Raw genomic sequence first — 57,671 nt, 5'->3', positions numbered from 1 at the left:
AACAACGATAACGATTGAAATACCTAAAGGTAGGGATGAGAGGCAAATATGATTAAAGTTTTAATTGTAGAAGATGACCCGATGGTAGCAATGTTAAATACGCATTATTTAGAGCAAGTAGGAGGGTTTGAACTTGTTCAAGCAGTTAACTCAGTAAAGTCGGCGATAGAAATATTAGAGAAATCACGAGTAGATTTAGTATTACTTGATATTTTTATGCCTGAAGAGACTGGGTTTGAGCTTTTAATGTATATCCGGAACCAAGAAAAAGAAATCGATATTATAATGATTTCAGCTGTACATGATATGGGAAGTATTAAAAAAGCATTACAATATGGTGTAGTAGATTATTTAATTAAACCATTCACATTTGAACGATTTAAAGAGGCATTAACTATATATCGAGAAAAACTTACTTTCATGAAAGAACAACAAAAAATTAGTCAATCGGAATTAGATTCGTTAATTTTACAAAAAGAAAAAAGAGAGCCTACTGTCACTAAAGAGCTTCCGAAAGGTTTAACGAAGCAAACGTTGCAATTAATTTGGCAGAAGATCGAGTCTCTGAATGGAAGAGTATTTACAACAGATGAAATGGCACAATTAGTTGGAATTTCAAGAGTTTCTATTCGAAAATATGTAATGTTTCTGACTGACATTGGGGTGTTAGAAAACGAAATGATGTACCAACATGTGGGAAGACCTGTAAGTAAATTAAGATGTGTTGATCAAAAGAAAATAGAGTTTTACGTATAAGCGACTTAATATAAGTCGCTTATACTTTTTTTAATTACAAAATCAATTACAAAACTTACAAAAACTATTTTTACTATTGAAAGCGTTTTAATATTGTTATTAAGAAAACGAGGGGGTGCCATATGGGAATTCAAAAGAATGTGGAAGCGGTATCATTTTCTGAAGGAAATGAAGTACAAAGAGAATCTTTCGCTTCTAAAATTATGAATGTAAAAATCGGTGTTATACCTTTACCGTTATATGTAGTATTGGCTGCTATTATTTATGGGGCATCTGTATATAATAAATTGCCAGCAGATATGATTGGTGGATTTGCAGTTATTATGATCATGGGGATTTTCTTAGGCGATATTGGGATGAGAATTCCAATTTTAAAAAATATCGGCGGTCCAGCAATACTTTCGTTATTTATTCCATCATTACTTGTATTTTTTAACTGGATGAATCCAGCTTCAATGGAAGCTGCGACTATGTTAATGAAAAAATCGAACTTTTTATATTTATATATTTCTTGTTTAGTAGTCGGAAGTATTTTAGGAATGAACCGTAAAGTGTTAGTACAAGGTTTCGTTCGCATGTTTATTCCTTTAGTAGTAGGGACGTTAGCTTCTGTAGCAGTAGGATTATTGGTCGGTTCATTATTTGGATTTGAAATGAAGCAGACATTCTTCTTTATCATCGTACCAATTGTGAGTGGCGGTATCGGGGAAGGGATTTTACCATTGTCGCTAGCTTATAGTGATATTTTAAATGAATCATCAGCAACGTTTGTATCACAGCTTATTCCAGCAGCTATTATTGGAAATATGTTCGCAATTGTAAGTGCAGGGTATATGAAGCGTTTAGGTGAAAAGAAACCGGAGCTTAGTGGTAACGGTGTATTAGTGAAAACAGACAATCAAGCAGAATTATTAAAAGAACAAAATACAGAGAAACCAATTGACTTCTCATTAATGGGAGCAGGTTTATTAATTGCGTGTACGTTCTTCATCTTCGGAGGATTTGCTTCTAAGTTCATCGGTATTCCTGGGGCAATTATTATGATTTTCTCAGCGGCACTTGTGAAATACTTTAAATTAATGCCAGCAAAAATGGAGCAAGGAGCATTCCATTTATATAAATTTATTTCGAAGAATTTAACTTGGCCTTTAATGGTTGGATTAGGATTGCTGTATATTCCGTTAAAAGACGTAGCAGCAGTTCTTTCAGTAGGATATGTTGTTGTGTGCGCATCGGTTGTTCTTACAATGGTAGCATCAGGTTTTCTTGTAGGGAAAGTGATGAAGATGTATCCAGTTGAATCGGCGATTGTAACTGGATGTCATAGCGGTTTAGGCGGAACTGGAGATGTTGCTATTTTATCGGCTTCAAATCGTATGGAATTAATGCCGTTCGCGCAAATTTCGACTCGTTTAGGCGGGGCGGCAATGGTTGTAACGGCGACAATATTATTAAAGATGTTTTCATGATCAAACAAGCTAGCTATATTCATATAGCTAGCTTGTCAAATTAAGGGGAGATTATAAGTATGTTAGCAAATCAAATTAATGAAAGATCATTGTTATTGCATAAAGAATTAGTAGGGAAAATTGAAATTACAAGTAAAGTTGAGGTAAATTCAGCGTATGATTTAAGCCTGACGTATACACCAGGTGTAGCGGAGTCTTGTAAAGCAATTGCGGCAGATGAAGAAACAGTGTATGACTATACAGCACGTGGCAATATGGTGGCAGTTGTTTCAGATGGAACAGCGGTACTCGGCTTAGGAAACATTGGACCAAAAGCGGCTATGCCTGTTATGGAAGGAAAAAGTATTTTGTTTAAGAAATTTGCGAATGTAGATGCTTTCCCATTATGTTTAGGCACAACGGATGTAGATGAAATCGTTACCCTTGTAAAAAATTTAGAGCCTACATTTGCAGGGATTAATTTAGAAGATATTGCAGCACCGCGTTGTTTTGAAATTGAAAAACGATTAAAAGAAGAAACGAATATTCCTGTATTTCATGATGATCAACATGGAACAGCTATTGTCGTTTTAGCAGCTGTTATTAATGCATTAAAAGTTGTTAGCAAACAAATGGATAATGTGAAAATCGTTATTAACGGTGCGGGCTCGGCAGGAATTGCAATTGGAAAATTATTATTAAAGGCTGGTGCAAAGCACATTACGTTAGTTAGCCTAGAAGGTATTGTTTGTGAAGGTGAAACATGGATGAACGAAGCGCAAATTGAAGTTTCAAAAAAGACAAATCGTGAACATGTGCGTGGAACGTTAAAAGAAGCGATTCACCAAGCTGATATTTTTATTGGCGTATCTGCTCCTAACGTATTAACGAAAGAACTTGTGCAGACGATGAATGAGAAAGCAATCGTGTTTGCAATGGCGAATCCAATTCCAGAAATCTTCCCTGAGGATGCATTAGAGGCTGGGGCAGCTGTAGTAGGAACTGGGCGCTCGGATTATGCGAATCAAGTAAATAATGTATTGGCGTTTCCCGGAATATTCCGCGGTGCGTTAGATGTGCGCGCAACTGATATTACAGAAGAGATGAAATTAGCGGCAGCATATGGGATCGCTAACATCATTACTGACGAAGAACGTAATGCGAATTATGTAATCCCAAATCCATTAGATAAAAGAGTTGTTCCAAGTGTTGCAGAAGCAGTAGCGAAAGCAGCTATTGATTCAGGCGTGGCGCAAATTACGAAAATACCAAGTTATTAATAGCTAAAAGCAGTGCCTAAAAGGCACTGCTTTTTTGAGATAAGAAATCAAAATAATGAAGAAGTGTAGAATTATTTATATTTCTTCACTATTTATTTAATTCCATTGCAACTTGTTTACCATTCACTAAAACCTCAGTTACTGCTACGATCACTTCTATCATTTTTTTCATCTCTCATCTCTCCTCGTTTCATTTCTTACTTTAAGTATAAGAGAAGAGAGATAATTCAACTATCGAAGTACATGACGTAGAAATTACATTGTTGTAAGAAAGTGGTTTATTTTTGTCACTTTACTCAGCAGTGATTACAAACTGATCATAATATTTTTCATTCACATATATATTTAATAACCATAATCCAGATGAAGGTAGTGACATAGTGAGAGGGAGTTCGTTTGTAGTAGAATCGATTGTATTTGAAGTAGTCCAAGTTTGTTTGGAAGTTTCTTTTTGAAAGAGTACTTGTGTCGGAGTTACAGATCCTTGTTTTAGCGCAATAATAGACAATTTTCCAGTTGGTATTTCAGAATCTAGAAAGTACCACATTATTTCATTTTGTTCATTTGCGATAATAGGATTATCAGCCATTGCGATTTTTCCTTCGACGCCTTTTAAAGGTATTTTTCCGTCTATGAATGAGGGGGCTTCTTCCCAATTTACATCTTTTAAAACACTAAGGTGAAAGAAGGAAGGTGCGTTCACTTGGGTGGATGACGTTGCGACAGCTTCAGTTTTAGATGCTTTTGAATCAGATTGTGCTTGTGTGCATCCAGTGATGAGAAAGGAGAGAAGTAGCATAGTTCCGATTTTTTTCATGGTGCCACACTCCTAGTTTTTATTGTTAGTGTAATTGTATTTGCTAGAAGGCGGGACAATTCCTTTAAAGTATAAAAAGAGGTCGTAAGTTTTGTACGACCTCTTTTGACATTTTTTATCCCGTAAAAGCCCGATTGGTGTAGGTTAATAATTAGTGGGAGATAGCCCCAACTAATTAAAGTTTCACATTATACTTGTTCAGTTGTATAGGGTGGTTCGGTTTCTTTTTGAGGCATCGTCAAAAAAATAACGGACAGAACGATACATACGCCGCCTAATAATTGATATGTTCCAAAAGATTCATTTAGCCAAGTGATTGAAACGATGGCAGCTACAAGGGGTTCAATGCTAGATAAAATGCTTGTTTCTGTTGCTGCTAAATATTTAAGACTACCGATATATAGAAGGAAAGAAAGGGTACCACTAATAATGATAAGAATAAGCATAGAAAAGGTTTTTAGTGTAAGAGTTTGTGAAAATTGATTCCACCCGAATGAACGATTATAAATAAGTAGTACAATTCCTCCGATTAACATCCCCCAACCAATTACTACAGTTGTCCCGCATTCTTTAATGAGAGAAGCCGGATGAAGGGTATAAAATGCAAATCCGATTGCTGTTAATAGTCCAAAAATAATAGCTTCTTTGGATAAAACAATATTTTCAATTGAGCCATTTGTAATAATAAAGTATGTTCCTATTAGCGCGGCTATAATTGCGAATAGTTGCATGGGAGCAGGGAATTTTCTTTGTTCAAATGCAACATACATGGTAATAAGAACAGGACCTAGAAATTGAAATAGCGTTGCTGTGACTGCATTACTAATATGAACCGTTTCGATAAAGGCGTATTGCGCACCAAGCATGCCGAGAATAGAGAAAATAATAAGTTGTATAGAATATCTAGGGTGTTTCCAAATTTGAAATATGTTTTGTTTCTTTATAAGTAAGAAAGACAAAATAAATATTCCTGCAAGCAACAATCGAATTGTTAAAAAATCAATTGAGGATACATTAGTATGCTGAAATAGCCACTGAATCATTGGACCAGATAATCCCCATAATGTAGCCCCTGTAATAATCATAATGAGTCCGATACGTTTAACATTGTTCATTATCATGTTTCTCCTCTCCAGTATTTGATTTTTTATGTGTGACATGATAAAAGGAATTATATATAACTTCTGGTACTGTAAAAAGTATCAGATTTTAGTTTTATTAAGGGGTCAGATATTATGTTAGAATTAACGCCTAATTTAAATATGAATAGTAAAAAGGCATTATATGTGCAATTGTATGAGTATATAAAAAAAGAAATTAAAGATGGATCGATTGTCCCTTTTACGAAATTACCAGCTAAGCGAAAGTTAGCGATACATTTACAAGTAAGTAAAAATACAGTAGAGGCAGCGTACGAACAATTACTTGCAGAAGGTTATATTGAGCCGATATCGAGAAAAGGTTATTTTGTATGCAAGATTGAGCAAATGGTTCATGTAGAGGATAGCGGAGAGAGAATAGAAGAAGTACCGTTTCAGGAGAAGAGTTATAAATTTGACTTTACACAAACAGGAATTGATACAAATGCTTTTCCATTCAATATGTATCGGAAAATTGTAAATGAAGTATGGCAGCCGCATAATAACGAACTTCTCTTTCTAGGACACCCTCAAGGGGAAGCGAGCTTAAGAGAAGAGATTACGAATTATTTGTATGAATCTAGAGGTGTGCGTTGTTCAGCTAGTCAAATTGTATTAGGAGCGGGAACACAAATATTAGTGAAACTATTGTTTCAATTGTTAAAGGGAAGCAATTATGCAGTTGAAAACCCAGGGTATCATAGGAAGATGGTTGTTTTTGAACAGGGAGAAGCAAGAGTCCAAATGTTATCTTTAGATAGAGATGGAATTTGTATTGCAGATTTAGAAAATAGCAATGCGAATGTTGTATTTGTTACACCTTCCCATCAGTTTCCAAATGGAATGATTATGCCTATTACGAGAAGGATGCAGCTTTTACAATGGGCAAAGAAAGAAGAGGGCAGGTATATTATTGAAGATGATTATGATAGTGAATTTCGCTATTCTGGAAAGCCTATACCGGCGCTGCAAGGATTAGATACAGAGGGGAAAGTTATTTATATGGGGACGCTATCTAAAGCATTATTGCCATCGCTACGGATGAGCTATATGGTGTTGCCGAAGAAATTAATTAAAAAGTATCAACAGCAATATTTATTTTATACACAAAGTGTTTCAAGAATGGACCAAGAAGTGATTAGAAGATTTTTAAATGAAGGCTATTGGGAAAAACATATTCATAAAATGCGTGTCGTCTACCGAAAGAAGAGAGATCGACTTGTTTTTGAAATAGAGAAGTATTTCTCTAATCGTGTTGAAGTGATAGGAGAAGATTCGGGATTACACATTTTATTAAAAGTGCATAATGGAATGCGGGAAGAAGAATTAATTCAAGAAGCTGCGAAATATAGTATCAAAATATATCCTGTGTCTACGTACTATAAAGATGGTACGGCGCCTGAGAATGTAGTTTTGCTTGGGTTTGCGATATCATCAGAGGAAGAAATTGCGAAAGCGATTCAATTATTACACAAGGCATGGTTTACAAGAAAGTAAAAAACATCCTCCAAACATGAGGATGTTTTTTATTATTTATTTTCATCTAAGAATAAGACCATATGCTCTTCGTCCCAATATTGTCCGTTATATTTTAATGAACGTTCTTGTACACCGAATGTTTTAAAACCTAATGACTCATAAAGTTTTTTTGCTCCATCGTTGCCAACAACAACATCAAGCATAACTTGTTCTACTTCTAAAGATTTAGCAAGTTCAAGACATTCTTTAATAAGTGCTTTTCCTGCTCCAAGTCCGCGTGCTTTTGGAGAAACATATACAGAACCGATTTTAGCTTTATGTTCTTGTTTTACATATGGTTTCGTTTCCAGTGTTGCAACCCCGATTAATTTCCCATCTTTAAATGCACCTAGCGTATAGTTTTCATCTTGTGCTAATTTTTGTGCTTTATATTCAATCGCACACTCTTTATTAATAATATCTTCATAAGAAGAGCTGAATGCTTCAGGGTTTTGCTTTAATCCTTCTACGCGAAGTTCTAAGTAAATTTCTGCTTCGTCTTTTGTTAATACATGGATATCCAATTATATCACCCTCCAAATCTTTGACAAATGTATCTTTATTTTATATTGAAATAAGAATAATTTCAAAAGCTTAGCTTATATAAGCTGTTTTTATGAACAAAATAACACCAGTAGTGTTTACTACTACTGGTGTTTTCACACGCATATTATTCAAAAGGTATATCTATTATAAAGTTTGTTCCCGCTCCTAATTGGCTTGTTACTAGAATAGAACCGTTATGCAATTCTACAATTTCTTTTGCAACAGCTAGCCCGATACCTTTTCCGCCTGTAGCTCGTGTTCTGGATTTATCAACACGATAAAAACGGTCAAAAATATGCGGGATATCTTGTTCAGGAATACCTTCACCTTCATCTTGTACACTTATTGTAAAAGAATCTGTTTCCATGAGTACACGTATCGTAATGGATGTGTTTTCTGGCGAATGTTGATAAGCGTTGTGTAATAAATTTAACATAACTTGTTCCATACGTCTTTCGTCTATGCAAACTTCTAAATCATCTTTGCAATATACATGAAGTTGCATTTGCTTATTTGTTAATGTTGTTTTTGTTTTTTCTACCATTCGTTCTAAAAATGGCTGAAGAAGCACTTTTTGTTTTTTTATAACAAATTGGTGTTGTTCTAATTGTACAAGCATAAATAAATCTTGGACGAGATCGGTTACACTATCCGTTTCATCCTCAATGATTTGTAAGTATTCTTCTCGCTCCTCTTTTGTTAAAGAGTCTCTCTTTGCTACCTTCGCATAACCTTTCATATAGGTCAATGGAGTTAATAGTTCATGAGCGACACTAGCGAGAAATTCATTGCGCTCTTTTTTCATATACGTAAGTTCACTCGATAAATCTTCAATTGTTTTTGCTAAACTTCCGAGTTCATCATTTCGCTTAATACCTAATTGAATTGGCTTGTTTAATTTTGACATTTTTTCTGTCGCTCTCTTCATTTTTACAAGTGGTTCTGTAATAACGCGTGAAAAAACAAAGACAGAAATTGTTGTTAAAATAATTGTTAAAACGCTAATGATAAGAAATTGGTTCATGAGTTTAAGTAACATATTTTCTAGGAAAGATGTTTTTAATAACATATATAGCTTTCCTTGAAACTTTGTTGTGTTAAGTGGGCTTACTGTTGTGATGAACTTTGATTTTTTCCAGTTCCTTTCAACGACCAACCCGCCGTCTGGGACAGTTTCTGTTTTACAAGTAAGTTGTTTTTGCATATCTTTTGTTACGGGTTCTGAGGTGGAAATAATTTTGCCGTTATGGTCAGTAATAATGATAGCTATATCGGAGTTAGAAATTGATTCCGATTCAACTAAGTGTGCAGCCTCATTCGTAATATCGAACTCAGGGTACACAGGACGTTTAGGATTTTTATTATGTTCAGCGTGTTTCATTTCTTTATAATATTCATCCCGTCTCTCGCGGCTTTTAATTTTTTTACTATAGCGATTACCTTTCTCTAAAAGAGCATCTGTTTCCTCTTCAATACGTATTTTTGAAAGGCTTTTATAAAAAGATACGAAAGCAATTGTTTCAATACATAAAGCTAATATTAAAAAGTATGTCCCAATTTTAAGGGAAAGTTTACTCATTTTTTCACCATACCTTATCCATAATAAAGAGTCAGTGGTATACGATTTCCCACTGACCGAAGTAATTATTCACTTTTCCATTTATATCCGACTTTATAGACCGTTTCTAGGTAATCTTCAATCGGAAATCCTTTTTTGCGTAGTTTATCACGGATATTACGAATGTGTGAATCAATTGTTCTATATTCGATATCTGTTTCATAGCCCCAAATTTTTTCGATTAAATCATCTCGGCTATAAGCTCGGTTTGTATTTTGCAAAAATAGTCCGAGTAACGAAAATTCGATAGGAGTTAGCGAGATTTTTTCATCATAAACTGTGACAGTATGTTTCGTTTTATCCCACTCAATACCATTGAAACTAACAAAACCATCTTTTTTTGTACGGCGTAATATAGCCTCGATTCGTGCGACTAATACATGCTCATCAAATGGTTTTGTAATATAATCATCTGCGCCCATCGTGAGGCCTTTCACCATATCGTAGTTTTGGTTGCGAGCTGTTAACATAATGATAGGAACGTTGGAAATTTGACGGATTTGATAGCAAGTATCCCATCCATCCATACTTGGCATCATAACATCTAATAAAATAATATCGAATTCTTTTTGTTCGATTAAATTTAGTGCTTCAAGGCCAGAGGTAGCTTTCATGCAAAAATAGCCGCGAGGGCTTAAGAACAGATCTAATAATCGTAACATACGTTCTTCATCGTCTACTAATAAAATTTTTACCATAATCTTGTGCACCCCAAACTGTTCATTCTACTTATATAGTTTACATGAAAATAATAAAAAACTCTTTTTATGTGATTGAGTGGAAGAGTTATTTTTCGCTCAGAGTAATTGACATAAAAAATGCACTAGTTTTGCACAACTATTTTTTATAATAGAAAACGTAGCGACACAAAATACCCTATGTTGCGACATAACGTCATGTCATTTTATTTATAAAATGACAATTCCATTCTATTGTGTATGTGAGATAGAGAGGGTTTTCGTATTCACCTCGCATCGGATAAGAAAAATTTCCTATCTCACACTTTTTTTAAAAAGGAGATCATACACATGAATCCAAAAGAAGAAATTTCAAAAAAAGAAAAGCAAGATCGTAATACGGTTGTCATGTGCGTTGCCGTATCTATGGTTATTATTATAAGTTGCGTAAATAAAATTTTGGGGATTTTATAATATAAAAAAAGCTGATTGCTTCTTAAGAAGCAATCAGCTTTTTTCATTGTTAGGGGAGTATTTCTATTATGCCTTTCGAGAGGACTCCGTAAGTGAAGGTGGTGAGGTGAATCGAAAAAAATATTTTATTTTCAAAAAAATAGAGGGAACATACGTTCTTTTTTGCTATAATATCCTTAACAAGGGGGTGAATAAAATGACAAAGGAAAATCCATCAAACCATAAAACTCTTCAAATTTGGATTAAAAAAGGGCATCGTATGTATTCTTATTTTCAAGAATGTTGTCATAATGCTAAGAACATGTACAACACCACAAACTTTTATATACGTCAGGTGTACACTGGATTAACACAAGAAAAAGAGTTGCAGCCTTTGCAAAAAGAAGTTCTGGATAATATTCATAAAAATATTGGTAAGATGAATGACACACAACTTCTTGCCTATCAGAAGAAATTGGAAAAAGAGAATTTAAAGCCTAAAGAAGAACAGAAAGAGATTAAATGTAATTTGTTTTCAGAACCTAATTTTGAAAAACCTTATGTAGATTACAACTTTCTAGATGCACTATTTAAGGCTATGATTCAAAATGATTATCGAGCTTTGCCTACGCAATGTAGCCAGTCAATCATGAAATGTTTGTTCCAAAATTGGAAATCTTTTTTTGCTAGTTTAAAAGACTATAAAAAGAATCCAAACAAATATGCTGGAATGCCTAGGATTCCAAAGTATATTCGTTCTTCTGAAAAAGAGATTCTGTATACAAACCAAGATTGCATCATTAAAAACGGTAGATTTTTAAAGTTTCCAAAGACGAAATTGCAATTAAATATTGGGAAACTAGGTTTCACTGAAGGTAAACTGAAACAAGTTCGTGTGATTCCAAAATACAATGAATATGTAGTGGAATTGGTAATTGATGTTCCTTCTGAACAACAAATGATTGAAGAGAATGCTCGTTATATGAGTATTGATTTAGGGATTGATAACCTTGCAACCATCGTAACAAACACAGGTATGAAACCTGTCCTTGTTAAGGGCAAACATGTCAAAAGCATAAATCAATATTACAATAAAATGAGGAGTCATTTTACAAGTATTCTTAGAAATGGAAAACAAACTAATAAAGGACCTTTTACTTCTAAAAGGATAGAAAAACTTCATCAAAAACGTTACTTGAAAATAAAAGATGTCTTCCATAAAGTTAGTCAACACATCGTAAAACTAGCTTAAGAAGAAGAAGTTTGTAAAATCGTTATTGGTCAAAACAAAAGTTGGAAACAAGAAACGAATATGGGAAAAAGAAATAACCAATCGTTTTGTTATATCCCGCATAATTTACTGATTCAAATGATTACATACAAAGCAAATGCTGTAGGCATTCAAGTTGTTGTAACTGAAGAATCATATACATCGAAAGCAAGTTTTCTGGATAACGACTTCATTCCAACGTATGGAGAAAATGACCAAAATACAACTTTTTCAGGAAAACGAATAGAGCGCGGCATATATCGTTCAGCAAATAAAACTTTAATTAATGCAGATGTAAATGCTGCGGCTAACATTTTACGAAAAGTAATCCCAAATGCATGGACAAATGGGATAGAGGGGTTAGGCGTGAAACAGCTCGCTAATGTGTTAACTCCCCTGACGTTAATCATCCGTTAGGTCGAAACGTTAGAAACCCCCACTTCAAGCTTTGCTAAGTGGGGGAGTGTTCATATGATAAACCAAGGTAAAATTGCTAATCCAGAAGTTACAATTGCTGTAGTAAATATTAAAAGCATAGCTCGTTTGTTTTGTTTCATGTCACATTCTCCTCTACATATCAAGTACATGCGATCAGCGTGGGATGTAGTTCCCCACTGAGTAAAGTTTCACTTTATATTTTTAGTATAATGAATGGAAAGGTTTGGTACGATCGATAAAGGTGACATGAAGATTACATTGTTGTAATGAAAAAACATCTTTCTTATTAAGAAAGATGCTTTTGGAAAACTCCCCCACTGAGTAAAGTTTCACCTTATATTGAAGTATTAATCATTTAAGAACAGAACCATATGTTCCTCGTCCCAATATTGACCGTTATGTTTTAATGAACGCTCTTGTACGCCGTAAGTTTGGAAACCTAATGACTCATATAATTTTTTTGCTGCATCGTTACCAACTACAACATCGAGCATAAGTTGTTCTACATGTAATTTATCGGCATTTTCAATAATTGCTTTAATTAGAGCTCGTCCTGCTCCGAGACCACGTGCTTTTGGAGAAACAAAAACGGAGCCAATTTTTGCTTTATGTTCTTGTTTAATAAATGGTTTTGTTTCTAAAGTAGCGATACCAATTAAATCATTATCTTTGAAGACACCTAGAGTATACTTATCCGGATTGCTTAATCGTTTAGCCATAGCAGCCACAGGATTTTCATGTTTAAGAACATCTTCATAAGAAGAGCTAAAAGCTTCCGGATTCTTCGTTAAACCTTCCATACAAACTTTTAAATATATTTCTGCGTCCTCTGTTGTTAATAAGCGAATTTCCATAGTTGTAACCTCCCTGGTGGATTTCAAATAAATCCATTACTTTTATAAGATTGAGTATATGTTTTGTTAGTATTCTCTTTTAATTTGTAAAAGAATGAAAAGATATATGCTACAATGTTTTGTTTTAATTATGTAATGAAATTATATATTAACTTTATTAACTATTCAAGTGTTTAATATGTTACATTTTTATAACTAAAATAACTCCTCGATTGAGGAGTTATTTTTTAAACATTGGATTGATAGCCATCAATTCGTTTTGGATGTGTGTAAATATTACAAGATTCATTTCTAATAAACCCTACGACTGTAATGCCTAAATCATGGGCAAGTTGCAATGCCAGTTTTGTTGGAGCGGATTTAGATAGAACAATTTCACATCCGATTTTTGAAACTTTGAGTAAAATTTCGGATGAAATACGTCCGCTAAATGCGATGATTTTTCCTTTAATCGATATATCGTTACGCAAACAATGACCATATATTTTATCTAATGCATTATGTCTTCCAATATCCATTCTTGATAGGAGGATATTGTTTCGATCACATAGCGCGGTATTGTGAACACCACCAGTTTGGCGAAAGGTAGTGGAAGATTGTTGTAAAGTATTCATTAAGTAAAAGCATTCTTCAGGAGTAATTTTTACATGTATATCATGTAAGTCTTTTGCTTTTGCTGCGTCGTTTACGAAAATAAAACCTTGTCTACCTTTTCCGCAGCAAGAAGTGATGTATCGTTTATTATATAAAGTTTGATAGAGCGGATTCACTTTTGATGATTTTACATGGACAATTCCGTTATCTTTTTGAACCCATAGTTCTTCAACATCTTTATAGGAAGAAATAATCCCCTCAGAAATTAAAAAACCAATTACCATATCTTCAATATAATTTGGTGTGCATACGACTGTTACATATTCTTCACCATTCAACTTAATAGTAATAGGAGATTCTGTAACAATCTCATCAAGCTGTTTTGAAAATGTACCAGATTGATAGCGTACAATTGTATAAGTCTCTTGCGTAGGCCCCATATTAAATTCCCCTTTTATATGTATTTCTCTCCCACATTTATCATAAAACAATGGAAAAAATAAAAACACCTATTAACAAGAAGATCACAGATTATTTTGGTTATTATTGTATATGTACGATATAATAGAACTGTAGAATAGTGATAATTTCAAGCTTTCGTAGTTATACCTTATAACATCTAGAATCGACTTCATAAGAAAGTATTTGGGTAGAGCGTTTCAAAAATATGTACAGTAATGCGATTTTGAAAACGGATTCATAATTGTGTTGTACAGTTGGTTGTAAGGAGAGGGGAAACTATGGCAGAACAGACAGTCCGTGTAACCGTCGATGGTAAAGAATTTTCTGCATCAGGTGAAAAGACGATACTACAATTATTTAACGAGAGTAATTTGGAACATCCTCAAATTTGTCATGTACCAGAAGTAGATCCAATTCAAACTTGTGATACGTGTATTGTAGAAGTAAATGGGAAGTTAATGCGTGCTTGTTCAACGAAATTAGAGAATGGTATGCATATTGAAAGACAGTCCCAGCGTGCAAAAGAGGCACAGACTGAGGCAATGGATCGGATATTAGAGAATCATTTATTGTATTGTACTGTTTGTGATAACAATAATGGTAACTGTAAAGTCCACAATACAGTACATATGATGGGGATTGAGGAACAGAAATATCCGTATGAGCCGAAAGTAAGTGCGTGTGAAGTGGATATGTCACATCCATTTTATCGATATGATCCAAATCAATGTATTGCTTGTGGGCAGTGTGTAGAAGTATGTCAAAACTTACAAGTGAATGAAACTATATCGATTGATTGGAGCTTAGACCGTCCACGTGTTATATGGGACAATGGTGTAAGTATAAATGACTCATCTTGTGTAAGTTGTGGGCAGTGTGTAACAGTATGTCCATGTAATGCGTTAATGGAAAAAACAATGCTGGGTGAAGCTGGATTCATGACAGGATTGAAACCGGATGTGTTAGACCCGATGATTGATTTTGTAAAGGATGTAGAACCTGGATATAGTAGTATTTTAGCAGTTTCAGAAGTAGAGGCTGCGATGCGTAAGACGAAAGTGAATAAAACAAAAACAGTTTGTACATTTTGTGGTGTAGGTTGTTCATTTGAAGTATGGACGAAAGACCGCCACATTTTGAAAGTACAGCCTGTTTCAGATGCGCCGGTTAACGGTATTTCCACATGTGTAAAAGGCAAATTTGGATGGGATTTTGTAAATAGTGAAGATCGCATTACGAAGCCATTAATTCGCCAAGGAGATATGTTTGTTGAAGCTTCATGGGAAGAGGCTCTTGAAGTTGTTGCATCCAATATGCAGCATATTAAATCAGAATATGGAAGTGATGCATTTGGATTTATTTCTTCTTCGAAAGTAACGAATGAAGAAAATTATCTTATGCAAAAACTAGCCCGTCAAATATATGGAACGAATAATGTAGACAACTGTTCCCGTTATTGTCAATCTCCAGCAACAGACGGTTTATTTAAAACTGTCGGTATGGGCGGGGACGCTGGAACAGTGAAAGATATTGCGGAAGCAGGCCTTGTCATTATCGTTGGAGCAAATCCAACAGAAGGACATCCTGTACTTGCAACGCGTGTAAAACGTGCACATAAATTACATGACCAAAAATTAATTGTGGCGGACCTTCGTAAACATGAAATGGCAGAGCGTGCGGATTTATTCATTCATCCTCGCCAAGGAACTGATTACGTATGGCTCGCTGGTATTACGAAATATATTATTGATCAAGATTGGCACGATAAAAAGTTCATAGCTGAAAATGTGAAGAATTTTGATGAATATAGCAAAATGGTAGAAAAGTATACGCTTGATTATACAGAAGAAATCACGGGGATTTCGAAAGAAAATCTGAAAGAAATGGCTCGTATGGTATATGAAGCAGATGGTACTTGTGTGCTTTGGGGAATGGGTGTAACGCAAAATACGGGAGGAAGTACAACTTCAGCAGCAATTTCAAATCTATTGCTTGTTACGGGTAACTATCGTCGTCCTGGTGCAGGAGCATACCCATTACGCGGACATAATAACGTACAAGGCGCTTGTGATATGGCAACATTACCAAACTGGCTTCCGGGTTACCAAGCGGTTTCAGATGATGCGCTCCGTGCGAAATTTGAAAAAGCATACGGTACTACAATTCCGAAAGCACCAGGCTTAAATAATATTGCAATGTTACTTGCGGCAGATGAAGGAAAACTGCGTGGTATGTATGTTATGGGTGAAGAAATGGCTTTAGTAGATTCGAATGCCAACCATGTACAACATATTTTAGCGAATTTAGATTTCCTTGTTGTTCAAGATATGTTCTTATCGAAAACAGCTCGTTTTGCTGATGTTATTTTACCGGCAGCACCAAGCTTAGAAAAAGAGGGAACATTTACGAATACAGAGCGCCGTATTCAAAGATTATATGAAGTATTGAAGCCGCTTGGTGATTCAAAACCAGACTGGTGGATTTTACAAAAAGTAGCTCGTGCACTTGGCGGGGACTGGAATTATGAAAGTCCAAGTGAAATCATGGATGAAATCGCATCGCTTGCACCTTTATATTCTCAGGCAACATACGATCGTTTAGAAGGATGGAATAGTTTATGTTGGGGTAGCCATGATGGTAGCGATACACCGCTATTATATGTGCATGGATTTAACTTCCCAGATAAACTAGCTCGTCTATCATTAGATGAATGGGTACCACCAGTTGTAGCGCCAGATGAGTATGATTTACTTTTAAATAATGGACGTATGTTAGAACATTTCCACGAAGGAAATATGACGAATAAATCGGCTGGTATTTTATCTAAAGTATCTGAAGTGTTCGTTGAAATCTCGCCTGAACTTGCCCTAGAGCGCAATGTGAAAGATGGTGGCCTTGTAGAATTAGCATCACCATTTGGGAAAATTAAAGTACAGGCACTTGTTACAGATCGTGTAACGGGGAAAGAGCTATATTTACCGATGCATGCAACGGTAAATGAAGAGGCAATCAATATTTTAACTGGAACGGCGACAGATCTTTATACGTGTACACCAGCGTACAAACAAACGATGGTAAAGATGCGTGTACTACGTGAAAAAGGGAATCGTCCGTTACCATCTTCAAACCCGAGAGATAAAAAGCGTAATCCGCAAAACGGTGTTGAAATCGAGCAAAAATGGCAAAGAAAACAATACGTATCACTTGTGGACTAGGGGGCGGAGATAGTGGCGAAAGAAATTACTATAATTAAAAAGAAAGTTGTAACAGAGGAAGAACAGAAACAGCAATTAGCAGATGAACTTCTAAATGAGCTATCTAATAATCGTGAAGCAGTAGAAGAAACGATGCAGCTTTTAGCACAGTTGCAGAAGGCTGGTATATTAGATGCAGCGATTAGTTTACTTGCTGCGAAGGAAGATGTTTCAAAAATCGCTGTGGAGCAATTAAATCGTGAACCAGTTAAAAATGCACTCAACAATATGATGGGGGCAGGAGAAGCGTTATCTTCAGTTGACCCAGAAATAACGAAGCAAATTACGTCCAGTTTAGTTACAGGATTGCAATTTGCAACAGATGAATTAAATAGTGGTAAAAAAACAAAAGTGATGGATTTCTTTAAAGTATTAAAAGATCCAGATATCAATAGAGCTATTACATTCGGTTTTAGTTTCTTGAAAGCATTTGGACAAGGGCTAGAGAAAAAATAGAATAAATGAAAAAGTGATGGGAAGTAGCCATCACTTTTTTCATTATATGTATAAGAGTGTTCATGTTAAGCGGAATATATTATTATTAAAAAGATGGATTAGAACTGGAAATATGGAATCCATCTCAAATATCGTTTTAGAATGTGGAGGAATATATGCAACACCGTAAAAAACTATCTATACCAGGAGTAATAGGACATTCCTTTCAAACAGTTAAATTTGCTTTTTGGAATGTATTAACTTTTCAACTTGCTTATAAATTATTAGCAGCGATTGTGTTTGTTCCACTATTTGGAATCATTTTTAATAAGTTATTGTATTTTGGTGGTTATGCAAATGCGACAAATGATGAATTATTAGCGTTTTTAAAGACGCCTTATGGGATCTTAGCAATCGTAATTTTATCATTGTTAGCACTGTTTCTTATCTTTACAGAATTTGCGGTGCTTATTATTATTTCGTATTTCGCTCATAAAAGACAGAAGGTGAAATTACGTCCGATTTTATATAAAACGGTAACGTATTTACCTACTCTTTTCACATATTGCTTACCAGGATTTATTTTATATGCTGTCGTATTGTTGCCTCTTTTAAATATGGGATATGAAACGGCATTAATCCCACAAATTCAAATTCCTAACTTTATTACAGGAGAACTGTTTAAGACAACGATGGGACAAGTTGGTTATTACACGTTCTTTGCTGTAGTCGCGTATTTGAATCTTCGATGGATTTTCGTTCTACCTATTGTTGTTTTAGAGCAAAAACCATTTCGCGTGGCAGCACGTAAAAGTGCAACTTTAGTAAAGGAAAGCTTTTTTAAAGTACTATTCTTTTTAGTAGGGTTTTTTATTTCAATTGGAATTGTATATGTCGTGTTTCTAGGAATATATTTATTGTGTCTATGGGGTGTTTATGAATTTACAAACCCGAAAGGAACATTTGCATTATTAGCTGAATCAACGATTTCTGTATTTTTAACGAGCACATTGTATTTATTCAGCTTTATCGTGACGCCATTTTATATTATGGCGATTACGCGATTATACTTACAAAAGGTACCGGTTGAGGATGTTTTATTAGAAGAAGGATTAGATTATTCGAAAACGAAAGCAGATAAATGTTTTTTCCAAAAACATCGTTGGAAATTTATTGGTGTATATATTGTAGGAATTATTACTGCGGGAATGGTCGTTGCCTTCATTGTAACGTTTATTTCAAATTCGTATAAAGAACCGATTATTATGGCGCACCGCGGGTATATATCAAAAGGTGTAGAAAATACGAAAGAAGCTGTGCAAGGTGCTATTGATGCAAAAGCAGACTACGCTGAAATAGATGTATTACAAACGAAAGACGGTGAACTAGCGGTTATACATGATTTGAAGCTGAAACGTCTCGCAAATGCCAATGTGCATGTGTCAGATTTAACGATGGCTGAGTTAAGGCAGCTTACCCTTAGTCAAGATGGACTTTCAGGACAAATAAGTACACTTGATGAAATCATTAAGCTAGCAAATGGCAAAATCAAACTTAATATAGAAGTGAAGCTTCATGGGGGCGAAAAAGATTTTGTAAACAAAGTCTTAAAAACGATTAAAGATAATGAATTTGAGAAACAATGTGTAATTCAAACGTTACACTATCCGCTTATTAAAGAGTTTAAGCGTGCAAATCCAGATATAAAAGCAGGATATATACTGTATGCAAGTAGAGCTAACTTAAAGAATGTGAAGGCTGACTTTTACGTAGCAGAAGAATATATGTTAAATAAGAAGCTAGTAAAAGAAGCAAGGAAGTTAAACAAGCCAATTTACGTATGGACGGTAAATGATATGGAAAGTTTAAAGGGATATTATAAATTAAACGTAGATGGTATCATTACCGACTATCCTGAAGATGCACGTGAAACAATTAAGATGTTAAAAGAGCAAGAAGCGGAAGAAAGTGATCTGTTTGATAAAATTACTGAAACGACAGACGATTTATTTTCTAAGTTATTTATAAGTTACCCAGCTGCTAGCTAAATGCTAGCAGCTGTTTTTTTGTGAAAAGAATATATTTCTAAAGTATTGAGTAAAGTAATAACTGTATATGTATACGTTATCGCTTAGGTTTCTTACATTGTTACATTATTGTCAAATAATAAATGATTGCTGTTTATTTTGAAGCAGTATAATAAAAATAGAGTGAAAGATAATGGAATGACACGAAACCCCTAATAGAATCAATGTTTTTTATATTTACACTATTCTAAATATAAAAACTTTAGGAAAATGGTATGTTAGCGTTTTCATAACTTTTAAGTTATGCTAGAATAAGGACATAAGTTATTAATTATTACAAAAAGAAAAAAGAATCTCTTTTTTCTGTTAATTATAAGGGGGCATTTCATTATGCGTATTGGGGTACCAGCAGAAATTAAAAACAACGAAAACCGTGTGGCAATGACACCAGCAGGTGTTGTACATTTAATTCGTAACAATCACGAAGTATTCATTCAAAAGGGTGCAGGTTTAGGATCTGGTTTCACAGACGCTCAGTATGTGGAAGCGGGAGCAAAAATTGTTGATACAGCTGAAGAAGCTTGGAACATGGAAATGGTTATGAAAGTTAAAGAACCAATTGAAAGCGAATACAAACACTTCAGTGAAGGCTTAATCTTATTCACATACTTACACTTAGCTCCAGAGCCAGAATTAACAAAAGCTTTAATCGAGAAAAAAGTTGTTTCTATTGCATATGAAACAGTACAATTAGAAAATCGTTCATTACCATTACTTGCACCTATGAGTGAAGTAGCTGGTCGTATGGCTGCACAAATTGGTGCACAATTCCTTGAGAAGAACAAAGGCGGTAAAGGTATCTTACTTGCAGGTGTTCCAGGGGTTAAACGTGGTAAAGTAACAATCATCGGTGGTGGACAAGCTGGTACAAATGCTGCTAAAATTGCAGTTGGACTAGGTGCGGATGTAACAATCATCGACTTAAGCGCAGAACGTCTTCGTCAATTAGATGACATTTTCGGAAACCAAGTAAAAACTTTAATGTCTAATCCTTACAATATTGCAGAAGCTGTTAAAGAGTCTGATCTTGTAATCGGTGCAGTATTAATCCCAGGTGCAAAAGCTCCAAAACTTGTAACAGAAGAAATGATTAAATCAATGGAACCAGGTTCTGTTGTTGTAGATATCGCGATTGACCAAGGTGGTATTTTCGAAACAACTGATCGTATTACAACTCATGATAACCCAACTTATGAAAAACACGGCGTTGTTCATTATGCAGTTGCAAACATGCCAGGTGCGGTTCCACGTACATCAACTCTTGCATTAACAAACGTAACAGTACCATATGCAGTACAAATTGCTAACAAAGGCTACAAAGAAGCTTGCCTAGGCAACACTGCATTATTAAAAGGTATTAACACATTAGATGGCTATGTAACATTTGAAGCAGTTGCAGAAGCTCACGGTGTAGAGTACAAAGGTGCTAAAGAATTATTAGAAGCAGAAACAGTATCTTGCTAATAGAAGCATTATACAAAACAAAATCGAACAATATATAAAACAACATGATAAGAGCTAAGAGTGAAGATCTCTTAGCTCTTCTTGGCAAAAGGGGGCATACATCGTGGCCAACCTATTTAAAAAGAAATCCGTTACGCAATTGTTAGGGGAAAGTAAAAGTAAAACTTTGACGAAAACGCTAGGGGCATTTGACCTAACAATGCTAGGGATTGGTGCGATAATTGGTACAGGAGTTCTAGTATTAACTGGATTAGTAGCAGCAAGAGATGCTGGTCCAGCAGTTATTTTTTCATTTATGATTGCAGCCATCGTTTGTGGATTTGCAGCATTATGTTACGCAGAGGTTGCTTCTACACTTCCTGTTTCAGGTAGTGTGTACACATACTCATATGCAACAATTGGTGAGTTTGTAGCTCATTTAATGGGATGGACATTACTATCCGTATATGTTGTAACGACTGCCGCAGTAGCTGGCGGATGGACTGGTTACTTCCATAACTTAGTGAGTGGATTAGGGCTTGAAATTCCAAAAGCACTGCTAACGATTCCGTCTCAAGGTGGTATGGTGAATTTACCAGCAGTTATCGTTACATTAGTTATAACTTGGTTATTATCAAGAGGTACGAAAGAAAGTAAACGTGTGAATAACATAATGGTATTAATTAAAATTGGTATCGTTGTTTTATTCATTGCAGTTGGTGTATTCTACGTGAAACCAGAAAACTGGATACCATTTGCACCGTACGGTTTAAGTGGAGTTTTCGCGGGGGGAGCAGCAGTATTCTTTGCTTTCTTAGGATTTGATGCATTAGCAACTTCTGCTGAAGAGGTAAAAAATCCGCAACGTGATCTACCGATTGGTATTATCGCTTCGTTAGTCATTTGTACAATCATTTATGTTGTAGTTTGTCTCGTTATGACGGGTATGGTTTCTTATAAAGAGCTAGATGTACCGGAAGCGATGGCGTATGTGTTAGAAGTTGTAGGACAAGATAAAGTAGCTGGTATAATCGCAATTGGAGCTGTAATTGGTATTATGGCAGTAATCTTTGCTTACATTTATGCAACGACACGTGTATTCTTCGCTATGAGCCGTGACGGTTTATTGCCAGAATCTTTCGCGAAAATTAATAAAAAGACAGAAGCACCAACATTTACAGTTTGGTTAACAGGAATTGGTAGTGCTTTAATTGCTGGATTTATCGATTTAAAAGAATTGTCAAATTTAGCGAATATTGGAGCGTTGTTAACATTTGCGATGGTTGGTGTGTCAGTTATTATTCTTCGTAAAACACATCCGAAATTACAACGTGGATTTATGGTACCACTTGTACCGATCTTGCCGATTATTTCAATTGCATGTTGTCTATTCTTAATGGTAAACCTACCATTAAAAACATGGATGTACTTCGGTGTTTGGTTAGCAATCGGAGTAGTTGTATACTTTGTTTATTCGAAAAAACATAGTCATTTAAAAGACGATGGAAGTTCGCAGGATAATTTAGAACAAGCTAATTAAAAGGGATATAAGTATAGTAAGCCTTGTGCGTCTAGGGAGCGCGCAAGGCTTTTTCTTTTGTTGAAATAAAGGGAATGTATATTACTTTGTTGAATTTTTATGTCGGAATATGAAAAAAGGGTGTGCGAATTGTACATCCTTTTTTGTATGAGAATATAGAGAGTGCGGAAAATATGTATACGACTTATTAAAATGTGAACGGAATGTTCATAAAAAAAATTCAGATTTCATTGACACATATGAGTGGGCGCTCATATAATAAGAGTATAAGATATATGAATGATTGTTCATATGTTCAATTAAAGAGGTGAGCTATAATGGCTGGAAATAAAGTAGAAACACCACAAGAGACATGTTCTCAAACGATAATTCATGAAGAAGTTGTAGAGCAAGTAAAACAAACAATTCCAACTGATGAAAGTTTAAGTAAAGTAGCAGAACTATTTAAAGTATTAGGTGACCGTACACGTACGAGAATATTACATGCGCTATTTGAAGCTGAAATGTGCGTTTGTGATTTAGCTTATTTATTAGGAATGACACAATCATCTATTTCGCATCAGCTTCGTGTGTTAAAGCAAGCGAAACTTGTGAAAAATCGTAAAGAAGGAAAGGTTGTTTATTATTCGTTAGCTGACCAGCACGTAATTCATATCTTCGAGCAAGCGTTTGAACACGTAAACGAAGAAGAATAAAAAGAACGCGAGGAGGGAGAACGATGGCTGAAGCATTGGTGAAAAAGAAACTGATGTTAGAAGGTTTAGATTGTGCGAACTGTGCAATGAAAATTGAAAAAGGTGTTGGGAATATAGAAGGAGTAAATTCTTGTTCTGTAAACTTCGCAACAAAGACAATGATCTTAGAAACAGCACAAAATAAAGAAAACGAAGTTGTTACGGAAGCAAAACAACTCGTTACAAAATTAGAACCGCATATTAAAGTTCAAGAAGAACAAAAAAATAAAATTGCTAAAGAAGTATTTATATTAGAAGGTTTAGATTGCGCGAACTGTGCAATGAAAATTGAAAATAAAGTGAAGGAAATGCCAGCTGTCTCAGAAGCAACTGTTGATTTCGTATCGAAGAAATTACGAGTAGAAGTTGCGAATAAAAGAGAACTAGAAGCGACTGTAGCAAATATAACAAATGTCGTTCAAAAGTTAGAACCAGATGTGAAAGTTGTTCGTGAAGAGAAGAACGGTCATGACCACGGACATAGTCACGATCATGGTGAAGCGAATGTGAAAAAGATGGTAGGGAGATTAGTAGTCGGCGGAATTTTGACAGCAATTGCTGCATTAGCGGGCTTACCACAAATGGTAACAATTCCGTTATTCGTCCTTGCTTATTTATTAATAGGTGGAGATATCGTTTGGAGAGCGGTAAGAAACATAACTCGTGGCCAAGTATTTGATGAAAACTTCTTAATGGCAATTGCAACTGTAGGAGCTTTTGCAATTCAACAATACTCAGAAGCTGTAGCAGTAATGCTATTTTATCAAGTAGGAGAACTATTCCAAAGCATTGCGGTAAACCGCTCTCGAAAATCAATTACTTCATTAATGGATATTCGTCCTGATTATGCGAATGTAAAGGTTGGAAATGAAACGAAACAAGTATCACCAGAAGATGTACAAATTGGCGATTATATTGTCGTTAAGCCAGGTGAGAAGGTGCCGTTAGACGGAAAAGTAATTGAAGGAACATCAATGGTAGATACTTCAGCATTAACAGGTGAATCTGTACCACGTGAAGTAGAAGTTGGAAATGATGTATTAAGTGGCTTTGTGAACCAAAATGGTGTGTTGACAATTGAAGTTACAAAAGAATTCGGTGAATCCACTGTATCAAAAATTTTAGATTTAGTTCAAAATGCAAGCAGTAAAAAAGCACCAACGGAAAACTTTATTACGAAGTTTGCACGTTACTACACTCCAGTTGTAGTTATTACAGCGGCGATCATGGCGTTTATTCCACCACTTATTTTAGAAGGAGCTACATTCTCTGAGTGGATTTATAGAGCTTTAGTGTTCTTAGTAATCTCTTGTCCATGTGCGTTAGTTGTATCCATTCCTCTTGGATTCTTTGGAGGTATTGGTGGTGCATCTAAAAGTGGTGTGTTAGTAAAAGGTAGTAACTATTTAGAAGCTTTAAATGATGTAAAATATATTGTTTTTGACAAAACAGGAACATTAACAAAAGGTGTTTTCAAAGTTACAAAAATGGAACCGAGCGAAGGTACTACAAGTGAGGAGTTATTAGAGTATGCGGCATTTGCTGAAGTATATTCTAACCATCCAATTGCCCAATCTATTCGAAAGGCATATGGAAAATCAATTGATGAAAAAATAATCGATGATTATAACGAAATTTCTGGTCACGGTACAGTCGTAAAAGTACAAGGAAAAGAAATTTTTGCAGGTAATGCAAAATTAATGAGAAAAGAAAATATTGAATTTAAGCAACCAGAAACAGTAGGTACATTAGTTCACGTTGCTGTAGATGGAAGATATGCAGGTTATATTGTTATCTCTGATGAGGTAAAAGAGGATTCTAAACAAGCGATTCAAAAGTTAAAAGAACTAGGTATTAAAAAGACAGTAATGTTAACTGGTGATGCAAAACCAGTTGGTGAAGCTGTCGGTAAAGAATTAGGCTTAGATGAAGTTCATGCGGAATTACTACCGCAACAAAAAGTAGAAGAGATTGAAAAAATTGATGCAGCGAAACACGGAAAAGAAAAAATTGCCTTCGTTGGTGACGGTATTAACGATACACCAGTATTAGCCCGTGCAGACGTTGGTATTGCGATGGGTGGTTTAGGATCAGATGCAGCAATTGAAGCGGCAGACATTGTTATTATGACTGATGAGCCTTCAAAAATTGCGACAGCTGTAAAAATTGCAAAACGTACAAGAAGTATAGTGTGGCAAAATATTATCTTTGCTTTAGGTGTAAAAGGGATCGTTTTATTACTTGGTGCCTTTGGTATTGCAACAATGTGGGAAGCTGTTTTCTCAGATGTTGGTGTGACACTACTTGCAGTGTTAAATGCAATGCGTGTATTACGAGTGAAAGATTTATAAAAAAGAGGACGCGACCCGCGTCCTCTTTTTTATTGGTGATTTTGTTGAAATTGACTCAATAAAATAATACCAAATATTATTTTAATTTTAAATAGTGTGATATTAAAATTTACAAATAAAATACATTCGTCTTATTATTTTAATATATTTTTTACAAATATCCATATAGTATTGAAAAAACAGAGAAGGGGAAACTTCTCTGTTTACTTTTGTATGTTTTTTTCAACTTGTTCTCGAACTGTTTGAATGTAATTCATTTTATGATCCCAGCACTCTTGGCTTAAATCGACAGGGTATTCTTCAGGATTTAAAGTTCGCATATATTCTTCCCAAAATAGAGAGAGACTCTGCTCGTTATATTGTTGAATATCTAATATACTTGGCAGTTCATATGTTCTTTCACCGTTAACGAAAATGTCTTTATGCAGTTCACGGGCTTCAAAGTTTGTTACGAATTTACTTATATATGTGTGAACTGGATGGAACATTTTTAAGCGCTCTTCTTTTCCAGGTTCTTCAGAATCTAATGCAATATAATCGCCTTCTGCATGATCGTTAACTCGATTGATAATACGATAAATTCGTTTCAGTCCTGGAGTGGTAATTTTTTCAGGATTAGATGAAATTTTAATCGTATCATTTAATTTTCCGTCAGTATCCTCAATCGCAACTAGTTTGTAAACAGCTCCTAATGCAGGTTGCTCAAAGGACGTAATTAATTTCGTCCCAACGCCCCATACGTCAATTTTTGCTCCTTGAGATTTAAGGTGCATAATTGTGTATTCATCTAAATCGCTAGAAGCGATAATTTTTGTATTTGTAAACCCTGCTTCATCTAGTAGTTTTCGTGCCTTTTTCGATAAATAAGCCATATCACCACTATCAAGACGTATGCCATAGAAATCAATACGATCCCCAAATTCTTTTGCAACACGAATTGCATTTGGAACACCAGATTTCAATGTGTCATAAGTATCAACGAGAAAGACGCACTTTTTATGAGTTTCAGCGTATTTTTTAAACGCGACGTATTCATCGCGATATGCTTGAACGAAAGAGTGAGCGTGTGTGCCGGCTACAGGGATCCCAAAGCGTTTCCCAGCACGAACGTTGCTTGTAGAGGAGAAACCACCAATAAAGGCAGCACGCGTCCCCCAAAGGGCAGCATCGAACTCATGGGCACGTCTTGTGCCGAACTCTAAAAGCTCATCATTACTTGCAGCATGTTTCATACGAGCTGCTTTTGTTGCAATTAATGTTTGGTAATTCACAATATTTAAGAGGGCAGTCTCAATAATTTGTGCTTCACCAAGTGGTGCATCAACACGTAATAAAGGCTCGTTATTAAATACAACTTCCCCTTCTTGCATACTGCGAATCGTCCCAGTGAATTTCATATTTTGTAAATAATGAAGGAATTCTTCTTCAAATTGTAATTCTGCTAAATAAGCGATATCGCTTTCAGTGAAACTGAAATTTTCTATGTACTCTACAATTTTCTCAAGGCCAGCAAAAACAGCGTAGCCGTTCTCAAATGGAAGCTTTCGAAAATATAAATCAAAAACAGAACGGCGATTATGAATACCATCTTTCCAATATGTATAAGCCATGTTGATTTGATATAGGTCTGTATGTAAGGCATAACTATCGTCTTTATAATGAGTCATCGCGAGAACACCTCCATAATTTGGTTATAGTATACCAATTTTTCACCATTCGTAGCAAAGAAGAGATATTGATGTGAAGTCAAGAGAGAAAAAAATGAAATTATGCATATTTTTTAGAAAATTTATATTTATCAATTTATATTTCTCCAGATTTTATGTATTATTAGAGTAATGGGGGTAATGAGAATGGAGGAGGACAATGCAACAAACATTAGAAAAAATAGGCAAACAAGTCTTTTATAAACGGCTACAGCAAAAAATGACACAAGAAGAATTATGTCAGGGCATTTGTTCTGTCTCATACTTAAGTAAGATTGAAAATGGAAAGATTGAAGCATCAGAAGAAATTCTACAATTGCTCTGCACAAGACTAGAAATTGCTGTGACGGATTTGAGAGATGTAGAAGAAGATGTGAAGGGGAAGCTGGACGAATGGTTGAATGCACTAGTTCATTTGGACAAGCAACAAGTAGAACGTATATATGAAGAGTTGCAAGGTGAAATGAAGCATGTGTTGGATTTTGAAATTATAAATTATTATAAACTGCTGTATACACGTTATTTAATTATGAAAAGGGATTTTCCTGCTGTCGAAAAAGAGTTAGAGAGCTTAAAGAAGATGTACAAAAAGTATTCACCATTCCAAAAATTATTATATACGTATAGCAAAGGGTTATATTATTTTTTACAACATAGATATAAGAAGGCATTGGAGTATTTGACTCGAACAGAAGTAATGGCAAAGGAACAAGGTTATCATGAGAATGGAATATATTTCAATTTGGCTCTTGTTTATAATGAATTAGAAGTTGAACATATGACTTTACATTTTGCTAATGTAGCAATGGAAGGATTTAAGAATGAATATAAATTCCGTTATGTGATAAATTGCCAGTTACTTATTGCATTGAGTTATATACAAAAAAAACAATATAATGAAGCACTATCTATTTATAATAATATTTTGAGGGAAGCAAATTCTTTTGCTGATAAAGAAAGTATAACAGCTATTGCTTTAAATAATTTAGGCTTCTTGTACTATAACTTAAAAGATTATGCAAAAGCAAAAGATTATTATTTACAATGCCTAAAGTACAAAAAGGAAGAGGATTTAAATTATATTGATGCAGTGTATGAGATCGCTTTGCAGTGTATTGAATTAAAAGAATTTGAAGAAGCGAAAGATTGGATTAATAAAGGGATAGATGTTGCCAAGAGGGATGAAAAGTATAAAAGTATGCTATATATACTTTCAATGCTTAAGAATAAATACTTTGAAACGAAAGATGTTTATAAAAGATTTTTAGAAGTTGAGGCAATCCCATTTTTTAGAGGCGAAGAAAATAAAAAGGAATTAAAAATGGTGTATTTAGAACTAGCAGGATATCACGAGGAATTACTAGAATTTAAGGAAAGTAATAACTACTATAAATTAGCAATTAATTTATTAGAAGAAAAGGGAGGAAAATAATATGAAAAAAATAATTATTGGTGCTTTGGCTTTGGTAGCTGTATTAGTGGTATTGGAACCGCAATATGCTTGGACATCGGATATTTATGGTCAAGGAGAAAAAGTAGTAGAATTAATAAATTCTTAACAGAAACCCCTTTCCAACAGGAAAGGGGTTTTTCAATATTTGTTCCTCAAAATTCTACAAAACTTGAGAAATAAATTAATTGAATTTTTAGTATATTAATAGTGAAAACATAATGCTAATATAAAACTACTCTTTTTCAAAAAAAATTTTATTAGGGGGAAGGTTCATGAAAAAGAAAAGTTTAGCGTTAGTGTTAGCGACAGGAATGGCAGTTACTACGTTTGGAGGGACAGGCTCTGCATTTGCGGATTCTAAAAATGTACTCTCTACGAAGAAGTACAATGAGACAGTACAGTCACCTGAGTTTATTTCTGGTGATCTAACTGGAGCGACTGGTAAGAAAGCAGAATCTGTTGTGTTTGATTACTTAAACGCAGCAAAAGGTGATTACAAGTTAGGGGAAAAGAGTGCGCAAGATTCTTTCAAAGTGAAACAAGTGAAGAAAGATGCTGTAACTGATTCAACAGTAGTACGTATGCAACAAGTTTACGAAGGAGTGCCTGTATGGGGTTCTACTCAAGTGGCTCACGTAAGTAAAGACGGTTCTTTAAAAGTATTGTCTGGAACAGTTGCACCTGATTTAGACAAAAAGGAAAAGTTGAAAAATAAAAATAAGATTGAAGGCGCAAAAGCAATTGAAATCGCGCAGCAAGATTTAGGGGTAACGCCAAAATATGAGGTAGAACCAAAAGCGGACTTATATGTATATCAAAATGGTGAAGAAACAACATATGCATACGTTGTAAACTTAAACTTCTTAGATCCAAGTCCAGGAAACTACTACTATTTCATTGAAGCAGACAGCGGTAAAGTATTAAATAAATATAATAAATTGGATCATGTAGCAAATGAAGATAAATCACCAGTTAAGCAAGAGGCTCCTAAACAGGATGCAAAAGCAGTAGTAAAACCTGTAACAGGAACAAATAAAGTAGGAACTGGTAAAGGTGTATTAGGAGATACGAAATCACTTAATACAACGTTATCTGGTTCATCTTACTACTTACAAGATAATACGCGCGGAGCAACGATTTTCACATATGATGCGAAAAATCGTACTACATTACCAGGAACTTTATGGGTAGATGCAGATAATGTTTTCAATGCAGCGTATGATGCAGCGGCAGTAGATGCTCATTACTATGCAGGTAAAACATATGACTATTATAAAGCTACATTTAATAGAAACTCTATTAATGATGCAGGAGCACCATTAAAATCAACAGTTCATTACGGAAGTAAGTATAATAATGCATTCTGGAACGGCTCACAAATGGTATACGGAGATGGTGATGGTGTAACGTTCACTTCATTATCTGGTGGAATTGATGTAATTGGCCACGAATTAACGCATGCTGTTACAGAGTATAGCTCAGATTTAATTTATCAAAATGAATCAGGGGCATTAAATGAAGCTATTTCAGATGTTTTTGGTACATTAGTAGAGTATTATGATAACCGTAACCCAGATTGGGAAATTGGTGAAGATATTTATACGCCTGGTAAAGCTGGAGATGCGCTTCGCTCTATGAGTGATCCAACGAAATATGGTGATCCAGACCACTACTCTAAGCGTTATACTGGTACTAGTGACAATGGTGGTGTTCATACAAACAGCGGTATTATTAACAAAGCAGCTTATTTATTAGCGAATGGTGGTACGCATTACGGTGTTACTGTGAATGGCATTGGTAAAGATAAAGTAGGAGCGATCTATTACCGTGCAAATACGCAATATTTCACTCAATCTACTACTTTTAGTCAAGCACGTGCTGGATTAGTACAAGCTGCAGCGGATTTATATGGTGCTAACTCTGCAGAAGTAGCAGCAGTTAAGCAATCATATAGTGCTGTTGGTGTAAACTAAGACTTTAAGAGATAGTTATTAATAAAATACCTCAAAAATAAAGAAGGAGCCTATGCTCCTTCTTTATTTTTTTCTCCATTTTTTCCACAAATAAAACAATCCAATAGCGCCTGCGATTGTTACAATCCACTTTGCTTCATTTGTTCCATTTATAACGTGATATGCAGAATATACTTCAATCAATAAGGCCGGTATTTTCCCTATTGTGCTGGCAATACTGAAGGAGAGTAATGACATCTTACCTAGAGCCGCAAATAAAGTCACGATACTTGATGGGATGAAAGGTATCAATCGAAACGATAGAACGAGTAGAAAGGCCTCTCTACCTTCTACATAAAGAAGACGCTCTACCTTTGGATACTTATTTACTTTATCGTGAGTGAACTTTTGAAGGCCCATGCGGTAAATATAAAACGAGATAATAGCCCCTAATGCTTCGCCTACGATCGAAATAACAGTACCATTTGTTACGCCAAAGAGCTGTATATTAATGGCGGTTAAAAAAATACTAGGGATAAAACCTAAAAGACTAATGATGATGTTAATTAAGATACTAAGTGGAATTGCGATTGAATAGTATTCTGTTAAGAAATTTTGAATCGTTTCAGCCATTGTTTAAAATCCTTTATCTTTTTTTGCATTACACCATATTTCGATTATATAGGCAAGGATAAATTTACATAATGTAGAAAACGTTGATAAAACACCGTTAATATACTATATAAGGGTATTGGGTATATTAAGTCAGGGGTATATTTTTATTTTTAATAAACCACCGTATAAACCCTTTAGATATGGGGTTTATACGGTGGTTTTAGGGATGGATTAAATCGGGAAATAATCATAAAAATATAGGGGTATATTTATAGAAGGGGAGAAAATAGCGATTCTATGAAAATCGGTTGATAATATGGCAAAATAGGTGAGGAATTTAAAAAATGTGTATGTTTTTTCGTGTGAAATTGACTTTTAGTGAAGTTGAGATAATAATCATGGAAGAGGTGATATGATGAAACGAATAAGCAGTCTTTTCTTCAGTAGTTTATTGGCATTAATGCTGATCTTAAGCGGATGTGCAGGAAAAGAACAAAAGCCAGAGAAACAGACAGGGAATCAAGCTACATCGGTAGAAAAAATCAGTGATAATATTTTAGATGAAATGGAAGGACCACCTAAAAATGGTCATACGATTGAAAGACATGTAGGCAAGTCAGAAGAGGATTTGAAGAATCGCTTGAAGACAGATAAAGTGTCAGCTGCAAGTACATACTATGATAAAGAAACAGCGACGAAAGCTGTAAAAGATAGCTTGAAGCAACACGACAAGGAAATTCAAGATTGGTTAAAAAATTCTAAAGAGGCTCGTCTCGTATTAAATACAACTCATTCATTCCCGGTTGGAAAAACGGTAATAAAGAAAAATATGAGTGTAAAAGACAAGTTAGTAAAAACTGTTACTGTTTTAGCAAGAGATAAGTCAGGGGAATTAGGGTTTAAGATTATTACTTCTTATCCATCTGATAAATAAGAAGGGGGAGTACATTATGTATACGACATTACAATACTTTCTTAAATCGTACTGTACGTTAAGTATTCATGAGGATGAAATAGTAAGCGTGATGGAAGAGTTTATTGAACAAGAAGACGAAGAAATCGTTTTGAAATTACGTGATGAATTAATAAATATGAAGAAAAAGAACGCGTGGGAAGTGGCGTGTGTATTAGCTGCGAAGCAAGGAAATCGTATGTGGTCTTTAGAAGAAACGAAAGACCATCTTGAAACTTTTTTACTATTACTGCAAAAGAAAAAGGCGTGATTTAATCACGCCTTTTTCTTTATGTTATTCGGTTAATATTATCTATTCTTTTGGAGCGCTTTTATATACGCTTTTTGAAATTTGTCCATTTGATATTACTTCCCCGTTTTGTGTTACTTTTTTATACGTAACTGCTGTGATTTTATCACTAGTTCTACTAATTACTTGAGAAGAAACTTCAACATTTTTACCAGTATTTGTACCGAAAATGCGTGTAGTAATACTACCTCCATTTGAAAATGCTTGAATATAAATATGATTGCCTGTATTATTTTTAAATTTTAAATCTGGACCATAATCTGCTACTGCTGCATCTTGCCCAAGTGGTAAATAATTTACCGGCATTGAATGATTGCTTCGAGAAACAATGCCTAAATCTGCCCTTAAAGCTGCGCTGTATAATGTACTACTGACTTGGCAAACTCCTCCGCCTGCACTTTGTATTACTTTACCTTGTGAATATACTGCTGCAGATTTATAACCATGTGCAGCATCAGTTACGCCAACGCGGCCGTTAAAACTAAATGTTTCATCAGGTGCGACAATAACCCCACTTAAAGTATTAGCTGACTTATTTACGTTAAATGATTGATTTCCGTTACGGCCAGCCATTGGAGTAGAATATTCAGCAATGACTTCTTTAATACCCATTTTCTGTATGTCTTCTGTAGAACGTTCTGGTTTTATGAATGTAACTGGTAATGTAACATCTGATTTACCAGTAGTAATAGCTTCGTTTGTTAAACTGTTTAGTTTTCCTTTATCAATTTTTTCTCCGTTTTGGCTTTGACTAACATTTACTGTTGAGCCTTCAATACTTAATTCTGCATTAACAGGATTTTTTAATGTTTCATTATATTTATCTTTTATAAAGGTTTCATAAGCTGTTGTATTTAATTGTGGTGTTAATTTATAGTCCCGTTTTAATTCACCGTTTTCAGCTTGTTTACGCATTTTGTAACGATTCATTACGTTTCCTTCTTGTTCTTTGAATATTTTGTCAATAATATCTTTCTCTTTATAATTTACCCCTAAATCTTTCCATGTGTAAGTTTGTTTATCGTTTTGGAATATGTAGGTAAGGGATTTTTGATCTAATTCAGTTACCTTTTGATTAATAATTGCTTGAATGTCTTTCTTATTTTTTCCATCGAGAGAAATACCTTCAAATGTAGTATTTGGTAATGCAGTAGTATCTAATTGATTATTTAATTTGGATACATATTGATATCCCCCAACACCGCCTACACAAAGTAATATGCCCCCGGCAATTGCAGAACCAATCAGTATTTTACTTAGCTTCATTTATTTCCCCCCAGAAATTTATGTATAAATATATGTATTACATTTTTTGTATAAAAATGATGAAAATAACATTATGTACGTACTAGTATACTATTATTTTCACTGCGTGTGTAACGTTTTCATAAAAAATGTTACACGGCTGTAATAATTGTCACTTCTTGTCACAATGTGTATGAAAAATATGTTGAAAAATATAATAAAAAGGCTGTCTAGAAAGATCTAGCAGCCTTTTTATTATAATTTTTTATGTTCATTTTTATTCGTAACACCGAGATGTTTTTGAAGGGTAGTTGAAATAGTATCGACGCTTTTTTCATTTGGAACGTAATAATAAATACCACCTATATATTTATCTGTACCTTCTACTTGCATTTTTTCCATCTTTAAATTTGAATCCATTGAATTTTTTGTAATTGTCATCATATCATCAAAAGTTAAATTGGTTTTTAAATCTTTATCGACAGCGTCTAGTAGGCCACCGATTTTATTAATGGAATTAAGAGATAGTGCCTTTTCAGCAATGGCCTCTAATACAAGCTGTTGTCGTTGGCCACGCATATAATCACTATCGATGTGACGAGTTCTAGCTAGTGCCAGTGCCTCTTCTCCATTTAAATGTTGACGTCCTTTTTTTAGATGAATTGCATCTGCTTCATCTTTACTATTTTGCTCTGTGAACTCAACTGGAACGTCTACAGTAATACCACCAAGAGAATCAACAATTTTAATAAATGATTTAAAATTGAATTTTACATAGTAGTCAACTGGAACATCTAAAAAGTTCTCTACCGTATCAATTGTGCTGTCTACACCACCGAATACGTGCGCATGTGTGATTTTATCGTATTTATCACGTGATTTAATGTAGACGCGTGAGTCACGTGGAATGCTTACAAGTTTAACGGATTTATCGTTTTTATTAATTGTTGCAAGTAATAACGCATCTGTTCGAGTTGCTTTTCCATAACCTTTTTCCCTAATATCACTTTCATCAACACCCATAATTAGTACAGAAATATTATCGGTCATAGGTTTAACAGCTTTTTCACGTTTACTGGACTTATCTCCTCGACCTAGTTCAGCATAAGCATTATTTAAGACGGACTTTGCTTTACTGTATATATGGAAGGAGTAGCCTCCTGCTCCAAGTGCTACAATTAGTAATGGAATAAGAAGGAACCAAAGTAGGCGTTTTTTCTTTGAGCGTCCTTTTTTGGCTCGCGTATTGTTGTTCGTGTCGGATTTCATCATTTTTTCTCCTTTAAAACTATCAAAGTGTATACATTTAGAAGTGTACTCAAACACATAAAAAATATTTTACGCTAAATAAAAGCGATTGTACATGTATAAAAAATAGATGTCTTGATTATTTATCCCGCATTAACGGGCAGTAAAACTCCCACCTCAAAGTCCAGCGAATGCAAGGAAGTTAGGTGGGAGTTAACTGCCCGTAAAAGCCCGATTGGTGAAGGCTAATACTCAGAGGGGGGATAGCCCCCTCTGAGTAAAGTTTCACTGTATAAGACATCTATTCGTTATTGTATACAAAAGATAGGGATAAGAAAATGATAAAATTTTACCTAATTACAACATAATGCTTACAATAATTGCAGATAAAATACTAACGAGAGTAGCTCCATATAGTAATTTAAGGCCAAACCTCGCAACAACGTTTCCTTGTTCTTCGTTTAGTCCTTTTACCGCACCTGAAATAATACCAATGGAAGAAAAATTGGCAAAAGACACAAGGAAAACAGAAATAATACCAACTGTACGGGGAGAAAGGCTATTAGAAATTTTACTAAGGTCCATCATTGCGACAAATTCATTCGTTACAAGCTTTGTTGCCATAATACTGCCAGCTGCGACAATTTCAGAACTTGGTACACCGATAAGGAATGCGATAGGTGCAAATACATAGCCGATTAATTGTTGGAACGTAATACCGAATATAATGAGGAACAGGTCATTAATACAACTAATTAATGCGACGAACCCGATGAGCATAGCGCCGACAACAATGGCTACACGAAAACCATCAAGAATGTATTCTCCAAGCATTTCAAAAAAGCTTTGTTTTTCACCTTTGATTTCTAAAATATCTTCGTCATCTTTAACGTCGTAAGGGTTAATGATGAGTACGATAATAAAACCGCTAAATAAATTGAGAACGAGTGCAGTTACTACATATTTAGGTTCAATCATTGTCATATAGGCACCTACGATAGACATAGATACGGTTGACATAGCAGAGGCACAAAGTGTATAAAGACGGTGTTTTGGAATTTGAGCTAATTGCTTTTTCACTGTAATGAAAACTTCGGATTGGCCGACAATGGCAGAAGCAATAGCGTTGTAAGATTCTAATTTCCCAAGACCATTTATTTTACTAAGAAAGTACCCGATCCAATGAATGAAAAATGGTAGTATTTTGAAATGTTGTAATATACCAATTAAAACAGAAATAAAGACGATTGGTAATAATACATTAAGGAAAAATGGCATTTCACCTTTATTTGCAAGTCCACCAAATACGAAATTTATTCCATCAGCAGCATACTCGAGTAGTTTGGTAAACAAACTGGAAATGATTCTAATAAGTATGAGGCCGATTTCTGTATTTAATAGTAAATAGGTTAAAATTAACTGTATAATGAGCATGATAAAAATTGGTTTAAATTTAATATGCTTCTTATTATTGCTAGCGATATAAGCGAGCAAGAAAACAACAATTAGTCCGACGAAAAAAGTAATGAATTTCATGGTAAGCCCCCTAAAAGAGATATTCTGCTATATATGTTTTTCATTTCAAGGGAGAATATGCATCTTTGGTAAAGAAAGGAATAGAGAGAGTATGAATATATGTAGAGTGCATCACGTTGCAATTATTTGTTCGAATTATGAGACGTCAAAGGATTTTTATACTAGAATATTAGGGTTTAAAGAAATGAATGAAGTATATAGAAAGGAACGAGATTCTTATAAATTAGATTTATGTGTAGGAGAAGAGTATCAAATCGAATTATTTTCATTTTCAAATCCACCTGAGCGCAAAAGTTTTCCAGAAGCAGCCGGTCTTAGACATTTAGCATTTGCTGTTACAAATATAGAAGAAGCTATGAAGCATTTAAATCAATGTGGTGTTGAGACCGAACCGATCCGTATTGATGAAATAACGGGGAAGAAATTCGTCTTTTTCCAAGACCCTGATGCTTTACCTTTAGAATTGTATGAGGTTTGAAAATTGGTGGATTTTATATAGAGTTGCTGTCCAATAATTGAAGAAACTAAAGTGAAACTTCTTTTTAAAAAGGAGGTGTAACTTTAGCTAAGAAAGCTAAAGAGCATATGTGGATATTTTAAAATTATTGATGGTAGTCCTTCTTATTGGGTTAACAGCATTTTTTGTGGCTGTTGAATTTGCAATTATTAAGGTACGTAGCAGTCGTATTGATCAACTCGTTAGTGAAAAAAGACGAGGTGCACTGGCAGCAAAAAAGGTAACTACAAATTTAGATGAATATTTATCGGCCTGTCAGCTAGGTATTACAATTACTGCTTTAGGGCTCGGGTGGTTAGGGGAACCAACTATTAAACATTTACTGGAACCGTTGTTTTTAAAATTGCAATTCTCACCTGCAATTTCTAGTACAGCTTCATTTATTATTGCCTTTGCAGTAATTACATTTTTACATGTTGTCATTGGGGAACTTGCTCCAAAGACATTTGCTATACAAAAAGCAGAACAAGTTAGCTTATTGTTATCGAAACCACTTATTTATTTTTACCGAGTTATGTATCCGTTTATTTGGGCTTTGAATGGTTCAGCGAGGGTTGTAACTGGTTTATTCGGATTACATCCAGCTTCTGAACATGAAGTAGCTCATTCAGAAGAAGAATTAAGGTTAATCTTATCTGAGAGCTATGAGAGCGGAGAGATTAACCAAAGGGAATTTAAATATGTAAATAATATTTTTGAATTTGATAATAGAGTAGCAAAAGAAATTATGGTACCTCGTACGGAAGTTGTAGGCTTATATGAGGACGAACCATTTGAAACACATATTAAAGTAATCGCGCAAGAAAAGTACACGAGATATCCTGTATTTGGTGAAGATAAAGATGAAATTATTGGGATGGTTAATGTAAAAGATTTATTTATTCGGTATATGGATGGTAATCGGGACGAGGAGTGCTCGATTATGCCATATACAAGGCCAGTTATTGAAGTGCTAGAAAATATTCCGATTCATGATTTACTATTACAAATGCAAAGAAAACACATTCCATTAGCTGTATTGTATGATGAATATGGTGGTACAGCAGGGATTGTTACACTAGAAGATATTTTAGAAGAAATTGTTGGAGAAATTCGAGATGAATACGATGAAGATGAGAATCCACCTATAGAGCATGTAAGTGAAGGTTATAAAATCGTAGAGGGAAAAGTGCTTATTAGTGAAGTAAATGATTTGCTTGGCATACATTTAATTGCTGATGATGTAGATACAATTGGTGGCTGGATTATGGTACAAAAACAAATCGTTGCTGAAGGAGATATTATTGAGAAACACGGTTTTTATTTTAAAGTCCTTGAAAAGGATATGCATCAAATTAAACGAGTGGAAATAAGGAAAGTAGAAGAATGATTTTCTATAAACTTTAATAAAAAGGATATACAGAAAAATAAATGTTTGCGCTTTCAAAAAAGGTGCTATATAGTGAAGGTGGATACTGAAAAATTCTTCTGAATGATACTCGTGTTTTTAGAGGGCGGATTTTTTGGATAAGGATTTAGAATGAAAAAGTATAGGTGATAAAAATGATAGCAACGAAGGATATACGTATAGAAAAAGATTTTTTAGGTGAAAAAGAAGTACCAAGTGCAGCTTATTATGGTGTACAAACATTACGTGCCGTAGAAAACTTCCCAATTACAGGATATCGCATTCATCCATCACTCATTACAGCAATGGCAATTGTGAAAAAAGCGGCGGCGCTTGCGAATATAGACACTGGTTACTTAGCTAAAGACATTGGACATGAAATTGCAGAAGCAGCGCAAGAAATTGTTGATGGAAAGTTTCATGATCAATTTATCGTGGATCCTATTCAAGGCGGAGCCGGAACTTCTATTAATATGAATACAAATGAAGTAATTGCGAATAGAGCGTTAGAACGTATGGGATATGAAAAAGGTGCGTATGCGAAAATTAGCCCAAACACTCATGTGAACATGGCCCAATCAACGAACGATGCGTTTCCAACAGGGATTCATATTGCAACTCTTATGATGTTAGAAAAGCTTCTTATAACAATGGAAGAACTTCATTCTGCTTTTCGTAAAAAAGCAAAAGAGTTTGATCACGTTATTAAAATGGGACGCACACATTTACAAGATGCAGTTCCAATTCGCCTTGGACAAGAATTTGAAGCGTATAGCCGAGTGCTTGCGCGTGATATAAAAAGAATTAAACAGTCTCGTCAACATTTATATGAAGTGAATATGGGCGCGACGGCTGTTGGTACAGGATTAAATGCAAATCCTACGTATATTGAACAAGTGGTAAAACATTTAAGAACGTTTAGTGGATTCCCACTTGTTGGTGCAGAGCATTTAGTTGATGCAACGCAAAATACAGATGCATACACAGAAGTATCTGCAGCACTTAAAGTATGTATGATGAACATGTCTAAAATTGCAAACGATCTTCGTATTATGGCGTCTGGACCACGTGTTGGGTTAGCTGAAATTCAATTGCCAGCACGTCAGCCAGGTTCATCGATTATGCCAGGTAAAGTAAATCCAGTTATGGCAGAAGTGATTAACCAAGTCGCATTCCAAGTAATCGGAAACGATCATACAATTTGCTTAGCATCAGAAGCAGGACAATTAGAGTTAAATGTAATGGAGCCTGTACTTGTATTTAATTTAATTCAATCTATTAGTATTATGAATAATGGATTCCGTGTATTCCGTGAATATTGTATTGAAGGAATTACAGCAAATGAAGAATTGCTGAAGCGATATGTTGAGAAAAGTGTTGGAATTATTACAGCAGTTAATCCTCATATTGGTTATGAAGCAGCATCTCGTATTGCACGTGAAGCAATTGAAACAGGAAAATCTGTTAGAGAGTTATGTTTAGAACATGGTGTACTGACTGAAGAGGAATTGGATATTATTTTAGATCCATTCGAAATGACTCACCCTGAAATTGCTGGAGCTTCTTTATTAAAAAATAAAAAAATGTAATGTGAAAAACACCGATCCATTTGGATCGGTGTTTTATTTTTAAAAGATATTAAATACAGCGTTTAATTGAAGTAAGCTAATAACAGCTAAGAAGATTAAACTGTATTTCATTGCTGTTTTAAATAGAGCAGATTCTTTACCAACTAGTCCAACTGCGGCACAAGCAACTGCTACAGATTGTGGTGAAACCATTTTTGCCATTGTACCACCTACTACGTTTAAGGCAACGAGTGTAGAAGGAACGATGTTTAACTGGTCTGCTGTTACTGCTTGAAGTGGTGCGAATAAAGAACCACTTGAAACTACTGAACCTGTAATGAATACGCCAATCCATCCTAAGATTGGAGAAAGAACTGGGAATGCATTACCAGTAGAAGAGAATGCAAGTCCAAGTGTAGATGACATACCAGAGTAGTTCTCTACGTAAGCCAAAGCGATAACGCTACAAATTGTATATACTGGAGCTTTTAATTCTTTCATTGTTTCAATCATTAATTCTTTAACCATTTTACCTTTTACGCGGTAAACAATAAGTGAAACGATAATTGCTAGTACAATCGCAGTAGTTGTAGAAGAGAATACATCAAATTTGAAAACAGCTGCGAAAGGTGTATCAGCTTTTGTAATTGGTGTAGTTTTCATAACAGCATTATGAAGACCAGGGAACTGAATGTTAAATACTAAGTTTGCTAACGCACCATCTGGAGCAAATAAAGCTTTAATCGGTTTTAAGTTAAAGATTGTTACAAATGCAGTTAAGAATACGAATGGAGACCAAGCATATAAAATTTGATTGAATGTATGTGATACTTTAGTTTCTTGTTTTTCTTCTTTAGTAGAAGATTTTGGTTGCCAAACACGTAAGAATAATGCAAGAGCAATCATACTTACAACTGCTGCGAAAATATTAGTAAGTTCTGCACCTAAGAAGTAAGTTACAGCGAATTGAGTAATAGCGAAAGAAACACCACTTACAAGAATACCTTGCCAAGTTTCTTTAATACCTTTAATTCCATCGACCATTGAAACAAGTAAGAAAGGTAAAATAATACTAATGAAAGGTAAAATAAGAACAGTTTGACGACCAATAGTTAATGCGTCAAGTTGAGTTAATTGTGCTGGCACTGTAACTGGAATACCCATAGCACCCATAGCACCACCAGCAATATTAGCTACTAAACAAATACCTGCTGCTTTTAATGGATTAAAGCCCATACCCACAAGTAGTGCAGCTGTAATAGCAACTGGAACCCCTAGACCAGCTGCGCCTTCTAAGAAAGCACCGAAAGAATAAGCGATTAATAATACTTGTAAACGTTGATCATTTGTAATGCTTGAAATACTATCGCGAATAATATTGAATTGCTCTGTTTTAACAGTTAATTTGTAAAGGAAAATTGCGGCGATAACGATAGTACAAATTGGATAAAATCCAGATAAAACACCGAATCCGGCAGATGCTACAGCTACTGTTGCTGGCATTTTATAAACAAATATTGCAAGGATAATAGCGACGATCACACTATAAAGACCAGCCATGTAACTTTTCATTTTGAATCCCATTAAACAAATGATGAAACAAAAGATTGGAAGTGCTGCGATTAGTGCAGATAACCAAATATTGTTTAATGGGTCATAAATTTGTGTCCAAGTACTCATAATAATGACAACTCCTATCTATTATATGTGAAGAAATTCACATTATTTGTGAAACTATTCACAATCAACTTACATGCTTAGTATATTCTCCTTCAACACTATTGTCAACGTAAAAAAGTATAATTATTCCATAATAGTGTTAAAAGAAAAGCTTTGTTCATAAAGTAGACAAAAAACACACTCAAATGAATTTAAGTGTGCTGTATAAACTATTTGCATATTATTTTGCTTATTCAGATGGCATGTTCTCTGGTGTATATTAGATGCTGTCTTTTATATCGAGTATAAAGTTTAATATATGCATTTATCTGTCCTGTTTGATTTAGTGAGGGAGGCACGTTGAGTGGATTTAATAGGAAGTTTTGCACAACAGTCCAACCGCTTGCAATACGAATAAAAAATTAGAAACAAATTTTTAATATCACATCATCTCTTTTTACTGAAAATTCCTTTTAACGTAACAAAGAGGTTAATTATAGTTCAACTACATTACGATAGGTTATCAATTATAGACGGTATTTTACAATACCGTTACTGTGCATTTCAATGAGGTGAAAATATAACAAAAAGCCTGATAAAACAACGTTTGCAAGCAAAGTATTCGTAGGCCATTATTTTGCTTTTTCGTTATATCATATAGTATAATATTCAAAATCAGCAAGGATTTTTTCCTGAATTTTTGCTGATAAAGATGGAAAAATTTTTCGGCTTTATAGGTTGATAAAGTTATGTCGTAACAGGAAATATAAGAACAGATATATAAATAAATAAAAAGAACATAAAAACGCAAATAAAAACGAAAATGAGGGGAACTTTATGAGCCAAAATCAATTCGAATGTCGTATTTCAGAAGAAGATGTACAAATGTTAAGAGCGTTAGCTCACCCACTTCGTCTACGTCTAGTAATGGAACTTATGCAAAGAGGAACATGTAATGTAACACAACTACAGGAAGTATTAGAAATTCCGCAATCAACGGTTTCACAACATTTAACGAAGTTAAAGCAAAATAAAGTAGTGCGCTTTGAAAGACGAGGATTAGAAGTGTATTATCAAATTCATAATGATAAAGTAAGTGCGGTAGTAAAAACATTATTTTCATAAAATTTGAATATTGTGGAAAAAGACGTATGTAATATACGTCTTTTTTTATTTGTCAGAAAGGTAGCGAGAGAGTAAATATTAGCATGTGAGGAAGAAATGACTATTAATCAACATGCTGCCTTACCGAATATATTCTAAAAGGAAAAGAAAAAATAGAAAGGAGTGTAGTAAGCAAAAGGAGGGATAGTAGTATGGATGTGAAACGTGTGAAACAAATCTTATCTTCTTCAAGTAGAATTGACGTTACATATGAGGGCGTACCAGTATGGATTGAGAGCTGTGATGAGCAGAAGGGGAGTGCTCAAGTGTATGATGTATCTAATCCTGGTGAGAGCGTTCATGTGGACGTGACAGCTTTAGAGGAGAAATAATAAAAAAGACGCTTCTAATTTTAGAAGCGTCTTTTTTTATTCCATCATATGTGCAATTTTCTTAGAGAACATCAGAAGTACTAATCCCAGTACAATTACGATAATACCGATGCTTGCGAATACTTCTAAATATCCTAAAGATTGAGTGAAAGCGGCTAATTGTCCTGCTAATAAGTTTGCGAAGCCAGTACCAGCTAACCATACACCCATTAATAATGATGCTAATTTAACAGGAGCGATTGCACTTACCATAGATAATCCGATTGGTGATAAGAATAACTCACCGATTGTGTGGAACATGTAAGTGAATACAATGAATAGTAAATTTGCTTTCATTGTAATGTTACCTTCATCGCTACCAGTTTTTAAAACAGCTAAAGTTAGAACTAAATATCCAATCCCTAGTAAAATCATGCCTAATGCCATTTTTGTTGGGATTTTCAAATCACCATTTTTTGTTTTTGAAAGCTTAATCCATAACGCAGAAACAGGTAATGCTAGTAAGATAATGAATAGTGGGTTTACAGATTGGAACCAAGGTGTTGGAATTGTAAATCCACCGATTGTACGATCTACGAACTTATCTGTGTAAAGTGTTAAAGAACTACCAGCTTGCTCAAATCCTGCCCAGAAGAATACTACGAAACAAGTTAAAATTAAAATTGCAGCAGTACGTTTTTTCTCTTGTGTTGTTAAAGGTTTTTTCTCAATTGCTTTTGCATTTTTTTCTTTAGATTGTTTACCTACAACAGTTGTTCCGATAGACCCTAAGTAACGAGGTGCTAAGAAATTAAAGGCAAGCTGCCCAATAATCATACCGATACAAGCTGTTAAGAAACCGTATCTATAATCTGCGAAGTAACCGCAAATGAATGGAGCGATAAGAGCTCCTAAGTTAATCCCCATGTAGAAGATAGTGAAGGCACTATCACGACGAGAATCATTTTCGCTATATAATTGACCTAATAAAGTCGAAATATTTGGTTTGAAGAATCCGTTACCAATAACTAATAATCCTAATCCTAAGAAAAGTCCAGTTTTTGTGTTCATTGAGAATAATACAAAGTTACCAATTGCCATGATGATACCACCAATAGTAATGGCATGTCGCTTCGTAATGAAATGGTCAGTTAACCAACCACCAATAATAGGTGTGAAATATACAAGCATTGTGAAAATACCGTAAATTTGAACTGCAACTGCTTTATCAAATCCTAAACCGCCGCTTACTAAGCTCGTTGTTAAATAAAGAACTAATAAGCCACGCATTCCGTAATAACTAAATCTTTCCCACGCCTCTGTAAAGAACAACAAGTATAACCCTGGTGGATGTTTTTTTGGTGATTGTTGCTCTCCAGCTTTGTCTAATTTTAAAGCTGCATCCATTTTTGTTTCCCCCTAATCCTGTATAACGGATATTTATGTAATCATTTTAATTTACAAAATATTTAGAAGTCAATAGAATTATATGGAAATAGAAAGAAAATTTCTAAAAAAGTTCTATTTTTCTTCAACCGTTACTGTATTTTGCCCTGAAAACGAGATGATAAGCGTTTTCAAATGTAATAATTGAATTCTAAAAGAAAATAAAATAGTGATTAATCAGAAAATTTAGATTGAAAAAATATTCTGATATAAAGAAAATATACTCTATTTACTTTTATAATATAACATATTGGGAATAAAAATACAAAACGAAATAATGTGACATTTAAGTGAATTGAAAAATAACCAGCTCCATAGAAGGGAGCTGGTTAAGGAAATATTATTTAACAAAGCGCTTTTCGATGTCATCTAGTAATAGGTTAGCAGCCATTACACCGCCAGCTGTATTCCAAATAACATCGTCGACTTTGTATGCTTTACCATTCTTTACGGCATTTAAATTTTTAAATAGAGGATCGTTTATATATTCTTTTTCTAGTTCAGATCCTTTTTTCTCATTTCCTTTATCGAATGTGAAGTAGAATAATACGTCACCATCCATAGCAGAAATACGCTCTTTAGATACGTTACGCTCTGCAAAATCATCTTTATTTTGATCTCCAGGACGTTTAAATCCAAGTTCTTTTAAAATAACACCAGAGAATGTATCGCCATGATAAATACGAACATCACCAGGCATGAAACGAACCATAGAGATTTCTTGATTTACTTTATCGCCAAGTTTGCCTTTTAAATCTTTCATACGTGATTCGTAATCAGCTACAACTTTTTGACCTTCTTTTTCTTTATTTAATGCTTTTGCATAAAATTTGAAGTTATCTTTCCATTCACCACGTAATGTTTCTGAGAACACAGTAGGTGCAATTGCTTTTAGTTGTTCGTACACTTTTTCGTGGCGCATTTTATTACCGATAATTAAGTCTGGTTTTAAAGAAGCGATTGTTTCAACGTTAACTTGTCCTTCATCACCAACAACTTTTACATCTTTCATTTTATCCTTAATATGTGGATACCATGGGTCACCAGTCCAAGACTTTACAGCACCAACTGGTTTCACACCTAATTCAAGTAAAGCTTCAGTTCCTTCATTTGTTAAGATAACTACACGTTTTGGATTAGCAGGAACTTCTGTTTTACCCATTGCATGTTCTACAGTAACCACTTCTTTTTTAGTATCTTCTTTTGGAGATTCTTCTTTGTTATTTGATTTTCCACAAGCGCTTAAAAGCATTGAAAATGCTAGTAAAAATACAAATACTGTAAACGATTTCTTCCGCATGAAATTCATTATGTACCCCCTATATGTTGAGAATATTTTTCAATAGCAAGCATGATATTAAGCCTTTATCTTTTAATTGTCAATATATATGGGTGAAAATAATTCTCATTTCCGTTGACAATGAGAATTAAGTTGAAATACACTAACAACGTATCATTATACATTGAAGGGGAAACGCTGCATGTTATTAAAAACAAATCGAGCAAAATGGACTGGATTATTTGTTGGAATCATTGCAGTCGTCATTTGTATTTGGGGAAGTATTATTTTCGGATATACAAATACGAGTTGGAAACTAGCATTGGATGCTTTTTTCCATTTTAACGGTTCCAATGAACATATTATTATTGAAAATGTACGTCTGCCTAGGGCGTTAATTGCAGCTAGTGTTGGTGCTAGTTTAGCCATTGCTGGTTGTCTTATGCAAACTTTAACGAAGAATCCACTTGCTTCTCCAGATTTTATTGGATTAAATTCAGGTGCTGCGTTCTTCATAGTTGTAGCAATTGTAATCTTTTCCGTGACATCATTATCAGCTTTCACATGGATTGCTTTTTTAGGAGCGGCGGTTGCAGCTGTACTTGTATTTGCTTCTAGTTCTTTAGGAAAAGAAGGGACTACTCCTCTTAAGTTAACGTTAGCAGGGGTCGCAATTAGTGCGTTATTTTCATCATTAACACAAGGATTACTTGTGTTAAATGAAAAAGCACTTGAAGAGGTATTATTTTGGCTTGCTGGATCTGTGCAAGGGAGAAAGTTAGAAATTTTACAATCTGTATTCCCGTATTTATTAATAGGATGGATTGCATCTCTTATGATGGCAGGGAAAGTAAATACATTGATGATGGGAGAAGACGTCGCGAAAGGACTTGGACAACGAACAATTTTAATGAAATCGTTCGTGTTACTTATTATTGTACTGTTGTCTGGTGGTTCAGTTGCGGTTGCTGGCCCAATTGGATTTATTGGAATTATTACTCCGCATTTTGCTAGATTTCTTGTTGGAGTTGACCACAGATGGAGAGTGCCCTATAGCGGATTGTTAGGTGCAATACTACTAATATTGGCTGATATAGCAGCAAGATATGTCATTATGCCACAAGAAGTACCAGTGGGAGTTATGACAGCATTTATTGGAGCACCGTTCTTTATTTATATTGCACGTAAGAGAGGGCTTAGCAAATGAAGAAATATATTCCGTTTCGTATAGGAAAAGGCGAGCTCTCGTTTTTAATGTATAAACGAGCTTGTCTCGTCTTGTTAAGTTTACTAGTTGTTTTAATAGGATTATTCTTTGCGAGCGCAGGTATGGGAGACATGAAAATTGCTCCTTATGACGTATGGCAAGCAATTACCGGAAATGGCGATGCGATGTCTAACATGGTTGTAAATAAGTTTCGTATGCCACGTATTTTAATTGCTATCCTTGTAGGAATTGCGCTTGCGGTAGCGGGCTGTATTTTACAAGGGCTCGTTCGAAATCCACTTGCTTCTCCTGATATCATCGGGATTACGGGCGGGGCAAGTGTCGCAGTTGTATTATTTTTAGCGCTATTTAGTGATAAAAATAATGCACTAACGGTAAGTATTCATTATATGCCGCTCGCAGCTTTTGCAGGAGCAACGATTGTAGCGGTTTTTGTATACTTATTTGCATGGAAAAATGATGGATTATCACCAATTAGTCTCGTTTTAATTGGTGTTGGATTTTGGGCATTAACGAAGGCGGCAACGACTTTGTTTATGTTATTAGCACCAATTTATCAAGCGAGTCAAGCGAATGTATGGATTACAGGTACCGTTTACGGATCTTCTTGGCAAAATGTTATGGTACTTGCGCCTTGGGTTCTCATTTTAACAGTAATATCATTTATCGCAGCTAGGCATTTAAATGCACAAGAGCTAGGGGATGATATAGCGGTAGGACTTGGGGTTCCTTTAACAAAGTCGCGTGTATTTATGTTATTACTTAGTACAGCTTTAATTGGTGGTGCGGTAGCTTTTGCCGGAGGGATTGGATTTGTCGGTTTAATGGCACCACATATTTCACGAAGATTAGTTGGTTCTTTATACGGTGCATTACTCCCAGTTGCAGCTATTGTCGGTGCAATTCTAGTACTTGCTGCAGATTTAATAGGGCGTACAATTTTCACACCACTTGAAATTCCAGCAGGGGTATTTACATCAGCAATTGGTGCACCTTATTTTATTTATTTACTTTATAAAAGTCGGAATTCATAAAGGGAGATGAATATGCAAAAAGCATTGGAGACGAAACGCTTGACGTTGTCTTATGGTGAAACAATTATTATTGATGAGCTGAACTTAGAAATTCCAAAAGGAGAAATTACAATTTTTATTGGTTCTAACGGTTGCGGGAAATCAACTTTATTACGTTCACTAGCCAGATTATTAAAGCCAACAAATGGTGATATTTTGTTAGATAATCAAGCAATTCAAAGTATGCAAACGAAGCAAATTGCTCGTCAAATGGCGATTTTACCGCAAGGACCACAAGCACCAGAAGGACTTACAGTATTACAACTTGTAAAGCAAGGGCGTTATCCATATCAAACATGGCTGAAGCAATGGTCAGAAAAAGACGAGGAAATGGTACAGAAGGCACTTGCAGCAACAGGTATGACAGAATTTGCTGAGCGAGATGTGCATGCCCTTTCAGGTGGACAACGTCAACGTGCTTGGATCGCAATGACACTTGCACAAGATACAGATATTATTTTACTGGATGAGCCAACTACATACTTAGATATGACTCACCAAATTGAAGTGCTAGATTTATTATTCGAATTAAATGAAACAGAACAAAGAACAATTGTTATGGTATTACATGATCTAAATTTGGCATGCCGCTATGCAGATAACATTGTAGCAATTCAAGATAAACAAATATATGCACAAGGTAAACCTGAAGAAGTGGTAGATGAGAAACTAGTACGTGATGTATTCCGAATGGAGTGTCAAATTAGTACGGATCCGTTGTTTGGAACACCACTTTGTATCCCGCACGGAAGAGGAAGACGTGTAGTTAAAGAAGTTGCCCAGGCAATGAGATAAAAAAACGATGAGTGATTCATCGTTTTTTTTTATTTTGTACAAGAAAATAAGAGAAAGAGAGGAATTCGTAAGCGACGTTTATACTCTTCTTCATTTTGAAAATAGGTTGAATTTGGTGTAGCTTCTTTTAATGATGTAATGGTAAATCCAGCTTGCTGTAATAATGTGAAATACTGTTCCGTTGTACGATGATATTTAATAACTTCTTGGTCAATCCATGGTTCAACCCGTTTGCCTAGTTTAAAGTAATCATCGACGAGCCAACTCGTTCTTTTACCACTTGTTTGTAAGCTTTCAAACGAAGAAGTAATTACGGGATGTTGAACGCTAAAGGTAAAGGTGCCATTTGTTTTTAAAGTTTGAAACACTTTTTGAAAAATGGTATCAAGATGTTCAATATAATGTAAGGCGAGTCTAGATGTTACTAAATCAAAAGTGGAAGAGGGGTAGGTATAATCTTTGAGGTTTAAAAAATGAACAGATCCATTTTTATTTTCTAGTTGTTTTTTAGCTTTTTCATACATAAGTTCGGAGCCTTCAATGCCGGTGTAAGAGTGGCATCCCTTTTCTAATAATTCCGCGCCAAACTTAGCGTCACCACAGCCTAAATCGAGAATTTGTTTTCCTTGTACATGACCAATGAGCTGAAAGAATACTGGTTTTTCAATGGATTCATTTGGGCTATTTTCTCGGTATCTTCGTTTCATATATTGTTCGAAAAATGCTGTGTTATTGTATACATCAGATTCTGTAAATGCCATGTTTGAAACCTCCCGAAATATTTTTTTAATTCTATCAAATATGAAAAGTAAATGATAGATTTATTGTAATGAATCATATATAATCTAAAATTGTAAGCGGTTACTTTAAACTATTTTTCTATAATAAATTCTGAAAACGTGTTAAGCTAGTAGAGGGATTATTGGAACTATTAAGACAATAATTCGCTTACATGAACGATGGGAGGCTTCACGATGTCTAGTAAAACACTTGCGAAATTTTTAGAAGAAAATTTAGAGGATTTAAAATCAAAGGGGCTTTATAACGTAATTGATCCGCTTGAGAGTTCAAATGGACCGATCATTACAATTGGCGGAAAAGAATATATTAACTTATCTTCAAACAACTATCTTGGATTAGCAACAGATAGCCGTTTGCAAGAAGCAGCAATTGGTGCAATTCATAAGTACGGTGTTGGGGCAGGAGCTGTTCGTACAATTAACGGTACTTTAGATTTGCATATTAAATTAGAAGAGACAATTGCAAAGTTTAAACATACAGAAGCAGCAATTGCTTACCAATCAGGATTTAACTGTAATATGGCAGCGATTTCAGCCGTTATGGATAAAAATGATGCAATTCTTTCAGACGAATTAAACCATGCTTCTATTATTGATGGTAGTCGTCTATCAAAAGCAAAAATTATTGTTTATAAACATTCGGATATGGAAGATTTACGCCAAAAAGCAATCGCGGCGAAAGAATCAGGTCTTTACAATAAATTAATGGTAATTACAGACGGTGTCTTCTCAATGGACGGAGATGTTGCGAAATTACCAGAAATTGTTGAGATTGCAGAAGAATTAGATTTAATGACATATGTAGACGATGCACACGGTTCAGGCGTACTTGGAAAAGGTGCAGGAACTGTAAAGCACTTCGGTCTATCTGATAAAGTTGATTTCCAAATTGGTACATTATCAAAAGCAATTGGGGTAATTGGTGGATATGTAGCAGGGAAACAAAACTTAATTGACTGGTTAAAAGTTCGTTCACGTCCATTCTTATTCTCTACAGCATTAACACCAGCTGATGCAGCTGCATGTATGCGATCCATTGAAATTTTAATGGAAAGCACAGAGCTACATGATCGTTTATGGGAAAATGGCCGCTACTTGAAACAAGGATTAAAAGAACTTGGCTTTAACATTGGGGAAAGTGAAACGCCAATTACACCTTGTATTATTGGTGACGAAGTGTTAACACAAGAGTTTAGTAAACGTCTAAATGAGGAAGGCGTATACGCAAAATCTATCGTGTTCCCAACTGTAGCTAAAGGAACAGGTCGTGTTCGTAATATGCCTACAGCAGCTCATACGAAAGAAATGTTAGATGAAGCAATTCGTAAGTATGAAAAAGTAGGAAAAGAAATGGGCATCATTTAAGTAACGACATCTTTTGAATAGCTTGCAAATGAGGAGTGGGGAAAATGAAAAAAATTCTAGTAACCGGTTCTTTAGGGCAAATTGGTTCTGAATTAGTAATGAAACTTCGTGATGTATACGGCGCATCAAATGTTATTGCAACAGATATTCGTGAAACAGATAGTGAAGTAGTAACATCTGGTCCATTTGAAACGTTAGATGTAACAGATGGACAAAAACTACATGATATCGCAAAGCGTAATGAAGTAGATACAATTATTCATTTAGCAGCTTTACTTTCAGCAACAGCAGAAAAAAATCCGTTATTTGCATGGAATTTAAATATGGGTGGACTTGTAAATGCATTAGAAGCAGCTCGTGAATTAAACTGTAAGTTCTTCACGCCAAGTTCTATCGGTGCATTCGGTCCATCGACGCCAAAAGATAATACACCGCAAGATACAATTCAGCGTCCTACTACGATGTATGGGGTGAACAAAGTAGCAGGAGAATTACTATGTGATTATTATCATCAAAAGTTTGGCGTAGATACGCGCGGTGTCCGTTTCCCAGGTTTAATTTCTTACGTAGCTCCTCCAGGAGGCGGAACGACTGATTATGCAGTTGAAATTTATTATGAGGCGATTAAAAAAGGTGCATACACCTCATACATTGCTGAAGGAACATATATGGACATGATGTATATGCCTGATGCTTTACAAGCAATCATTTCATTAATGGAAGCTGATTCAAGTAAGCTAGTGCATAGAAATGCATTTAACATTACAGCAATGAGCTTCGAGCCAGAGCAAATTGCAGCGTCAATTCGTAAACACATTCCGACGTTTACAATGGATTATGCAGTAGATCCAGCTCGTCAAACAATCGCTGATAGCTGGCCAAACTCTATTGACGCAACTGCAGCAATGAAAGAGTGGGGCTTTAAAGCAGAATACGATTTAGACAAAATGACAACTGACATGCTGGATAAGTTAAAAAAAAAGCTCACAGCTGGGTTAGTGATGAATTAATAGGAAGGGTCGATTCTTAGGAATCGGCTCTTCATCATTTTGGGAGGGAGAGAAGTCTTGTGCAAAGAGTTGACGTTGTATATGCACTAATACATGACGAAGAAACAGATAAAATATTAATGGTACATAATGTAGAACAAAATGTTTGGTCATTGCCAGGCGGGGCTGTGGAAAAAGGTGAAATATTAGAGGAAGCACTAATAAGAGAAGTGAAAGAAGAGACAGGTTTAACTGCTACGTTAGGTGGACTTGTTGCGATCAATGAAAAATTCTTTGAAGAATCAGGGAATCATGCACTATTTTTTACATTCCGAGCGAATGTAGTAAAAGGTGAACTTATTGCGGAAGATGAAGGTGAAATTTCTGCAATAGAGTGGGTGGATCGAAAAATTGCGAATGAGCGTTTCCCATACTATGACGCAGGATTTGAATCTTTATTAGAAGTAGCCATTCCGTACAAGTTTCAACCAGAAACAAAGTAATTGAACGAAAAAATAGGAGCCACAAGGCTCCTATTTTCTATTCAATCGTCTTCAGTAATAGTTTTTTCAGCAATGGTTTAATCTTCAATCGTAAATCTTCAGCATGATTTGCAACTAAGAAGTGATGGTTATAAATGTTTTTCATCAATTGATAAGTTGCTTCTTTCGCTTCGCCTTCTTCGATGAAGATACCGATTACTTCCATACCACTTTTACGCGCGAGTTTAACAGCTTCATGCGTATCTAAAATTCCGTCTTGTTGATAGTCTAGCGCAGAAGGCTCACCGTCTGTGAAGACTAGTAAGAATTTATGTTTCTCAGGTCTTTTGGCAAGTTTTTCAGAAACGATACGAATAATATATCCGTCGCGGTTATCTTCTTCTTCACGAAGTTGCATAATTTCTGGACCAACGTTTGGTAACGTTGAGTTTTTATAATTTACAACTTCATGGATAACGTTTGGTTTATCTTCAGGTTTAGCGCTAGAGGCATCTTCCCAAAATCCGCTAATAGCGTGTGGGATTTTTAAAGATTTTAAAGCTTCATGGAATAGTACAACACTCTTCTTCGTTTCTTCCATTTTGTTATACATAGAACCAGAACAGTCAACTAACAGTTGGAATGCAACATCGAGTTCTTGTGACTCTTGTCCTTTTTTATAAAACATACGCGGTTGTTTTTCGGTATAAATACGAAGGAATTTCTTACGAAGTCTTCCGTAATATTTATCGCTATTCGCATTCGTTTTATTTTCAATTGTTTTTTCGATAATTTTCTTTAATTCTTTTACATCTTTATTAACGACTGATTTGATAGCTTGGTAATCTTTTTTCTCATCTGAGTTTGGTTTGCGAGCTTCTTTAAATGTATGAGAAGCACCTACATTATACTTACCGTATGCACCGTCGTGCTGGCTAGAAGCGTGTGAAGCCCTTGCTTCTTCTGTATCAGCGCCATCAAAGTTGGATTGTGTACTTTTTTGTGAAGTACCTTGTACAGAACCAAGTGCTTGGTCGCCATCTTCTGATTCACGGGCAGTATCACCCATCATATTAGTTTTTGTTCCGCTTTCTAATTCAAAGCGTAAAAAGTTCTCGTTTTCGTTATTTTTATTTTCACGATGCCATGTGGAGAAACTTTCATCCATTTTGTTTTTATTTTCATCGTCATCTATAAGCTGCGTATCATCATTTGCTAAATCTTCGACGCGACAGTTCTTTTCGTCTGCAAGGACAGATAAGTAAAGTGGAGCATGTCCGAAATAGTTGTTAAGCATATCACTTTCAAGAAGCGCCTCTAAGCGATAGCGAATTTTCTCAACGATATACATAATATCTTCTGTGTTACGTGCTTGGAATGTTTCATGTAAAATCGCTTCAATTTGCTCAAAATATTCATTATTAAACATTTCATATTTATCGCTCGTTAATGAAAGATAGCATAGGCAAAATAGACGATCACCGTGATAATTACGAACGCGGTTTATTTCATTTTGAGAGCCGAAATAGTTGCGGTACATTTCTTTTCGACGTTTAAAAACATGCTTCGTGCCAGGACGTAAGTTCTTTACGATTTCCTCAACGCGTAAATCTTCTAATAGAACAAATAATTGTGTTAAAAACTTTTTTAGGGGCGATTCTTGCAATTCAATCGCATAAGAACGAATTAAAGTCATGTCCGAGTAATGTTTATTACCAAGTGCTTTTAAGAACACTTCGCTTTTTAATCCGATTACTGTATCTTCTTCTTTTCGATCATCCCAAAAGTGACTAATGACAACTTTCTTTTCAATTTCGTCGTAGTATGCTTTATAGCCATATTCAAGATAGGCATCGTCTTCTTTTAGAAGGGCATACATTAAATTTTCCATTTGTAGAAACAGCGACGCATCAATTTTTTTGTCACTAAAAATTTGTCTCATAAATTATCCCTCAAAGAAATAACTTTCTGCTAATTCACGGACAGTCATTTGTTCTGTTTCATCATTAAGTTTTGCAATTATGCTTCGTTCAATCGCTCGCATAACAGGAATATATACACCTAAATCACATGCGTCGATAATACCACGAATACTTGCTGCTTCTTCACTTACACGTCCATCGCGAGCTAAAGGCATAAGGTCGCTTGCAAATGCAACAAACTTTTCAATTGTTGCAACATCATTTAATTTTGATTCTGCTAATAATAGTTCTTTTAATGTGTCACCTTGAATGTAAGGAACTTCAATAATAACGAAACGGTTTTTTAATGCTTCATTTAGCTCACTTGTTCCAACGTAACCTTCGTTAATCGCAGCAATTACACGGTATTCGTCATCACCGAATACAACCTCTTGTGTAAATGGGTTTGTAATCATTTTACGGTAATCTAATGCGCCGTGAAGTAGCGGTAAAGTTTCAGGTTTTGCCATATTGATTTCGTCAATATATAGGAAGTGACCGTTCTTCATTGCTTTCATAAGAGGACCGTTAACGAATGAAACTTCAGATGCACCATCTTTCGTTTGTAGTGTGTTGTATCCTAAAATACCCTCTACATCTAAGTCGACAGAGCAGTTAATGCTATGCATTGGTTTTTGGAATAAAGAAGAAAGAGTTTCCGCTAGTACTGTTTTACCACTACCAGTCGGTCCTTTTAATAGAATGTTCTTGCCAAGAAGAAGTGCTGTAATTGCATCTTCAATAATGCTATTATCAGACGCTTTATATATTTTTGTTCCGATTAAATGTGCATTTTCACCAGCTTCTTGTTTATTCTTTTCATGAATCGTAGAAAGCTGTTGTTTTAAATCAGCATGTATATGAAATTGTTCTAACATGTATTTCCCACCTAACATTATTTTCATAAAGTAATACATCTTATGATAACTTGTTTTAATATGGTATGCAAAGAAAAGGAAGGAGGATAAAGGGAAAAGAAAAAGCAATCAAGATGAAGTTGATTGCCTACAGTAAAGGAGAAATGAGCCTCATGAAAGACTCCAATATGCGTTTTTTTATACTTCTTTTTTGGAAAGAGTTCCATTTAATTTCAGTTGAATGTTTAAAATCTTCTTCAAAATCACGTTTAATATCGTGAACTGTTTTTGATTCATAAAGTACGCTAATAATTTCGTAATTCAATTCAAAGCTACGTACATCCATGTTCGCTGTTCCAATAGTTGCAATTGTATCATCAACGAGTACAATTTTTGCATGCATAAAACCATCTTTATAACTGTAAATAGAAGCACCAGCTTTTAAAAGCGGAGTGAAATAGGATTGAGATGCTTGATCACTAATGATGCTATCACTTTTACCTGGATATAAAATCCGTACATCTATTCCGGCAATTGCACTTAAGCGTAATAATGTTAAAGTTTCTTGATCTGGAATAAAGTAGGGGGTAGCGATCCAAATGGATTTTTTTGCAGAGCCCATAACAGCTAATAATGTATTACGAATACTTTTATCATCGGAGCTTGGTCCACTTGCTACGATTTGAACAGCACCTTCTGCATTTGAAATCTCTTTACCTGGGAAGTATTGTCTATTCATGAATTGATCCCAGGAATAAGTATTTAAACCACTAGAGGCATAGAGCCAGTCTTCTAGAAAGATTGCTTGTAATTTATATAATGCTTTTCCTTCTATCTTTAAATGACTATCACGCCAAACAGGAAATTTCTTGGAACGGCCAAGATATTCATCACCGACGTTGAGTCCTCCGGTAAAACCAATTTTTCCATCTACAATAACGATTTTTCGATGGTTACGATAATTGACCGTTTCAAGTAACCAAGCTGAAAAAATAGGGTCAAATTCTACTATTTCAATCCCAGCTTCTTTCATAGGTTGCAAAAATCGTCTTCTTAACGTATTACTTCCAAGACCATCATAAAGGAAACGTACAATAACACCATCTTTTGCTTTTTGTATTAAAGCATCTCGAACTTTTGTACCAATTTCATCAGATTTATAAATGTAGTATTGAATATGTATATGATGTTTTGCCTGATCTATAGCTCGCAAAATTTCTGAAAATGTTTGATCTCCGTTTGTTAAAAGTTTTGTAGTTGTTCTATCTGCGACAGGACCGCCTCCAAATTTTTGTATGACTTCTGTTAAATGTATGGAACGTTCATTTAGTGGGACTGTGAGTAATAACTCTAGTCTTCTTCCTTCTAATATTTCACGGAATAATTTTCTTTGTTCTTCTGAACGATGGAGATGTTTTTTTCTTCTCCAGCGGCTGCGCCCGAAAATAGCGTATAAAAGCACACCTATAATAGGAAGAAGTGCTAATACTAAAAACCACGCTAATGTACTTTGTGGAGATCTATTTTCTATAAAAATAACGAATGAAATTCCTACGATTGTGATGGACCATAGGGCACCGACAAATGTATATAACGAAATATACGATGTATTTAATAGGAACAGAACGATAGATACAATTATAAATATTAATAGTAATTGAACGATAGGCTTCTTCATTTCTATATAATTCCCCTAATCTTTTTTCAATATAGACTTCTTAAATAGAAGATGTAATATGACATCTTTATTATAAGGTGTTTTGCTTTTTTTACAAAATATAGACATTTCACCTATACTTTCCGCATTTGTCCTACATACAGTGTACTATCCCATTTTTTATCCCACTCTTAACGCATATGAAAATGAAAAAATCGAAAAGGAGCGGAGAAGCATGAATTATATAGAAAATAATGGATTTTATTATCGAAATCATCATCATGGAGGACACAATCATGGTGGGCACAATCATAACGGCGGACATCATCACTATGATCACCATCATCATCACGGAGGCGGATGGGGCTGGGGTGGTGGTAGTTCATGGGGAGGCGGATTTTT

General features: G+C 35.0%; 49 protein-coding genes and 1 pseudogene (2 of these 50 only partly in view). 31 read left to right on the top strand and 19 right to left on the bottom strand.

Annotated features, from left to right (window positions below; genetic code table 11):
• From F3I02_RS29460 to F3I02_RS29445, 4 genes are all read left to right on the top strand, one after another.
• Positions 1–52 carry the final stretch of a sensor histidine kinase gene (locus F3I02_RS29460; protein ID WP_196478680.1) on the top strand. It extends 1,553 nt beyond the left edge of the window, so the window shows 52 of its 1,605 coding nt (coding positions 1,554–1,605); its start codon lies beyond the left edge, outside the window; the stop codon is at positions 50–52.
• Positions 49–756 (top strand): response regulator, encoded by a 708-nt coding sequence (locus F3I02_RS29455; RefSeq protein WP_000598666.1) that lies wholly within the window; start codon positions 49–51, stop codon positions 754–756. The genes F3I02_RS29460 and F3I02_RS29455 overlap by 4 nt, the downstream gene beginning before the upstream one ends.
• Positions 757–878: 122 nt before the next feature.
• Complete coding sequence (locus F3I02_RS29450) at positions 879–2,225, top strand: 2-hydroxycarboxylate transporter family protein (protein WP_000512725.1); 1,347 nt, start codon at positions 879–881, stop codon at positions 2,223–2,225.
• 59 nt (positions 2,226–2,284) lie between these two features.
• Entirely contained in the window at positions 2,285–3,484 is a 1,200-nt protein-coding gene (locus F3I02_RS29445) for an NAD(P)-dependent malic enzyme (protein WP_163050608.1), read from the top strand.
• A 292-nt stretch (positions 3,485–3,776) separates the two neighbouring features.
• Here F3I02_RS29445 and F3I02_RS29440 read toward each other — a convergent pair whose 3' ends face one another.
• Both F3I02_RS29440 and F3I02_RS29435 read right to left on the bottom strand, forming a co-directional pair.
• Positions 3,777–4,301, bottom strand: a complete 525-nt coding sequence (locus F3I02_RS29440; protein WP_000719689.1) for a DUF4871 domain-containing protein — start codon at positions 4,299–4,301, stop codon at positions 3,777–3,779.
• A gap of 188 nt (positions 4,302–4,489) precedes the next feature.
• Complete coding sequence (locus F3I02_RS29435) at positions 4,490–5,416, bottom strand: DMT family transporter (RefSeq protein WP_001067022.1); 927 nt, start codon at positions 5,414–5,416, stop codon at positions 4,490–4,492.
• A 120-nt stretch (positions 5,417–5,536) separates the two neighbouring features.
• Between F3I02_RS29435 and pdxR the strand changes: the two genes are divergently transcribed.
• Entirely contained in the window at positions 5,537–6,937 is a 1,401-nt protein-coding gene (gene pdxR, locus F3I02_RS29430) for a MocR-like pyridoxine biosynthesis transcription factor PdxR (RefSeq protein WP_061883765.1), read from the top strand.
• A 32-nt stretch (positions 6,938–6,969) separates the two neighbouring features.
• Here the strand turns inward: pdxR and F3I02_RS29425 are convergent, their stop codons facing one another.
• The 3 genes from F3I02_RS29425 to F3I02_RS29415 all read right to left on the bottom strand — a co-directional run bounded on the left by F3I02_RS29425 (position 6,970) and on the right by F3I02_RS29415 (position 9,820).
• Positions 6,970–7,482, bottom strand: a complete 513-nt coding sequence (locus F3I02_RS29425) for a GNAT family N-acetyltransferase (RefSeq protein ID WP_000351212.1) — start codon at positions 7,480–7,482, stop codon at positions 6,970–6,972.
• A gap of 146 nt (positions 7,483–7,628) precedes the next feature.
• Entirely contained in the window at positions 7,629–9,083 is a 1,455-nt protein-coding gene (locus F3I02_RS29420) for a HAMP domain-containing sensor histidine kinase (RefSeq protein WP_000041021.1), read from the bottom strand.
• Between the two features lie 65 nt (positions 9,084–9,148).
• On the bottom strand, positions 9,149–9,820 hold the full coding sequence (locus F3I02_RS29415; RefSeq protein ID WP_000238960.1) for a response regulator transcription factor: 672 nt from the start codon (positions 9,818–9,820) through the stop codon (positions 9,149–9,151).
• Between the two features lie 330 nt (positions 9,821–10,150).
• Between F3I02_RS29415 and F3I02_RS34535 the strand changes: the two genes are divergently transcribed.
• Together F3I02_RS34535 and F3I02_RS29410 are read left to right on the top strand one after the other, a co-directional pair.
• Positions 10,151–10,273 (top strand): hypothetical protein, encoded by a 123-nt coding sequence (locus F3I02_RS34535; RefSeq protein ID WP_001068392.1) that lies wholly within the window; start codon positions 10,151–10,153, stop codon positions 10,271–10,273.
• 196 nt (positions 10,274–10,469) lie between these two features.
• Positions 10,470–11,939, top strand: a pseudogene (locus F3I02_RS29410) (RNA-guided endonuclease InsQ/TnpB family protein).
• A 368-nt stretch (positions 11,940–12,307) separates the two neighbouring features.
• Here F3I02_RS29410 and F3I02_RS29405 read toward each other — a convergent pair.
• Complete coding sequence (locus F3I02_RS29405) at positions 12,308–12,814, bottom strand: GNAT family N-acetyltransferase (protein ID WP_000405883.1); 507 nt, start codon at positions 12,812–12,814, stop codon at positions 12,308–12,310.
• Between the two features lie 227 nt (positions 12,815–13,041).
• Positions 13,042–13,848 carry a formate dehydrogenase accessory sulfurtransferase FdhD gene (gene fdhD, locus F3I02_RS29400; RefSeq protein ID WP_000529231.1) on the bottom strand — a complete coding sequence of 269 codons (807 nt, stop codon included), beginning with the start codon at positions 13,846–13,848 and terminating at the stop codon, positions 13,042–13,044.
• A 300-nt stretch (positions 13,849–14,148) separates the two neighbouring features.
• Here fdhD and fdhF point away from each other — a divergent pair, with 300 nt between their 5' ends.
• The 7 genes from fdhF (at position 14,149) to F3I02_RS29365 (ending at position 25,714) form a co-directional block, all read left to right on the top strand.
• The gene (gene fdhF / locus F3I02_RS29395) at positions 14,149–17,085 is read left to right on the top strand and encodes a formate dehydrogenase subunit alpha (protein WP_000840683.1); all 2,937 of its coding nucleotides are present in this window, start codon (positions 14,149–14,151) and stop codon (positions 17,083–17,085) included.
• A 12-nt stretch (positions 17,086–17,097) separates the two neighbouring features.
• On the top strand, positions 17,098–17,580 hold the full coding sequence (locus tag F3I02_RS29390; protein WP_001040507.1) for a helical membrane plugin domain-containing protein: 483 nt from the start codon (positions 17,098–17,100) through the stop codon (positions 17,578–17,580).
• Between the two features lie 155 nt (positions 17,581–17,735).
• On the top strand, positions 17,736–19,607 hold the full coding sequence (locus F3I02_RS29385; RefSeq protein WP_196478679.1) for a glycerophosphoryl diester phosphodiesterase membrane domain-containing protein: 1,872 nt from the start codon (positions 17,736–17,738) through the stop codon (positions 19,605–19,607).
• A 369-nt stretch (positions 19,608–19,976) separates the two neighbouring features.
• Entirely contained in the window at positions 19,977–21,110 is a 1,134-nt protein-coding gene (gene ald, locus F3I02_RS29380) for an alanine dehydrogenase (RefSeq protein WP_001219744.1), read from the top strand.
• A 103-nt stretch (positions 21,111–21,213) separates the two neighbouring features.
• On the top strand, positions 21,214–22,629 hold the full coding sequence (locus tag F3I02_RS29375) for an amino acid permease (protein WP_001284891.1): 1,416 nt from the start codon (positions 21,214–21,216) through the stop codon (positions 22,627–22,629).
• A gap of 317 nt (positions 22,630–22,946) precedes the next feature.
• Entirely contained in the window at positions 22,947–23,324 is a 378-nt protein-coding gene (locus tag F3I02_RS29370; RefSeq protein ID WP_000918378.1) for an ArsR/SmtB family transcription factor, read from the top strand.
• Between the two features lie 23 nt (positions 23,325–23,347).
• Complete coding sequence (locus F3I02_RS29365) at positions 23,348–25,714, top strand: heavy metal translocating P-type ATPase (RefSeq protein ID WP_089149519.1); 2,367 nt, start codon at positions 23,348–23,350, stop codon at positions 25,712–25,714.
• A 203-nt stretch (positions 25,715–25,917) separates the two neighbouring features.
• On the opposite strand, the gene F3I02_RS29360 is transcribed toward F3I02_RS29365, so the two are convergent.
• Complete coding sequence (locus tag F3I02_RS29360) at positions 25,918–27,381, bottom strand: nicotinate phosphoribosyltransferase (RefSeq protein ID WP_000150187.1); 1,464 nt, start codon at positions 27,379–27,381, stop codon at positions 25,918–25,920.
• Positions 27,382–27,580: 199 nt separating this feature from the next.
• Here F3I02_RS29360 and F3I02_RS29355 point away from each other — a divergent pair, with 199 nt between their 5' ends.
• The 3 genes from F3I02_RS29355 (at position 27,581) to F3I02_RS29345 (ending at position 30,846) form a co-directional block, all read left to right on the top strand.
• Positions 27,581–28,852 (top strand): helix-turn-helix domain-containing protein, encoded by a 1,272-nt coding sequence (locus tag F3I02_RS29355; protein WP_001187959.1) that lies wholly within the window; start codon positions 27,581–27,583, stop codon positions 28,850–28,852.
• 1 nt (position 28,853) lies between these two features.
• Positions 28,854–28,979, top strand: a complete 126-nt coding sequence (locus F3I02_RS29350; RefSeq protein WP_000720172.1) for an NprX family peptide pheromone — start codon at positions 28,854–28,856, stop codon at positions 28,977–28,979.
• 166 nt (positions 28,980–29,145) lie between these two features.
• Positions 29,146–30,846, top strand: a complete 1,701-nt coding sequence (locus F3I02_RS29345) for a M4 family metallopeptidase (RefSeq protein ID WP_131251178.1) — start codon at positions 29,146–29,148, stop codon at positions 30,844–30,846.
• A 63-nt stretch (positions 30,847–30,909) separates the two neighbouring features.
• On the opposite strand, the gene F3I02_RS29340 is transcribed toward F3I02_RS29345, so the two are convergent.
• Entirely contained in the window at positions 30,910–31,458 is a 549-nt protein-coding gene (locus F3I02_RS29340) for a TVP38/TMEM64 family protein (RefSeq protein ID WP_000852223.1), read from the bottom strand.
• A gap of 397 nt (positions 31,459–31,855) precedes the next feature.
• On the opposite strand from F3I02_RS29340, the gene F3I02_RS29335 reads away from it, so the two are divergent.
• Both F3I02_RS29335 and F3I02_RS29330 read left to right on the top strand, forming a co-directional pair.
• Entirely contained in the window at positions 31,856–32,374 is a 519-nt protein-coding gene (locus tag F3I02_RS29335; protein WP_000822689.1) for an RNase A-like domain-containing lipoprotein, read from the top strand.
• A 16-nt stretch (positions 32,375–32,390) separates the two neighbouring features.
• Complete coding sequence (locus tag F3I02_RS29330; RefSeq protein WP_000288805.1) at positions 32,391–32,663, top strand: hypothetical protein; 273 nt, start codon at positions 32,391–32,393, stop codon at positions 32,661–32,663.
• A 42-nt stretch (positions 32,664–32,705) separates the two neighbouring features.
• Here the strand turns inward: F3I02_RS29330 and F3I02_RS29325 are convergent, their stop codons facing one another.
• The 3 genes from F3I02_RS29325 to F3I02_RS29315 all read right to left on the bottom strand — a co-directional run bounded on the left by F3I02_RS29325 (position 32,706) and on the right by F3I02_RS29315 (position 36,731).
• Entirely contained in the window at positions 32,706–33,968 is a 1,263-nt protein-coding gene (locus F3I02_RS29325) for a VanW family protein (RefSeq protein ID WP_000777358.1), read from the bottom strand.
• A 234-nt stretch (positions 33,969–34,202) separates the two neighbouring features.
• On the bottom strand, positions 34,203–35,219 hold the full coding sequence (locus tag F3I02_RS29320) for an LCP family protein (RefSeq protein WP_002163841.1): 1,017 nt from the start codon (positions 35,217–35,219) through the stop codon (positions 34,203–34,205).
• A gap of 333 nt (positions 35,220–35,552) precedes the next feature.
• Positions 35,553–36,731 (bottom strand): NupC/NupG family nucleoside CNT transporter, encoded by a 1,179-nt coding sequence (locus tag F3I02_RS29315; RefSeq protein WP_000668864.1) that lies wholly within the window; start codon positions 36,729–36,731, stop codon positions 35,553–35,555.
• Positions 36,732–36,822: 91 nt separating this feature from the next.
• Here F3I02_RS29315 and gloA2 point away from each other — a divergent pair, with 91 nt between their 5' ends.
• The 3 genes from gloA2 (at position 36,823) to aspA (ending at position 40,224) form a co-directional block, all read left to right on the top strand.
• Positions 36,823–37,209 carry an SMU1112c/YaeR family gloxylase I-like metalloprotein gene (gloA2, locus tag F3I02_RS29310; RefSeq protein WP_001017680.1) on the top strand — a complete coding sequence of 129 codons (387 nt, stop codon included), beginning with the start codon at positions 36,823–36,825 and terminating at the stop codon, positions 37,207–37,209.
• A gap of 109 nt (positions 37,210–37,318) precedes the next feature.
• The gene (locus F3I02_RS29305; RefSeq protein ID WP_196478678.1) at positions 37,319–38,617 is read left to right on the top strand and encodes a hemolysin family protein; all 1,299 of its coding nucleotides are present in this window, start codon (positions 37,319–37,321) and stop codon (positions 38,615–38,617) included.
• A 173-nt stretch (positions 38,618–38,790) separates the two neighbouring features.
• Entirely contained in the window at positions 38,791–40,224 is a 1,434-nt protein-coding gene (aspA, locus tag F3I02_RS29300; protein WP_000562133.1) for an aspartate ammonia-lyase, read from the top strand.
• Positions 40,225–40,263: 39 nt separating this feature from the next.
• Here the strand turns inward: aspA and F3I02_RS29295 are convergent, their stop codons facing one another.
• Positions 40,264–41,883 (bottom strand): L-lactate permease, encoded by a 1,620-nt coding sequence (locus F3I02_RS29295; RefSeq protein ID WP_000109096.1) that lies wholly within the window; start codon positions 41,881–41,883, stop codon positions 40,264–40,266.
• Positions 41,884–42,699: 816 nt separating this feature from the next.
• Here F3I02_RS29295 and F3I02_RS29290 point away from each other — a divergent pair.
• Together F3I02_RS29290 and F3I02_RS29285 are read left to right on the top strand one after the other, a co-directional pair.
• Positions 42,700–42,987 (top strand): ArsR/SmtB family transcription factor, encoded by a 288-nt coding sequence (locus F3I02_RS29290; RefSeq protein WP_000081428.1) that lies wholly within the window; start codon positions 42,700–42,702, stop codon positions 42,985–42,987.
• 191 nt (positions 42,988–43,178) lie between these two features.
• The gene (locus tag F3I02_RS29285) at positions 43,179–43,358 is read left to right on the top strand and encodes an acid-soluble spore protein H (protein ID WP_000382679.1); all 180 of its coding nucleotides are present in this window, start codon (positions 43,179–43,181) and stop codon (positions 43,356–43,358) included.
• Between the two features lie 36 nt (positions 43,359–43,394).
• On the opposite strand, the gene F3I02_RS29280 is transcribed toward F3I02_RS29285, so the two are convergent.
• Both F3I02_RS29280 and F3I02_RS29275 read right to left on the bottom strand, forming a co-directional pair.
• Positions 43,395–44,744, bottom strand: a complete 1,350-nt coding sequence (locus F3I02_RS29280; RefSeq protein WP_000338314.1) for a peptide MFS transporter — start codon at positions 44,742–44,744, stop codon at positions 43,395–43,397.
• Positions 44,745–45,123: 379 nt separating this feature from the next.
• Complete coding sequence (locus tag F3I02_RS29275; RefSeq protein WP_001010268.1) at positions 45,124–46,092, bottom strand: ABC transporter substrate-binding protein; 969 nt, start codon at positions 46,090–46,092, stop codon at positions 45,124–45,126.
• Between the two features lie 172 nt (positions 46,093–46,264).
• Here F3I02_RS29275 and F3I02_RS29270 point away from each other — a divergent pair, with 172 nt between their 5' ends.
• The 3 genes from F3I02_RS29270 to F3I02_RS29260 are packed head-to-tail and all read left to right on the top strand — an operon-like array spanning position 46,265 to position 49,158.
• Complete coding sequence (locus F3I02_RS29270; protein WP_196478677.1) at positions 46,265–47,269, top strand: FecCD family ABC transporter permease; 1,005 nt, start codon at positions 46,265–46,267, stop codon at positions 47,267–47,269.
• A complete protein-coding gene (locus tag F3I02_RS29265; RefSeq protein WP_000760057.1) occupies positions 47,266–48,324 on the top strand; it encodes a FecCD family ABC transporter permease in 1,059 nt (352 codons plus the stop codon). Before F3I02_RS29270 ends, F3I02_RS29265 begins: the two co-directional genes overlap by 4 nt.
• 12 nt (positions 48,325–48,336) lie before the next feature.
• Complete coding sequence (locus F3I02_RS29260) at positions 48,337–49,158, top strand: ABC transporter ATP-binding protein (RefSeq protein ID WP_001167953.1); 822 nt, start codon at positions 48,337–48,339, stop codon at positions 49,156–49,158.
• Between the two features lie 29 nt (positions 49,159–49,187).
• On the opposite strand, the gene F3I02_RS29255 is transcribed toward F3I02_RS29260, so the two are convergent.
• Entirely contained in the window at positions 49,188–49,919 is a 732-nt protein-coding gene (locus F3I02_RS29255) for a class I SAM-dependent DNA methyltransferase (RefSeq protein WP_000885967.1), read from the bottom strand.
• Positions 49,920–50,132: 213 nt separating this feature from the next.
• Here F3I02_RS29255 and F3I02_RS29250 point away from each other — a divergent pair, with 213 nt between their 5' ends.
• From F3I02_RS29250 to F3I02_RS29240, 3 genes are read left to right on the top strand one after another with little or no spacing between them, the layout of a single operon-like run.
• Positions 50,133–51,323, top strand: coding sequence for a glycine C-acetyltransferase (locus tag F3I02_RS29250; RefSeq protein WP_000095906.1), 1,191 nt, complete (start codon positions 50,133–50,135; stop codon positions 51,321–51,323).
• Between the two features lie 44 nt (positions 51,324–51,367).
• The gene (locus F3I02_RS29245) at positions 51,368–52,333 is read left to right on the top strand and encodes an L-threonine 3-dehydrogenase (RefSeq protein ID WP_046946739.1); all 966 of its coding nucleotides are present in this window, start codon (positions 51,368–51,370) and stop codon (positions 52,331–52,333) included.
• Positions 52,334–52,392: 59 nt separating this feature from the next.
• Positions 52,393–52,815: an NUDIX hydrolase gene (locus F3I02_RS29240; protein WP_001189942.1), complete on the top strand. Its 423-nt coding sequence runs from the start codon at positions 52,393–52,395 to the stop codon at positions 52,813–52,815.
• Positions 52,816–52,852: 37 nt separating this feature from the next.
• Here F3I02_RS29240 and F3I02_RS29235 read toward each other — a convergent pair whose 3' ends face one another.
• The 3 genes from F3I02_RS29235 to F3I02_RS29225 all read right to left on the bottom strand — a co-directional run bounded on the left by F3I02_RS29235 (position 52,853) and on the right by F3I02_RS29225 (position 57,290).
• The gene (locus tag F3I02_RS29235; RefSeq protein ID WP_001248851.1) at positions 52,853–54,736 is read right to left on the bottom strand and encodes a vWA domain-containing protein; all 1,884 of its coding nucleotides are present in this window, start codon (positions 54,734–54,736) and stop codon (positions 52,853–52,855) included.
• A 3-nt stretch (positions 54,737–54,739) separates the two neighbouring features.
• Positions 54,740–55,633 (bottom strand): ATP-binding protein, encoded by an 894-nt coding sequence (locus F3I02_RS29230; protein ID WP_000892970.1) that lies wholly within the window; start codon positions 55,631–55,633, stop codon positions 54,740–54,742.
• Positions 55,634–55,760: 127 nt separating this feature from the next.
• Positions 55,761–57,290, bottom strand: coding sequence for a cardiolipin synthase (locus F3I02_RS29225; protein WP_000743015.1), 1,530 nt, complete (start codon positions 57,288–57,290; stop codon positions 55,761–55,763).
• 214 nt (positions 57,291–57,504) lie between these two features.
• On the opposite strand from F3I02_RS29225, the gene F3I02_RS29220 reads away from it, so the two are divergent.
• Positions 57,505–57,671: the 5' portion of a hypothetical protein gene (locus F3I02_RS29220; protein WP_001106370.1), read on the top strand. The gene runs 172 nt beyond the window's last position; 167 of the gene's 339 nt are visible here — the first part of the coding sequence; its start codon is at positions 57,505–57,507; the stop codon falls past the right edge of the window.

This window comes from Bacillus sp. SRB3LM (assembly GCF_015712745.1).
In the GTDB taxonomy this organism is placed as follows: domain Bacteria; phylum Bacillota; class Bacilli; order Bacillales; family Bacillaceae_G; genus Bacillus_A; species Bacillus_A thuringiensis_K.
Note: the sequence above shows the minus strand (reverse complement) of the source record. Positions and strands in the feature narration are given on the sequence as shown.

Bases quoted from the DNA above. Each gene is read 5' to 3' on its own strand.
- F3I02_RS29455 (WP_000598666.1), top strand. From the start codon at position 49: ATGATTAAAGTTTTAATTGTAGAAGATGACCCGATGGTAGCAATGTTA.
- F3I02_RS29450 (WP_000512725.1), top strand. From the start codon at position 879: ATGGGAATTCAAAAGAATGTGGAAGCGGTATCATTTTCTGAAGGAAAT.
- F3I02_RS29445 (WP_163050608.1), top strand. From the start codon at position 2,285: ATGTTAGCAAATCAAATTAATGAAAGATCATTGTTATTGCATAAAGAA.
- F3I02_RS29440 (WP_000719689.1), bottom strand. From the start codon at position 4,301: ATGAAAAAAATCGGAACTATGCTACTTCTCTCCTTTCTCATCACTGGA.
- F3I02_RS29435 (WP_001067022.1), bottom strand. From the start codon at position 5,416: ATGAACAATGTTAAACGTATCGGACTCATTATGATTATTACAGGGGCT.
- pdxR (WP_061883765.1), top strand. From the start codon at position 5,537: ATGTTAGAATTAACGCCTAATTTAAATATGAATAGTAAAAAGGCATTA.
- F3I02_RS29420 (WP_000041021.1), bottom strand. From the start codon at position 9,083: ATGAGTAAACTTTCCCTTAAAATTGGGACATACTTTTTAATATTAGCT.
- F3I02_RS29415 (WP_000238960.1), bottom strand. From the start codon at position 9,820: ATGGTAAAAATTTTATTAGTAGACGATGAAGAACGTATGTTACGATTA.
- F3I02_RS34535 (WP_001068392.1), top strand. From the start codon at position 10,151: ATGAATCCAAAAGAAGAAATTTCAAAAAAAGAAAAGCAAGATCGTAAT.
- F3I02_RS29405 (WP_000405883.1), bottom strand. From the start codon at position 12,814: ATGGAAATTCGCTTATTAACAACAGAGGACGCAGAAATATATTTAAAA.
- fdhD (WP_000529231.1), bottom strand. From the start codon at position 13,848: ATGGGGCCTACGCAAGAGACTTATACAATTGTACGCTATCAATCTGGT.
- fdhF (WP_000840683.1), top strand. From the start codon at position 14,149: ATGGCAGAACAGACAGTCCGTGTAACCGTCGATGGTAAAGAATTTTCT.
- F3I02_RS29385 (WP_196478679.1), top strand. From the start codon at position 17,736: ATGCAACACCGTAAAAAACTATCTATACCAGGAGTAATAGGACATTCC.
- ald (WP_001219744.1), top strand. From the start codon at position 19,977: ATGCGTATTGGGGTACCAGCAGAAATTAAAAACAACGAAAACCGTGTG.
- F3I02_RS29370 (WP_000918378.1), top strand. From the start codon at position 22,947: ATGGCTGGAAATAAAGTAGAAACACCACAAGAGACATGTTCTCAAACG.
- F3I02_RS29365 (WP_089149519.1), top strand. From the start codon at position 23,348: ATGGCTGAAGCATTGGTGAAAAAGAAACTGATGTTAGAAGGTTTAGAT.
- F3I02_RS29360 (WP_000150187.1), bottom strand. From the start codon at position 27,381: ATGACTCATTATAAAGACGATAGTTATGCCTTACATACAGACCTATAT.
- F3I02_RS29355 (WP_001187959.1), top strand. From the start codon at position 27,581: ATGCAACAAACATTAGAAAAAATAGGCAAACAAGTCTTTTATAAACGG.
- F3I02_RS29350 (WP_000720172.1), top strand. From the start codon at position 28,854: ATGAAAAAAATAATTATTGGTGCTTTGGCTTTGGTAGCTGTATTAGTG.
- F3I02_RS29345 (WP_131251178.1), top strand. From the start codon at position 29,146: ATGAAAAAGAAAAGTTTAGCGTTAGTGTTAGCGACAGGAATGGCAGTT.
- F3I02_RS29340 (WP_000852223.1), bottom strand. From the start codon at position 31,458: ATGGCTGAAACGATTCAAAATTTCTTAACAGAATACTATTCAATCGCA.
- F3I02_RS29335 (WP_000822689.1), top strand. From the start codon at position 31,856: ATGAAACGAATAAGCAGTCTTTTCTTCAGTAGTTTATTGGCATTAATG.
- F3I02_RS29330 (WP_000288805.1), top strand. From the start codon at position 32,391: ATGTATACGACATTACAATACTTTCTTAAATCGTACTGTACGTTAAGT.
- F3I02_RS29325 (WP_000777358.1), bottom strand. From the start codon at position 33,968: ATGAAGCTAAGTAAAATACTGATTGGTTCTGCAATTGCCGGGGGCATA.
- F3I02_RS29320 (WP_002163841.1), bottom strand. From the start codon at position 35,219: ATGATGAAATCCGACACGAACAACAATACGCGAGCCAAAAAAGGACGC.
- F3I02_RS29315 (WP_000668864.1), bottom strand. From the start codon at position 36,731: ATGAAATTCATTACTTTTTTCGTCGGACTAATTGTTGTTTTCTTGCTC.
- gloA2 (WP_001017680.1), top strand. From the start codon at position 36,823: ATGAATATATGTAGAGTGCATCACGTTGCAATTATTTGTTCGAATTAT.
- aspA (WP_000562133.1), top strand. From the start codon at position 38,791: ATGATAGCAACGAAGGATATACGTATAGAAAAAGATTTTTTAGGTGAA.
- F3I02_RS29295 (WP_000109096.1), bottom strand. From the start codon at position 41,883: ATGAGTACTTGGACACAAATTTATGACCCATTAAACAATATTTGGTTA.
- F3I02_RS29290 (WP_000081428.1), top strand. From the start codon at position 42,700: ATGAGCCAAAATCAATTCGAATGTCGTATTTCAGAAGAAGATGTACAA.
- F3I02_RS29285 (WP_000382679.1), top strand. From the start codon at position 43,179: ATGGATGTGAAACGTGTGAAACAAATCTTATCTTCTTCAAGTAGAATT.
- F3I02_RS29280 (WP_000338314.1), bottom strand. From the start codon at position 44,744: ATGGATGCAGCTTTAAAATTAGACAAAGCTGGAGAGCAACAATCACCA.
- F3I02_RS29275 (WP_001010268.1), bottom strand. From the start codon at position 46,092: ATGAATTTCATGCGGAAGAAATCGTTTACAGTATTTGTATTTTTACTA.
- F3I02_RS29270 (WP_196478677.1), top strand. From the start codon at position 46,265: ATGTTATTAAAAACAAATCGAGCAAAATGGACTGGATTATTTGTTGGA.
- F3I02_RS29265 (WP_000760057.1), top strand. From the start codon at position 47,266: ATGAAGAAATATATTCCGTTTCGTATAGGAAAAGGCGAGCTCTCGTTT.
- F3I02_RS29260 (WP_001167953.1), top strand. From the start codon at position 48,337: ATGCAAAAAGCATTGGAGACGAAACGCTTGACGTTGTCTTATGGTGAA.
- F3I02_RS29255 (WP_000885967.1), bottom strand. From the start codon at position 49,919: ATGGCATTTACAGAATCTGATGTATACAATAACACAGCATTTTTCGAA.
- F3I02_RS29250 (WP_000095906.1), top strand. From the start codon at position 50,133: ATGTCTAGTAAAACACTTGCGAAATTTTTAGAAGAAAATTTAGAGGAT.
- F3I02_RS29245 (WP_046946739.1), top strand. From the start codon at position 51,368: ATGAAAAAAATTCTAGTAACCGGTTCTTTAGGGCAAATTGGTTCTGAA.
- F3I02_RS29235 (WP_001248851.1), bottom strand. From the start codon at position 54,736: ATGAGACAAATTTTTAGTGACAAAAAAATTGATGCGTCGCTGTTTCTA.
- F3I02_RS29230 (WP_000892970.1), bottom strand. From the start codon at position 55,633: ATGTTAGAACAATTTCATATACATGCTGATTTAAAACAACAGCTTTCT.
- F3I02_RS29225 (WP_000743015.1), bottom strand. From the start codon at position 57,290: ATGAAGAAGCCTATCGTTCAATTACTATTAATATTTATAATTGTATCT.